At 57.9% G+C, this 41,253-nt stretch carries 35 protein-coding genes, 1 tRNA gene and 2 pseudogenes; 18 read left to right on the forward strand and 20 right to left on the reverse strand.

Annotated features, from left to right (window positions below):
* Nucleotides 1–149 precede the first annotated feature (149 nt).
* Nucleotides 150–223: transfer RNA gene (locus AC3WP7_RS27590), tRNA-Cys, on the forward strand.
* Nucleotides 224–370: 147 nt separating this feature from the next.
* Here AC3WP7_RS27590 and AC3WP7_RS27595 read toward each other — a convergent pair.
* The 5 genes from AC3WP7_RS27595 to AC3WP7_RS27615 form a co-directional block, all read right to left on the reverse strand.
* Nucleotides 371–757 carry a DUF1090 family protein gene (locus AC3WP7_RS27595; protein WP_071488186.1) on the reverse strand — a complete coding sequence of 129 codons (387 nt, stop codon included), beginning with the start codon at nucleotides 755–757 and terminating at the stop codon, nucleotides 371–373.
* Between the two features lie 196 nt (nucleotides 758–953).
* The gene (locus tag AC3WP7_RS27600) at nucleotides 954–1,208 is read right to left on the reverse strand and encodes a hypothetical protein (protein WP_093121067.1); all 255 of its coding nucleotides are present in this window, start codon (nucleotides 1,206–1,208) and stop codon (nucleotides 954–956) included.
* A 99-nt stretch (nucleotides 1,209–1,307) separates the two neighbouring features.
* The gene (locus AC3WP7_RS27605; protein ID WP_102592916.1) at nucleotides 1,308–2,726 is read right to left on the reverse strand and encodes an efflux transporter outer membrane subunit; all 1,419 of its coding nucleotides are present in this window, start codon (nucleotides 2,724–2,726) and stop codon (nucleotides 1,308–1,310) included.
* Nucleotides 2,723–4,291: a DHA2 family efflux MFS transporter permease subunit gene (locus tag AC3WP7_RS27610; protein ID WP_102592915.1), complete on the reverse strand. Its 1,569-nt coding sequence runs from the start codon at nucleotides 4,289–4,291 to the stop codon at nucleotides 2,723–2,725. Before AC3WP7_RS27610 ends, AC3WP7_RS27605 begins: the two co-directional genes overlap by 4 nt.
* Nucleotides 4,284–5,393: an HlyD family secretion protein gene (locus tag AC3WP7_RS27615; protein ID WP_102592914.1), complete on the reverse strand. Its 1,110-nt coding sequence runs from the start codon at nucleotides 5,391–5,393 to the stop codon at nucleotides 4,284–4,286. The genes AC3WP7_RS27610 and AC3WP7_RS27615 overlap by 8 nt, the downstream gene beginning before the upstream one ends.
* Before the next feature lie 99 nt (nucleotides 5,394–5,492).
* On the opposite strand from AC3WP7_RS27615, the gene AC3WP7_RS27620 reads away from it, so the two are divergent.
* Nucleotides 5,493–6,206 carry a CerR family C-terminal domain-containing protein gene (locus AC3WP7_RS27620; protein WP_092243837.1) on the forward strand — a complete coding sequence of 238 codons (714 nt, stop codon included), beginning with the start codon at nucleotides 5,493–5,495 and terminating at the stop codon, nucleotides 6,204–6,206.
* Nucleotides 6,207–6,220: 14 nt separating this feature from the next.
* On the opposite strand, the gene AC3WP7_RS27625 is transcribed toward AC3WP7_RS27620, so the two are convergent.
* From AC3WP7_RS27625 to gcvA, 3 genes are all read right to left on the reverse strand, one after another.
* Nucleotides 6,221–6,982 carry an SDR family oxidoreductase gene (locus tag AC3WP7_RS27625; RefSeq protein ID WP_102592913.1) on the reverse strand — a complete coding sequence of 254 codons (762 nt, stop codon included), beginning with the start codon at nucleotides 6,980–6,982 and terminating at the stop codon, nucleotides 6,221–6,223.
* Nucleotides 6,983–7,011: 29 nt separating this feature from the next.
* Nucleotides 7,012–7,839 (reverse strand): DMT family transporter, encoded by an 828-nt coding sequence (locus tag AC3WP7_RS27630; protein WP_102592912.1) that lies wholly within the window; start codon nucleotides 7,837–7,839, stop codon nucleotides 7,012–7,014.
* Nucleotides 7,840–7,914: 75 nt separating this feature from the next.
* Nucleotides 7,915–8,820: a transcriptional regulator GcvA gene (gcvA, locus tag AC3WP7_RS27635; protein ID WP_102592911.1), complete on the reverse strand. Its 906-nt coding sequence runs from the start codon at nucleotides 8,818–8,820 to the stop codon at nucleotides 7,915–7,917.
* 207 nt (nucleotides 8,821–9,027) lie between these two features.
* On the opposite strand from gcvA, the gene AC3WP7_RS27640 reads away from it, so the two are divergent.
* The 4 genes from AC3WP7_RS27640 to AC3WP7_RS27655 all read left to right on the forward strand — a co-directional run bounded on the left by AC3WP7_RS27640 (nucleotide 9,028) and on the right by AC3WP7_RS27655 (nucleotide 13,016).
* Nucleotides 9,028–9,492, forward strand: a complete 465-nt coding sequence (locus tag AC3WP7_RS27640; protein ID WP_071488195.1) for a hypothetical protein — start codon at nucleotides 9,028–9,030, stop codon at nucleotides 9,490–9,492.
* Nucleotides 9,493–9,753: 261 nt separating this feature from the next.
* Entirely contained in the window at nucleotides 9,754–10,362 is a 609-nt protein-coding gene (locus AC3WP7_RS27645) for a LysE family translocator (RefSeq protein WP_102592910.1), read from the forward strand.
* A 695-nt stretch (nucleotides 10,363–11,057) separates the two neighbouring features.
* Nucleotides 11,058–12,065, forward strand: a complete 1,008-nt coding sequence (locus tag AC3WP7_RS27650; RefSeq protein ID WP_102593142.1) for a GlxA family transcriptional regulator — start codon at nucleotides 11,058–11,060, stop codon at nucleotides 12,063–12,065.
* Between the two features lie 36 nt (nucleotides 12,066–12,101).
* Nucleotides 12,102–13,016: an ADP-ribosylglycohydrolase family protein gene (locus AC3WP7_RS27655; RefSeq protein WP_102593141.1), complete on the forward strand. Its 915-nt coding sequence runs from the start codon at nucleotides 12,102–12,104 to the stop codon at nucleotides 13,014–13,016.
* A 199-nt stretch (nucleotides 13,017–13,215) separates the two neighbouring features.
* Here AC3WP7_RS27655 and AC3WP7_RS27660 read toward each other — a convergent pair whose 3' ends face one another.
* The 5 genes from AC3WP7_RS27660 to AC3WP7_RS27680 are packed head-to-tail and all read right to left on the reverse strand — an operon-like array spanning nucleotide 13,216 to nucleotide 19,631.
* Nucleotides 13,216–14,454: an NAD(P)/FAD-dependent oxidoreductase gene (locus tag AC3WP7_RS27660; protein WP_102593140.1), complete on the reverse strand. Its 1,239-nt coding sequence runs from the start codon at nucleotides 14,452–14,454 to the stop codon at nucleotides 13,216–13,218.
* Nucleotides 14,455–14,457: 3 nt separating this feature from the next.
* Nucleotides 14,458–16,029, reverse strand: coding sequence for an aldehyde dehydrogenase (NADP(+)) (locus tag AC3WP7_RS27665; protein ID WP_093121058.1), 1,572 nt, complete (start codon nucleotides 16,027–16,029; stop codon nucleotides 14,458–14,460).
* 60 nt (nucleotides 16,030–16,089) lie between these two features.
* Nucleotides 16,090–17,037, reverse strand: a complete 948-nt coding sequence (locus AC3WP7_RS27670) for a dihydrodipicolinate synthase family protein (protein WP_093121057.1) — start codon at nucleotides 17,035–17,037, stop codon at nucleotides 16,090–16,092.
* Nucleotides 17,038–17,070: 33 nt separating this feature from the next.
* A complete protein-coding gene (locus AC3WP7_RS27675) occupies nucleotides 17,071–17,997 on the reverse strand; it encodes a 4-hydroxyproline epimerase (RefSeq protein WP_093513299.1) in 927 nt (308 codons plus the stop codon).
* A gap of 14 nt (nucleotides 17,998–18,011) precedes the next feature.
* Nucleotides 18,012–19,631, reverse strand: coding sequence for an APC family permease (locus AC3WP7_RS27680; RefSeq protein ID WP_102593139.1), 1,620 nt, complete (start codon nucleotides 19,629–19,631; stop codon nucleotides 18,012–18,014).
* Between the two features lie 186 nt (nucleotides 19,632–19,817).
* Between AC3WP7_RS27680 and AC3WP7_RS27685 the strand changes: the two genes are divergently transcribed.
* Nucleotides 19,818–20,585 (forward strand): AraC family transcriptional regulator, encoded by a 768-nt coding sequence (locus AC3WP7_RS27685; protein ID WP_102593138.1) that lies wholly within the window; start codon nucleotides 19,818–19,820, stop codon nucleotides 20,583–20,585.
* Nucleotides 20,586–20,671: 86 nt separating this feature from the next.
* Complete coding sequence (gene treS, locus AC3WP7_RS27690) at nucleotides 20,672–22,735, forward strand: maltose alpha-D-glucosyltransferase (protein ID WP_092243799.1); 2,064 nt, start codon at nucleotides 20,672–20,674, stop codon at nucleotides 22,733–22,735.
* Nucleotides 22,736–22,778: 43 nt separating this feature from the next.
* Here the strand turns inward: treS and AC3WP7_RS27695 are convergent.
* A pseudogene (locus AC3WP7_RS27695) lies at nucleotides 22,779–22,901 on the reverse strand (hypothetical protein); the annotation flags it as partial.
* Nucleotides 22,902–23,042: 141 nt separating this feature from the next.
* Between AC3WP7_RS27695 and pstS the strand changes: the two are divergent.
* The 6 genes from pstS to AC3WP7_RS27725 all read left to right on the forward strand — a co-directional run bounded on the left by pstS (nucleotide 23,043) and on the right by AC3WP7_RS27725 (nucleotide 28,160).
* A complete protein-coding gene (gene pstS, locus AC3WP7_RS27700; RefSeq protein ID WP_102593136.1) occupies nucleotides 23,043–24,071 on the forward strand; it encodes a phosphate ABC transporter substrate-binding protein PstS in 1,029 nt (342 codons plus the stop codon).
* Nucleotides 24,072–24,145: 74 nt separating this feature from the next.
* A complete protein-coding gene (gene pstC, locus AC3WP7_RS27705) occupies nucleotides 24,146–25,111 on the forward strand; it encodes a phosphate ABC transporter permease subunit PstC (protein ID WP_092243790.1) in 966 nt (321 codons plus the stop codon).
* Nucleotides 25,111–26,004 (forward strand): phosphate ABC transporter permease PstA, encoded by an 894-nt coding sequence (gene pstA, locus AC3WP7_RS27710; protein ID WP_058427836.1) that lies wholly within the window; start codon nucleotides 25,111–25,113, stop codon nucleotides 26,002–26,004. Before pstC ends, pstA begins: the two co-directional genes overlap by 1 nt.
* A gap of 76 nt (nucleotides 26,005–26,080) precedes the next feature.
* Nucleotides 26,081–26,842 (forward strand): phosphate ABC transporter ATP-binding protein PstB, encoded by a 762-nt coding sequence (pstB, locus tag AC3WP7_RS27715; RefSeq protein ID WP_217649954.1) that lies wholly within the window; start codon nucleotides 26,081–26,083, stop codon nucleotides 26,840–26,842.
* A gap of 29 nt (nucleotides 26,843–26,871) precedes the next feature.
* Entirely contained in the window at nucleotides 26,872–27,570 is a 699-nt protein-coding gene (locus AC3WP7_RS27720; protein ID WP_093513294.1) for a hypothetical protein, read from the forward strand.
* Entirely contained in the window at nucleotides 27,570–28,160 is a 591-nt protein-coding gene (locus AC3WP7_RS27725; RefSeq protein WP_102593135.1) for a hypothetical protein, read from the forward strand. The genes AC3WP7_RS27720 and AC3WP7_RS27725 overlap by 1 nt, the downstream gene beginning before the upstream one ends.
* A 57-nt stretch (nucleotides 28,161–28,217) precedes the next feature.
* Here the strand turns inward: AC3WP7_RS27725 and AC3WP7_RS27730 are convergent, their stop codons facing one another.
* Nucleotides 28,218–28,823, reverse strand: a complete 606-nt coding sequence (locus tag AC3WP7_RS27730) for a cysteine hydrolase family protein (RefSeq protein WP_093121050.1) — start codon at nucleotides 28,821–28,823, stop codon at nucleotides 28,218–28,220.
* A 197-nt stretch (nucleotides 28,824–29,020) separates the two neighbouring features.
* On the opposite strand from AC3WP7_RS27730, the gene AC3WP7_RS27735 reads away from it, so the two are divergent.
* A complete protein-coding gene (locus tag AC3WP7_RS27735; protein WP_071488211.1) occupies nucleotides 29,021–29,218 on the forward strand; it encodes a hypothetical protein in 198 nt (65 codons plus the stop codon).
* 675 nt (nucleotides 29,219–29,893) lie between these two features.
* On the opposite strand, the gene AC3WP7_RS27740 is transcribed toward AC3WP7_RS27735, so the two are convergent.
* The 4 genes and pseudogenes from AC3WP7_RS27740 to istA all read right to left on the reverse strand — a co-directional run bounded on the left by AC3WP7_RS27740 (nucleotide 29,894) and on the right by istA (nucleotide 33,733).
* Entirely contained in the window at nucleotides 29,894–30,061 is a 168-nt protein-coding gene (locus AC3WP7_RS27740) for a hypothetical protein (RefSeq protein WP_156682182.1), read from the reverse strand.
* Between the two features lie 14 nt (nucleotides 30,062–30,075).
* The gene (locus AC3WP7_RS27745) at nucleotides 30,076–31,521 is read right to left on the reverse strand and encodes a phospholipase effector Tle1 domain-containing protein (RefSeq protein ID WP_158243792.1); all 1,446 of its coding nucleotides are present in this window, start codon (nucleotides 31,519–31,521) and stop codon (nucleotides 30,076–30,078) included.
* Complete coding sequence (locus AC3WP7_RS27750) at nucleotides 31,518–32,240, reverse strand: ATP-binding protein (protein WP_371917395.1); 723 nt, start codon at nucleotides 32,238–32,240, stop codon at nucleotides 31,518–31,520. The genes AC3WP7_RS27745 and AC3WP7_RS27750 overlap by 4 nt, the downstream gene beginning before the upstream one ends.
* Nucleotides 32,233–33,733 (reverse strand): annotated as a pseudogene (istA, locus tag AC3WP7_RS27755) (IS21 family transposase). Before istA ends, AC3WP7_RS27750 begins: the two are co-directional and overlap by 8 nt.
* Before the next feature lie 483 nt (nucleotides 33,734–34,216).
* On the opposite strand from istA, the gene AC3WP7_RS27760 reads away from it, so the two are divergent.
* The 3 genes from AC3WP7_RS27760 to AC3WP7_RS27770 are packed head-to-tail and all read left to right on the forward strand — an operon-like array spanning nucleotide 34,217 to nucleotide 38,325.
* Nucleotides 34,217–34,921: a class I SAM-dependent methyltransferase gene (locus tag AC3WP7_RS27760; RefSeq protein WP_146012707.1), complete on the forward strand. Its 705-nt coding sequence runs from the start codon at nucleotides 34,217–34,219 to the stop codon at nucleotides 34,919–34,921.
* 42 nt (nucleotides 34,922–34,963) lie between these two features.
* Complete coding sequence (locus AC3WP7_RS27765) at nucleotides 34,964–36,004, forward strand: inosamine-phosphate amidinotransferase 1 (protein WP_102593132.1); 1,041 nt, start codon at nucleotides 34,964–34,966, stop codon at nucleotides 36,002–36,004.
* Nucleotides 36,001–38,325 (forward strand): PEP/pyruvate-binding domain-containing protein, encoded by a 2,325-nt coding sequence (locus AC3WP7_RS27770; protein ID WP_102630107.1) that lies wholly within the window; start codon nucleotides 36,001–36,003, stop codon nucleotides 38,323–38,325. The genes AC3WP7_RS27765 and AC3WP7_RS27770 overlap by 4 nt, the downstream gene beginning before the upstream one ends.
* Before the next feature lie 2,657 nt (nucleotides 38,326–40,982).
* Here AC3WP7_RS27770 and AC3WP7_RS27775 read toward each other — a convergent pair.
* Complete coding sequence (locus AC3WP7_RS27775) at nucleotides 40,983–41,189, reverse strand: hypothetical protein (protein ID WP_146012708.1); 207 nt, start codon at nucleotides 41,187–41,189, stop codon at nucleotides 40,983–40,985.
* Nucleotides 41,190–41,253 lie beyond the last annotated feature (64 nt).

The following is a 41,253-nucleotide window of genomic DNA, read 5'->3' on the forward strand; positions in this document are numbered from 1 at the left end:
AGGCAAATACGTACATAATGGCGCCCATCGAACGCAATGAAGCATTAAAAACTTCAATGTATTCAATGAGTTAGAGTAGAGGCAGGGTTGTACAGCCCACTCAAGTTTTTATGCGGTGAGTGTCAGCAGTCGGGACATTGATCGTTTGAGGCCGAGTAGCAAAATGGTTATGCAGCGGATTGCAAATCCGCCTACGCCGGTTCGATTCCGACCTCGGCCTCCACTCTTGAAAACCCCGCAGATTAGCGTCTGCGGGGTTTTTTATTGCCTGGACGAAAGTACGGGCGTGCCGATCAAGGTTTTTGCAGGGCACGTCCCGCAGGCATGGAAAAGCCCGCAATTGCGGGCCTCTCGCACACGACTTTCCGGCTTATTTAAACAGCCCACCGATTGCATTGATCGCATCCGCTGCCTTGTTCACGTTTTGTTGGTGCTGCGGGTTGGTATTCACTTGGGCCTGGGTGTTGTAACTGGCGTTACTGCAGCTCTTGTTTGTCTGGGTCAGCGCAGCTTGATAGGCGGTTGCGCGCAAGGTATCGCCCTTGGCATTGGCTGCATTGATGTTCGCCTGCAGGTCGCGGACCTGTTGCTGGCAGGAGGAGGCGTTATTGGAGTAATTGGTGTTATTGGTGGTGTTGTTTGCACCACCCAGAGCAGAGGACAGAGCCCCTGTCAGGGCACTCAAGTCAGCGGCTTGTGCCGATAGGGCGATCAGACTGAACAGGGCGGCGGATGGAGCGAGCTTGGAAAGACGCATGGCAAACCTCAATGTTTTATTGTCTGCACGCGCGTGGCTCCCGAGCTGGTGCAGAGCAATATCCGTATAAGGTGTGTGCTCGGTTGCGGCAAAATATTATTTGGTCAAATTTTGAGCTTCAATATCCAGTGTCAATAAATGTGAATTCTTTCACGTTGTTCGTCGGCTGCGCGCCATTGGGGTATGCCTCCTGTGATTACAGGATTTCAGACCTGGCGATGCGCTGGTCTTTCACCTCACCTGCATACGCGTGAAGCCTTTCCTGTTGCGCTGCCAGCAACGCGCAGATTTTCATCAGCGCCACGGCCTCATCCGGCGTCCGACCGCTGGCGGCTAAAGCCGTCAATTCAACCACCGACCAGCCAATCACAGCGGCGGCGTCCTCCAGGTCGTAGAACAATTCCTGCTGTGCCGTTCTGGGGCCGTCGAGCCCCTGGATCAGTTCTTTCATTTATTGCCCCTCCCACTTCAGGTCAAACCCCATGATATCCATCCCGATCTCCGCCAGATCGGTCTTGAATGGAATTTCTCCCATCAAACGCCTGATGTGTCACAACGTCCAGCCCAGCCCCAATGCCTTGTGCAGTGAAGCAAAATCCTTGAGCAGTTCCGCGTCCCCGGAAATCCGGTTCTCCTGGGCCTGGTAGCGGGTACGCTCCGCATCCAGCCAATCCAGGGTGCTGGCGGTGCCCGCACGGTAGCGTTGGCGGGTCAGGTCTGCCGCACGCACTGCCGAGGATTCCACACTGCGCAACAGCACCACGTTCTGGCGTTGATGGCCGTACCGCGCCAGGGCCACATCGGCGTCGCGCAGCGCACTCAGTACCACACTTTTGTAGTGCGCGAGCGCTTCGTCGCGACCGGCTTCGGCACCTTTGACGCTGGCGGCCACGCGGCCGAAGTCCAGCGCGTTCCAGGTCAGGCGCGGGAGGATCAGCCAGGTGCCGTTGTCCTTGCGGGCGAGGTGGCCGGGGTCGCCGGCAGAGAATGACAGGTCGCCCATCAGGCTGAGCTTGGGAAACCAGTCGGCGGTTTTCTCGCCGATCTGCGCGTTGCTGGAGGCCAGTTTGCGTTCGGCGACGCGGATGTCGGGGCGGGCCTTGAGCAGGGCGGCGGGGTCTGCCACGGGTACCACACCGGGGATGGCGGGCAGGGCTTTGGCGGTGGCGAGGCGGCCATCCAGTTCGCCGGGCTCTCGGCCGCAGAGCAGGCCGAGTTGATCCAGGGATTCAACGATGGCGGCTTGCAACGGCAGGCGCTGGGCCTGGGTGTTTTCTGCCTGGGTGAGGACTTGTTCCAGTTGCAGCTGTGAGGCCACGCCACGGCTGCGACGTTGCTGGGTCAGGTCGAGAGCCTGGTTTTCGATGTCGACACTCGCGTCTACCAACGCCAGGCGTGCCTGTTGGTCGCGCAGGTCGGTGTAGGCCTGCACCACTTCGGCGGCCAGTTGCACCTGGGCGTCGGCCAGTTGCGCCTGGGCAGCGTCGGCTTCGGCTTGCGCGGCTTCGACGGCGCGACGTGTGCCGCCGAACAGGTCGGCCTCCCAACTGGCATCGAAGCCGGCCAGGTAGAGCGTCAACGGCCCGCGACCGGCACCGCCGCCACCCAGTGCGGAGGTGTCGGGCGAGCGTAGCTTGAGCATCGCGGCGTCACCGGTGACCTTGGGCAGGGCGTCGGCCCGCGCACCGCTGAGGCTGGCGCGGGAGTGTTTCAAGCGGGCCTGGGCGGTGGCAATGTCGGGGCTGTTGTTCAGCGCCATCTCGACCAGTTCATTGAGCTGCGGGTCATTCAACGTTCGCCACCACTGCGCCACAGCCGGGGCGCTTGGCACCTGGCGGTCGGCATGGGGCAAATGCCCGGCGGCCAGGGTTTTCGGCGCGGCGTCGGGTGCGCCTGAGTAGTCCGGGCCTACGGTGCAGGCCGATAGCAGGCCAACGGTCAGGAGCAGAGGAAACGAGCGAGCAATCATGGCTGTACCGTGCGCTTTTTCAGGATGAAGATCAGGGGCAGGCACGCCAGCATTGCGAGTCCCAGTACGTAGAACGAATCGTTATAGGCCATCACCGAGGCTTGGCGGGCGATGTCGTTGGCCAGTTGGGCCATGGCTTGCAACGAGGCGGTGGAGGCGTCGCCGGTTTGTGCCAGGTAGCTGGCGGTGTTGCTGGCCATGTGGTCCTGGGTCAATTGGCTGTTGGCCAGGATGCCTTCGCGCAGCCGGTCGTCATGGAAGTGGCTGCGCCGGTCCATCATCACGCCGAGCAACGCCAGGCCAATGGTGCCGCCGAGGTTGCGCGACATGTTGTAGAGCCCGGCCGCGTCGCCGGCGTCTTTGGTCTCTCCCGAACGCATGGACAGTTGGCTGAGGGGCATCATCACCAGGATCTGCCCGAAGCCGCGCAGCAACTGTGACCACACAAAATCATGGCCGACGCTGTCGGCGGTCAACAGGGTGTCTACAAAGCAACTGGCCCAGTACAGCAGCAGGCCGGCGCCGACCATCCAGCGCAGGTCGTAGCGGCCGAGCATTCGCGGCAGGATCGGCATCAGCAAAAACGCCGGAATCCCCGACAACAGCATGATCGCGCCGGACTGCTGCGCGTTGTAGCCGGACAGAATCCCGAGAAATTGCGGCACCAGATACGCCGTGCCATACAGCCCCGCACCCACCGCCGTACCGATCAGCAACACGCTGCCAAAGCTTTTGTTGAGCACCAGTGGCAGGCGCAGGATCGGCGTACTGGAGCGCAATTGCCCCACGGCAATCAGGAAAAAACCGGTGACCGTGGCAATGCTCAGCCACACGATCAGCAGCGAGTCAAACCAGTGCTCGCGCTGGCCTTCTTCCAGCACCACGGTCAGCGAACTCAAGCCCATGGCCAGCCCCAGAATGCCCAGCCAATCGGCGCTGATAAAGCGCTGCAGGTTCATGCGCTCGCTGGGCAGGCCGGTGATCAGCAGGGTGATCAGCGCGATGCTGATGGGCAGGTTGAGAAAGAAGCACCAGCGCCAGTTGATGTTCTCCGTCAGCCAGCCGCCGATCACCGGGCCGAGCAAGGGGCCGAGGATCACGGTCATGCCGAACATCGTGGTGCCGATGGCCAGTTGGTGGGGCGGCAGACGCGTGCGCACGATGGTCTGCGCGGTCGGGATCATCGCGCCGCCGGCGAAGCCCTGGCCGATGCGCCCGGCGATCATCGCGCCAAGGCTGGTGGACAAGCCGCAGAACATCGAGAACAGGGTGAAGGTGAGTGCGGTGCCGATCAGAAACCGGCGCAGGCCGAAGACTCGGGTCAGCCAGGCCGCGAGCGGGATCATCACGATTTCCGACATCAGGTAGCCGGTGGCGATCCAGGTGCCTTCGGTGCCGGTGGCGCCGATCTGGCCCTGGATCTGCGGCAGCGCCGAGTTGGTGATCGACACATCCAGGGTCGCCAGCAAGGCGCCCAGTGCACCGGCGGCGACGGCGATCCAGTCGGTCAGCGAGGCGTTGCGCGGTTTCTCGGCAGCCACCCCGGCCATGCTCGCCTCAGCCATGGTTGGCGTCTGCGGCATGGGTGCGGGTGTCGACTTCCACGGTGGCCGACAGGCCTGGCATCAATGCGGCACGCAGGTCATCCGGTATGTCCAGGGCAATGCGCACCGGTACCCGTTGCACGATCTTGGTGAAGTTACCGGTGGCATTCGACGGCGGCAGCAGGGCGAACTGCGCGCCGGTGCCGGGCGCCAGGCTGTCGATGTGGCCTTGCAGGTCGCGGCCGGGCAGGGCGTCGACATGCACGGTGACGGTCTGGCCGGGGCGCATGCCACCGATCTGGGTTTCCTTGTAGTTGGCGGTGAGGTAGATCGCGCTGATCGGCACCACGGTCAGCAAACGCGTACCAGGTTGCACGTACTGCCCCACGCGTACGCCACGGTCAGCCACACGGCCGTCCAGCGGGCTGCGGATGACCGCGTCGTCGACGTCCAGTTGGCTTTGCGCCTCGCTGGCCTTGGCGACGCCCAGTTGCGCCTGGGCCTGCTTGAGCTGGGCCTGCAACGTGCCGTAGCGAGTCTGGCTGGACCGCAGCGCCGCCTGTTTGGCCGCCACGGTGCTGCGGGCCTGTGCCAGTTGGTTGTTCAGTTGGGCCAGGCGCTCTTCCGGTTCGGCGCCCGAGCGGGCCAGCGGCGCGTAGCGGGCGACTTCGGTCTGCGCATGCCGGGCATCGGCCTCGGCGCCCTGCAATTGGGCGCGGGCTTCGGCGATGGTGGAGTCCTGTTGCACCAGGTCGGCCTGGGCCTTGGCGAAGTCGGCATTGCGTGCGGCAATGGTCGCGCTGGCTTCGTCGCTCACGGCCTGGTACTTGCGCGCATCCAGGCGCACCAGCACGTCGCCACGCTTGACGTTCTGGTTGTCGCTCACCAGAACGTCGGCCACGTAGCCGTTGATCTTTGGCGCCACGCTGATGCTGTCGGCTTGCAGGTAGGCGTCGTCGGTGGTCTCGATAAACCGCCCGGTGATCCACCACCAGGCGCCCCATGACACGCCCGCCAGCACGGCGACGCCGGCCACGCTGAGCAGGATGCGCCGGGCCTTGCCACGTTGACCTTTGACGGTTTCTTCAGGCATGACCTGAGGGGAGGGAGGTGCAGCCGACATCGAGGTCACTCCAGATTTATAACGAGTGGAATAAATTCCTTTTTTCGCGAATTTTTGTCAACTGGTATATTTTGATCCGGTATTCGAAGGGAGCTGCACATGGCACGACACAAACCTGCCGCCGAGGGTGGTTACCAGCGCGGCGAAGAAACCCGCGCCCGCATTATCGAGGCGGCCGTCGAGGTATTCGGCGCGCGTGGCTACGATGGGGCGTCCACGCGTGATATCGCCACGACTGCCGGCGTCAACGCACCTGCGATCCAGTACTACTTCGATGGCAAGGAAGGCGTGTACCTGGCGTGCGTCGAGCACTTGATCACGCTGCTGTGGCGCAAGATGTCGCCGCCGGTGGAGGCGGCGGAAAGCGTGCTGGCCGATGCCGATTCCGGCGACAACGCGCTGATCGACGCCTCGCTGGGCATCCTGGGCACCGTGGTTTCAACCATCCAGGACAGCCCGCAAACCACGGCCTGGCGTGCGTTCATGGATCGCCACCAGGCCGGGTTGTGCCCGCAAAGCGCAACGATGGCTTTCGAGGAGCGTTTCAAGGCGCGTATTGCGCGGGTCATCCGCCAACTGATCGCACGCGTGGCCGGCCTGGCGCTGGAGGATGAGCGCACGGTGATCCATTCCATGGCGCTGTTTACCCAGGGCCTGGCGTTCCGCATCCAGAAGCCCAAGCTGCTGGAGGCGTTGCAGTGGAGCGAAGTGAACCAGAAGGAAATGGAACAGGTGCGGGAGGTGGTGCTGATGCAAGCGCGGTTCACCCTGGAAGGGCTGGCCCGGCACCGGGACCAGCACGCCTCCCGTTAATCGGCGGTTGCCGCCTACTTGCCGCCTGTCACATCCAGAAAGGTCCCGGTGATGAACGACGCTTCCTTACCGGCCAGCCACAGGATAGCGCGGGCCACCTCTTCGGCTTCGCCGCCACGGCCCATGGGAATGCTGTCCTTGACCCGATCCACACGCCCCGGTTCGCCGCCGCTGGCGTGCATGTCGGTGTAGATATGCCCAGGCCGTACGCAGTTGACGCGTATGCCTTCGCGCGCGACTTCCTTGGACAGCCCGGTGGTGAATGTCTCCAGGGCACCCTTGGAGGCAGCGTAATCGACATACTCGTTGGGGCTGCCTAGCCGGGCGGAGGCGGAGGACACGTTGATCACGCTGCCACCCGTGCCATTGTGGCGCAGCGACATGCGTTTCACCGCGTGCTGCGCGCACAGCATCGGGCCGATGGCATTGATCGCGAAGATGCGCTGCATGCGGGCAAAGTCGAGGTCTTCAAAGCGTGACTGCAGGGCAATGATCGCGGCGTTGTTGACCAGCACATCGATACGGCCAAACGTCTGGTCAATGGCTGCGAACAGCTGCGCGACCTGAGCAGGATCCGCACTGTCGGCGCGGATGGCCAGGGCACGGCGCCCCAACGCTTGCACATCCGCCACCACGCCGAGCGCGGCCGCCTCGTTGCTGACGTAGCTGATCGCGACATCGTAGCCTTGCGCCGCTGCAAGGCGCGCGGTTGCCGCGCCGACACCGCGGCTGCCGCCGGTAATCAGAATCAGCGGTGTCGAAGACACAGTACTCATTGCTTGGACCTCCTTTGAGGGGTTAAGGATCAGCCTATCAGCATGGTGCCGGTCGCAATGACCACGCACGCCAGGACTTTGCGGGCAGTCAGCGACTCGCCCAAAAACAAATAACCGATCAATGCCGCGAACAGCACGCTGGTTTCGCGCAGGGCCGAAACGGCGCCCATCGGCGCGTGGGACATGGCGTAAATGACGATGCCGTAGGCCAGGAGGGACACAAGCCCCCCGATCAAGGCCGTGATGACGCCGGGGCGTGGTGCGAAGAGGCTGCGTGTATCGCGCAGGCCGATGTACACCAGGGGCATCAATACGCCCCAGAGCGCACACATCCATACGGTGTAGGCCATCGGTGCGCCGGACAGCCTCGCGCCAATACCGTCCGTGACGCTGTAGGCCGCGATGAAAAAACCCGTGCCCAGGGCGTAGGGCAGGCTGGGCACCGCCAGTCTGCGCTGTCTGAAGGCCAGAGAAATAATGCCGCCGGATACCAGCAGGATGCCGATCAGAGCGTTCGTGCTGAGCGTTTCACCGGCAAACACCAAGGCGCAAAGCGTGATCAGAATGGGCGAGGAACCGCGTGCGATCGGGTACGTCTGCCCCAGGTCGCCCACCTTGTAGCTTCGCACCAGGAACAGGTTATAGCCCACGTGCAACACGCCAGACAGCACGGCGTAGGGCCAACTGGCTGGCGCGGGAGGGGCGAGAAACAAGGCGATGACACTGCTGGCGATGGCGACCGCCACGCACATCATGGTCATTGACCACAGCCGGTCGGCGCCGACACGCAACAATGCGTTCCAGCTGGCATGCAAGAGGGCGGCGAAGAGGATGAGTAGAACGATGGGTAAAGGCATGCGCCATGGTAAACACCACAAGGGCGTGTTTAACAGCGAAGTCCTTTCATCCTGTCATGAGTGAATGCTCATGCATCACTCATAATTTTGCTGTGCCTGCATCGACTCGGCCAACAGCCAGTTACGAAAGCTGATGATGTGTGGCTGGGTTTCGATCCCTTTGGGGCAGACAAAGTAGTAGCCGACCGGCGACGCGAACGGCAGCTCAAACAGCCTGATCAGGCGGCCGTCGTTGATTTCAGCTTCAACATGGCCGCTTCGCGCCAGCGCAATACCTTGGCCCAGCAGCGCCGCCTCGATGGTCATGTTGGTGTCAGCGAACCTGACGCTTTCCTTGAGGGGTGCAATGCTGACGCCGATATGCTCGAACCAGGCGTCCCACTTGGGCACCAGGTCTGCGCCGTCGCGCGTCAGCAACGGGTAACGCAGCAGCTCAGCGGGCTCGTGGGGCGCGCCGAAACGGTTGAGCAGATCCGGGCTGGCCACCGGGAAGATCTGCTCGCGGAGCATGAATTCCGAGTGCAGGCCGGGATAATTGCCGTTGCCCAGCCGGATGGCCACATCCGGGTCTGAGCTGGAGAACTTGATGGCCTTGTCGCTGGTCTCCAGCGTGATCAGGATTTCCGGATGTTGCTGCGACAGGCTGGGCAACCTGGGCAGCAGCCATTTCAAGGCAAACGAATAGGTGGTGCTGACCTTCAGGCGAACCCGGCCTTTTTGTTCCCGCAGGTCAGCCAGGGTGGCCTCAAGGTTCATGAAAAACTCGCGCACGATGGGCGCCAGTGCGGCCCCGGCCGGGGTCAGCCGCAACGCCTTGCCGCGCTGGAACAGCTGCAGGCCCCACAGGTCTTCGAGGTGCTTGAGTTGGTGGCTGACGGCGCTCTGAGTCACATGCAACTCTTCTGAAGCCGATGTGAACGTCGCATGCCGGGTCGCTACTTCGAAAGCTCGCAGCGTGGCGGTGGGCGGTAGGTCTCTCATGACTGGGGTCCGGGTCGGCGGCTGGCAATTAATCGGCATGAATACAGGTTCATGGTAATGGATTGGCAGGCTTTCACAGAAGCTGTAGACCATGGCCTTGTGAATTGTTGTGAAGCACAGATTAATGGCCCATTGCCCATGCTAACGTCTGTTCCTGGCTATCGTCAGCACGACGATTTCATTCGTACCATCAGGGGAGCAGCGCCGATGTCTACCACCGTAACGCCCGCCGGCAGCGGGGCAAACACACCTAAAGCGTCACCGTCGGCGTTCGATGACAAGTTGAACATCGCCAAGTCCAGCAAAGTGATTGCCGACTACATGCGCCAGACCGGCAAGTCGGCCATTACCAAGCAGGAGCTGACCCAACTGGCCAACAACGCCTCGGGCAAGGTGCCGGCCGAAGTCTGCGATGCGGCCAAGTACATGGAGCGTCATCCCGACGTTTTCACCGCCATCGAAACCCACGATGTGCCGGGCGCCGATAACCTCTCCGGCGTGTGGAACTTCGATTGGGCCGCCAACGGTGGATTGAACGGCACGTCGACCGACGCGATTGCGAAGATGCAAGACACGTTCGATTTCGCGATTGCCAAGTCTGCGCAGATCACCGAGATTTCCACGGGTAAAAAAGCCGAGCTGGATTCGACCAAACAACGGCCGCAGAACTAAAACAGTGCGTTGTACTGTTGACCCTGCAACCCTTGCCAACGGGTTACACGATAGCCCAGGCAAAGAAAAGCCCGCGTGGGGAGCGCGGGCTAAAGGGATGTTCATTAGGAGCTGAGGCCAGCCTAGGCGCTTGTCTGTGAAAGGTTTGTGAAAACCACGGCAAAAAAGTGTATGCCTCAATCCCGCCATGGCTGTACGGGGCAGGGCGGTCGATAACCCTCTACTGTCGCAGGCATACCACTGCCGTTTGGATGCCGCGTCATGTTCATGTCTACCAGCCTGTTGTACGCCTTTGTGCTGTTTGCCTTCGTGTCCTCCATCACGCCCGGGCCCAATAACACCATGCTGCTCGCCTCGGGGGTGAACTTCGGCTTTCGCCGCTCGATGCCCCATGCATTGGGGATCAGCATCGGGTTCATGCTGCTGGTGATTTCGGTGGGGCTGGGGCTGGGCGAAGTGTTCAAGGTGTTCCCGTGGGCCTACACGGTGTTGCGCTACGTGGGGGCTGCGTACTTGCTGTACCTGGCGTGGAAGATCGCGACGGCGGGCGGCATGTCCGACAGCCCTGATGAACAGGGCAAACCCATGACTTTCCTCGGCGCGGCGGCGTTCCAGTGGGTGAACCCCAAGGCCTGGATCATGGCGCTGGGCGCAATCACCACCTACACGCCGGCCGAAGGTTACGTCACCAATGTGCTGGTGATCGCGCTGGTGTTCGCCGTAGTCAACCTGCCCAGTGTGTGTGTATGGGTCGGATGTGGCAGCGGCTTGCGCAATGTGCTGCGTGAGCCGCGCTGGTTGCGCCTGTTCAACTGGACGATGGCCGGGTTGCTGGTGCTGTCGCTGTACCCGATGCTGTTTGCCGGCTGAGCGTCAGACCGGCGAGATGGTCGCGAGCAGGCCGATGCCGATGGTCAGTACCAAAAAGCCGAACAGGAAAAGTGCCATCTTGGTCATAAGGCCTCCGAAGGGAAGGGAGTGGGGATGGAGCCATTGTCCGCCCAGACGGCGTTTCGATACAGACGCAGATAGCAAAGAAAAAACCGTATCAGATGCGCTTGCCGCTGTTCAGCCGGGGGCTTTCAGCGCGTGTGGCTGTTTCAGGATCAGCGCCTGAGGTAGCCAAGTCTTTAAGTAGAACAGGCGATAAGTACACTGTGGCGAGCGGGCTTGCCCCGCGTTGGGCTGCGAAGCAGCCCCAAAACCAGCAGCCACAGAGTGCCTGATTCACCGCATTTCCCCTTCCAGGGTCGCTTCGCAACCCAACGCGGGGCAAGCCCGCTCGTCACAGTTGCAGTGTTCGCCCTTAAGGCGTGGTAACAGCCAGATATGGCCGTTTTTCAAAGACCTGGCGATAACTACTTTGTGGTGAGCGGGCTTGTCCCGCGTTGGGCTGCGAAGCAGCACCAAAACCAGCAGCCATAGAATGCCTGATTCACCGCATTCCCCCTTCCAGGGTCGCTTCGCAACCCAACGCGGGACAAGCCCGCTCGCCACAGCTACAGTGTTCGCCCTTAATGGCCGGTTTTTCAAAGACCTCAACAATAAGAGTGGGCCAACCCTCGATGCAAAGACGTCAATTCAGCGGTGGCATGAAAGGCAAGAACCTGCGCTACCTCAACGAAACCCAACAGCCGGCGTCGGTCACCCGCGTCGGCTTCCTGTTGCTTGAACATTTCTCCCTGCCGGCGTTCACCCAGACCCTCGACACCTTTGTCACCGCCAACCTGCTGCGCCCCGACCTGTTCGCCTCACGCACCTTCGGCTGTGAGGATGGCGAAGTCATCAGCGACCTGGGCCTGGTGATACGCCCCGATGCGCGCCTGGATGCCGGAGCATTGCACGACCTGGACCTGCTGGTGATCTGTGGCGGTTTCCGTACCGAACTCAAGGCTGGCGAAGCCTTCATCCAGCTGCTGCACACCGCCGCCGAACAGGGCATCAGCCTTGCGGGGCTGTGGAACGGCGCCTGGTTCCTCGGCCGTGCCGGCCTGCTGCAAGGCTATCGCTGCGCCATCCACCCCGAACACCGTCCGGCGCTGGCGGAAGTCTCCAAGGCGACCCACGTCACCAGCGAACCCTACGTGATCGACCGCGACCGCCTCACCGCTTCCAGCCCGTCCGGGGCCTTCCATATGGCGCTGGACTGGATCAAGGGCCTGCATGACAAGGCACTCGTCGAAGGCATCGAAGACATCCTGGCCTTCGAAGAGTCCCGCTACCGCCGCATCAAACCCACCGAAAACGTCAGCGTCAGTGCGCCGTTGCGTGAAGTGGTGAAACTGATGGACGCCAACCTCGAAGAACCTTTGGAGCTGGACCAACTGGCGGTCTACGCCGGCCGCTCGCGGCGCCAGTTGGAGCGCTTGTTCAAGGAACAACTGGGCACCACCCCGCAGCGGTACTACATGGAACTGCGCGTGACCGAGGCGCGGCGGCTGTTGCAGCACACCGAGTTGTCGCAGGTGGAGGTGCTGGTGGCATGTGGGTTCGTGTCGCCGAGCCATTTCAGCAAGTGCTATAGCTCGTATTTCGGCTATCGCCCCTCGAAGGAGAAGCGGTTGGTCAAGTAAAGTGCTGACTGACTCACTCTCTTTCAAGGATGACAAATGTCTCTCACGCTTTTGGATCGTTACCGCGGCAGCCTGCTGGGTTTGGCCTGTGGCGACGCAGTGGGTACCACTGTTGAATTCATGCCTCGCGGCACATTCACACCGGTCACTGACATGGTTGGAGGAGGACCGTTCAACCTGAAAGCGGGCCAATGGACAGACGACACCTCGATGGCGTTGTGCCTTGCAGAAAGCTTGTTGCGTAAAGGTGGTTTTGATGCCGCTGACCAGATGGGGCGATACCTGAACTGGTGGAAGTGGGGCTACCTGAGCTCTACCGGTGACTGCTTTGATATAGGCATGACCGTGCGCACGGCGCTCACGGCGTTTGAGTCGCAAGGTGATCCGTTTGCAGGTTCAACAGAGCCTTTTTCCGCAGGCAACGGTTCGATGATGCGCCTCGCGCCGCTGGTGCTGTTTTACTTTCCAAACCTGCAAAGCGTTGATGACTTTTCCCGAGAAAGCTCCCGTACGACTCACGGAGCCCAAGAGGCAATCGAGTGTTGTGTGGTGTTGGCGAGAGCCATCGGTATCGCGTTGAGTGGAGCAACGAAGGTGCACCTGTTGAATATCTCTTGCGCGGGCCTTTCTGCGTCCAAGGTCGTAGCGATTGCCCAGGGGGAGTATTGCAACAAGACCCGTGCGCAGATAACGGGTTCCGGTTACGCCGTGGCGTCATTGGAGGCGGCGCTGTGGTGCGTAAAACATACTGACAGCTTCGCCGACGCGGTGTTGGCTGCCGCGAACCTGGGTGACGACGCTGACACTACTGCCGCCATCGTTGGTCAGTTGGCGGGTGCATATTACGGCGTGCAAGGCATCCCGACGGGTTGGCTGGACAAGCTTTGTATGCGTGATGAAATTGAGGAAATGGCTGATGCACTCTACAGCACGGCTGCTCAAACCCCATGATTAAGCCCCCCGCTTGTGTGACCAGCGGACTAGCTGTGGCGAGCGGGCTTGCCCCGCGTTGGGCTGCGCAGCAGCCCTAAAAACGAACACCGCGTGCTGTCTGACAGGCCGCGGTGTTTTCTATTGGGGCCGCTGCGCAGCCCAACGCGGGGCAAGCCCGCTCGCCACAACAGGCAACTCACCGCAAAAAACGCGTTGGTCAGAATCGGTCCAGACGATAAGGCGTGAATAACGGAGTTTGACCCTTGCTCGCCAACTCCCCAATCATCTCCGCCGTCACCGCCGCCTGCGTCAACCCCAGATGCTGGTGCCCGAACGCAAGCAGCACCATCCCGTCACACACCCGGTCAATCACCGGCAACGAGTCCGGCAGTGACGGCCGAAACCCCATCCACGGTGTTGCCCCCTCTGCACTCAGGTCATTCCGAAACAACCCCTTGCTCAACCGATGCAACTGCCAGGCACGCTGCATATTCGCCGGGCGGTCAAGGCCGGCGAATTCCACTGTACCGGCCAGGCGCAGGCCGTCGGTCATGGGGGTCATGATGAATTTTCGTTCCAGGGAAGTGACGGCAAACGGCAGGCGATGCGGCTCGTGGGGCAGCATCAGGTGATAGCCGCGTTCCGTGTCCAGCGGGACTTTTTTGCCGGTCAGGGCAGCGGTCAATCTGGCTGAGTGGGCGCCGCAGGCAATCAGCACCTGGCGTGCGCTCAGGGGGCCCTGAGCGGTGGTGAGGGAGACGCCGTGTTGGTCAAGCCGCCCATCCAGTACCTGGCGCTTGAGGAACTGCACGCCACTGGCCTTGGCGGCCTCGACCAGTTCGCACACCACCTGGAACGGGTCGAGGAAGTGACCGGTGCCCGGAAAAAACAACCCGCCCTGGATGTGCTCGCTCAACTGCGGCGCAGCCTGGCGTATGGCATCGGCGGTCCAGAACGTCACGGGCACCTGCTGCGCTTGCATGCGCTGCTGCAAGGCCCGGAGCGCGTCGCGTGAGTCCGCTCGTTCGTACACCAACAATGACCCGTCTTCACGCAGCAGGTGCGCGCGTCCGATGCTGGTCAGCAGGCGCTGCCAGGCGCCCAGGCTGCCTTCGTTAAGCGCACGAATACCCGCGACGGTACGCTGATAGCGCGCCGGACGCAGGTTCAACAGCAGCCGCACAAACCAGGGCACGGCGCGCGGCAGGTATTTCCAATCCAGGCGCAGCGGGCCCATGGGGTCCAGCAGCATGCCGGGCAAGCGCATGAGGATCGACACGTCGGCAATCGGGAACACCTGTTCGGTCGCCAGGTGCCCGGCGTTGCCATAGGACGCGCCCATACCGGGTTCCTGTTGATCGACCACCACCACGTGCCGGCCCTGACGCGACAGTTGCAGGGCGCAGGCGACGCCGATAATGCCGGCGCCGACTACGACGATATCGGGATCGGACATGGCCTATGCCTCTCTCTGGCCATCAAGCAAACGCCGCAGCCGCAACGGATTGCCCTGTTGGAGCGCATCCGGCAACAACGCGTCGGGGAAGTCCTGATAGCACACGGGGCGCAAGAACCGCTGGATGGCCGCTGTGCCCACCGAGGTGCTGCGCGGATCCGAGGTGGCGGGGAAGGGGCCGCCGTGGACCATGGCGTCACACACCTCAACGCCAGTCGGCCAGCCATTGACCAGCAGGCGGCCAGCCTTGCGCTCCAGCACCGGCAGCAGGGCCCTAGCGCTTGGCACATCGTCGTCATCCATGTGCAGCGTGGCGGTGAGTTGGCCTTCCAGATGTTCGGATACCCGGCGCACTTCTTCGTTATTCGCGCACACCACAACCAATGAAGCCGCACCGAAGACTTCGGCTTGCAGGTGTTCGTTGCTCAAGAACGCAGTTGCCTGGGTCACGAACAGGTGGGCCTGGCCCTGGTTGGGACCTTCAGTCGCCGAACCCTGTGCGACAACCTCGGCGTGTCCCGTCAGTGTGTCTATGCCTGACGTGTAGGCACTGGCGATGCCGGGTGTCAGCATTGTTTGCGCCGCACAGTTCGGCAGTAACCCACTGGCGGCACTGATGAAGCGATCCAGGGCAGGCCCTTGTACTGCAATCACTAACCCTGGGTTGGTGCAGAACTGCCCCGCACCCTGGGTCAACGACGCCACAAAACCCTGGGCCAATGCTTCAGCCCTGGCTGCCAACGCTGCTGGAAACAGGTACACCGGGTTGATCGAACTCATCTCTGCGTAGACCGGAATCGGCTCCGGCCGTGCCTGCGCTGCCTGGATCAACGCAAGGCCACCGCTGCGCGAGCCGGTAAACCCGACGGCCTTGATGCGCGGGTCGGTCACCAACGCAATGCCCACCTCACGGCCCGAACCGTACAACAGTGAAAACACACCTTCCGGCAGACCGCACGCCTTGACCGCCTGCGCCACCGCACGCCCCACCAGTTCACTGGTGCCCGGGTGCGCGCCGTGGGCCTTGACGACGACCGGGCAACCGGCAGCCAGCGCAGAGGCGGTGTCCCCGCCGGCCACGGAAAATGCCAGTGGAAAGTTGCTGGCGCCAAACACCGCGACCGGGCCCACCGCGATATGGCGTTGGCGCAGGTCTGGGCGAGGCAGGGGTTGGCGTTGCGGTTGTGCGTGATCGACCCGCACATCCAGCCATTCCCCGGCACGCACGGTGCGGGCGAAGGTGCACAGTTGCCCGCAGGTGCGCCCTCGTTCGCCCTGGATGCGGGGGCGAGGCAGGCCGGTTTCGGCGACGGCGCGGTCGATCAACTCATCGCCCAGGGCCTCGATGTGCGCGGCGATGGTCTCAAGGAACGTGGCGCGCACTTCCAAAGAGGTTTCGCGATAGACATCCAATGCCGCCCACGCCAAGGCGCAGGCCTGCGCGACATGCTCGCCGTTGCCGCCGAGGTAGGCCGGTTCCAAGGCGGTATCGGTGGCGGGGTTGATCGCCTGGATTGCTTCGCGATTGCCGGCAGTGGCGTGCTGACCGATCAGCATCTTGCCCGTCAGAGTCATGGGGATTTCCTGGATAAAAGAAGGTTGGCCGCTGCGAGCGTCGCAGCGGCGCGCGAAGGGTCAGGCGACGTTCTGTTCCGCCGACCAGTTGGCGTACCACTGGCGGAACAGGGCGTACTGGTGCTCTGCGTAACGACGCTGGGCATCGCTGAGGGCGTCGGTTTCGTTGAAGTGCAGGGCATAGCCTTGGTCACCGTTCAACACCATCAAGTGCTTGTAATACAGCACCAGGTCGCAGCCCTCGTCGAAGGACGACAGCACCGCCAGCGCGGCCTCCAGCTCACGCGCCTGGCGACGGGCCTTGGCATCGCCCTTGGCAGCTTTTTTACTCAGGGCCACCAGTTGCAGCACTTCCCGAGGCAGCGCGTTGCCGATGCCGGTGATGGCGCCGGTGGCATTGCAGTTGACGAAACCGTGCACCACCTGGGTGTCGACACCCACCATGAGGGTCACGTTGTCGTCCTGGGAGGTGATGTGTTCGGCGGCGTAGCGCAGGTCGGCACCGCCGCCGAATTCCTTGAAACCGATCAGGTTCGGGTGCTCGCGGCGCAGTTCGAAGAACAGCTCGGCGCGGGTCGCGAAGCCGTAGTAGGGGCTGTTGTAGATCACCGCCGGCAGGTTGGGCGCGGCCTTGAGGATCGCCGAGAAGTGCGCCTTTTGTGCAGTGGCGGAGGCACCCCGGGACAGCACACGCGGAATCACCATCAAGCCATGGGCACCGACCTTGGCGGCGTGGGCCGCATGGGCCACGGCTTCACGGCTGTTCACCGCGCCGGTGCCGACGATGGTCGGCACACCGGCCGCCACCAGCCGTGCCACGCCTTCCTGGCGTTCGGCTTCGGTGAGCAACGGCCAGTCACCCATGGAGCCGCAGTACACCACGGCGCTCATGCCGATATCGATCAGCTCGCGGCCCTTGGCGACCAGGGCGTCGAAGTCCGGCTTGCGTTCGGCGGTGCACGGGGTCATCAGGGCAGGGATGCAGCCGGTGAAGATGTTGTCGCTCATTTTTATCACTCCAGTTTCCAGTCGGGGGAGGGCTCAGATGCCCCAGGCAAAAGGGTCTTGCGGGTCGATCAGCAAGGTGCTGTCGGCGGTCATGTGGGCACGGCCGGTGATGAAGGGGCGCACGCGTTCGCCGTCCCATTCGTAGCGACCTTCGAATTGGCTGCCGGTAATGCTGGCTTGCACCCAGGTTTCGCCGGGCGCGAGTTTTTCATCGGCGGCCAGGCAGGCCAGCTTGGCGCTGGTGCCGGTGCCGCAGGGCGAGCGGTCGTAGGCTTTGCCGGGGCACATCACGAAATTGCGGCTGTCGGCGTGGTCGTCGTCGGCGAACAGTTCGACGTGGTCGATCAGTGCACCGTCGGCGCCGTGGATGCCCTGGTCTTCAAGGGCCTTGAGCATTGCCCAGGTGTAGTCGGTGAGGGCGTCGACGTTGTCCATCTGCAGGCGCTGGCCATGCTCCGACACCAGGAAAAACCAGTTGCCGCCCCAGGCGATATCGCCATGGACTATGCCGTGACCGGGCACGAGCACTGCGATCTGCTCGCGATAGCGGTAGGCAGGAACATTGCGCAAGGTCACCGCGCCGTCTTCATGCAGGGTAGCCGCGACCGGCCCGACGGGGGTATCGATCGTGTGCACGCCTGGCGCGATGCGACCCAAGTGATGCAGGGACGCGACCAGGCCAATGGTGCCGTGGCCACACATGCCCAGGTAGCCAGCGTTGTTGAAGAAGATCACTCCGCAGATGGCGCCCGGCGTGACCGGCGCGCAGTACAGCGCACCGACCAGCACATCATTGCCACGTGGCTCCAGGATGCAGGCGCGGCGCCATTGGTCGTGCTCGGTGCGCAGGTGGTGCAGCTGATCGGCAATCGTGACGCCCTCCAGCGCCGGAAAACCGCTCATGACCAGCCGCGTCGGTTCGCCGCCGGTGTGGGAGTCGATCACATGCAATCGCTTCATAAAACGCTCCTGAATCAGTAGGTCGCGGGCGTCAGCGGGGCGCGAGGCTCGTCAACCGCTTCGCTTTCATCGGCTTCATGTTCCAGCCGAACCAAGTGAGCTGGCACGCCAGTGGCGGCGCCCCAGTAGTAAATGCCGAGTGCGCAAGCCGCGACCACAATGGTGTCGAGCGGATGGCCGATCGCACCGATGCCACCAAAACTGCCGAGCTTGGACAGCAGGATGGTCACTGCGTAGAAGCCGATCAGCCAGGCAGACGAGCGCACCTGTTGCTTGAGGTTGAGGTGCGCGGTCGGTACCCAGCGCGCGCACAGCAGATACACCACGAACATCAGGATTTGCAGGCCGAGCAGCCAGGACACCGTGCCCCAGCCGGACCAGTACACGATCAGCGCGGCGATGATGAACGACAGCGGACCGAGCACGGCCATGCCCTTGACCCGGAACGGCCGCGCCATCTGCGGTGCGTTACGGCGCAGTGCGGCGACGGTCACCGGGGCCACCGCGTAGCTGAGGATCAACGCGGCGGACACCACATTGATCAACGCTTCCCAGGACGGGAATGGCAGGGTCCAGAACACCGACAAGCCAAACGTCAGCCACAGCGCCGGACGCGGAATGCCGGACTTCTCATCGATGCGCGTGAAAATCTTGAAGAACGTGCCGGTCTGCGCCCAGCCATACACCACCCGCGGCGTGGCGTTCATGTAGATGTTGCCGCAGCCGCTGGGGGAGATCACCGCATCCGCCACCACCAGGTAGGCCAGCCAGCCCACGCCCAGTGCCAGGGCGATATCCCGGTAAGGCAGCGCCAGTTCCTTGCTGATCCCGGCCCAGCCGTTGGCGAGCATCTGCGTGGGTACGCCACCGAGGAATGCGGTTTGCAGCAGCACGTAGATGGCAGTCGACAGCAACACCGAAAGAATCAACGCAATCGGAATCGTGCGCTGCGGGTTTTTTACTTCACTGGCCACCGAGATGATCGGAGTCAGCCCCAGGTAGGCAAAAATCACCCCGCCGGCCGACACCGCCATCTCGATCCCGGACAGGCCGAACGGCGCGAAGCCCTGCACCTGAAAGTTCGCCGGTTTGAAGAAGGTGAACAGCACACCGATCACCAGCAACGGCACGATGAACTTGAACACGCTGACCAGGTTATTGGCGATGGCGAAGGTTTTCACACTGCGGTAATTGAGCGCGAAAAAAACACAGAGCAGGGCGAACTGCACCAGCCAACCGAGGGTGGTCGGGTCGCTGGAACCGACCTTGGTCAGCTCGGGAAACCAGGCCGCCGCGTATTGGCGCGAGGCGACCACTTCGATGGCGACCAGGCTGGAAAACGCGATCAGCGTGATAAAGCCCATCAGGTAGCCCAGCAACGGGCCATGGGAGTAGACCGGATAGCGCACCACGCCACCGGCGCGGGGGAGTGCGGCGCCCAACTCGCAGTACACAATGCCCAGCAGCAACACCGCGAACCCGCCAATGAGCCAGGAGATGATCCCTGCCGGGCCGGCAATGGCCGACACATGACTGGCTGCGAACAACCAACCCGAACCGAAGATGGCCCCCACCCCGATAAAAGTGAGGTCCATCAATGAAAGTTGTTTCTTGAACTTGCCTTGACCTGACATAGCGTCGCCTTTTTGTGAGTTATTGGATAGGCATGCAGTGGCCATACAGTGAACTCACAGCCGGCGGCGCGATTGATGTTTTTTGCCGACATCGATGACGAAATCGGCACAGTTTTCGTGGCTCGACAGGGCGCCGGGCATCGGGCAATCTGCGTGCGTCGAGGCACTCAACGGGGATCGAAAGTCATGTTGCAGACTGCGTTTGCGGCCCTGTGCCAAGGGAATGAGGCGCATCGGCCCCACAGCATCGAGCAGCTCCTGGCCGGCGTGGTGCAGCTCCTGCCGATGCTGGATGTGATCCCCAACGCGGCGATTTTCATCAAGGACACCCAGGCCCGCTATGTCCTCGCCAACCGCACCCTGGTGCACCGCTGCGGCCTCAAGCAGCTGCAACCGCTGCTGGGCAAGACCAGCGCACAAGTGTTCCCCGCACAACTGGGGCCGGGTTACACCGAGCAGGACCGACGCGTGCTGGAACAGGGCTTTGTGCTGGAAGACCAGCTAGAACTGCACCTGTATGGCACCCGTGAACCCGGCTGGTGCCTGACCCACAAGTGGCCGCTGTACAACCACATGGGCGCGATCATCGGCCTGGCCGGCATCTCGGTCGACCTGCAAACCGCCAGCGAAAGTCACCCCGCCTACCAACGCCTGGCCGCCGTGGACGCGCATATCCGCACGCACTTCAACCGCCGCGTCACCCTCGGTGAGTTGACGCGCATTGCCGGGATTTCCGTGGCGCAGCTGGAGCGTTACTGCAAGCGCGTGTTCCACCTCACCCCCCGGCAAATGATCCAGAAAGTACGGCTGGAACACGCCCATCGGTTATTGCACAGCGACCTGCCGATCACCGAGGTCGCGCTGCAGTGCGGGTACACCGACCACAGCGCGTTTACCCGCCAATTCAAGGCGTCTACGGGGTTTACCCCGAGGCAGTATCGTCAGTTGGCGTAGTCGGCCACATTGCAATGCAACGAATGCCTCCGGTTGTGGCTCCTATGCTTACGAGTAACCTTTGCACGACGACAGGTATCCGACTTATGACCGCGGCTGAAAACAACCATGTGAACTGGCTGGTGGACCAATCGATGCTGCACGCGGCCCGCCAGCGCGCCAAGCTCTATTCGGGCCAGGGCCGGTTGTGGCAGCAGCCTTACGCGCAGACCCGCCCCCGGGACGCTTCGGCGCTGTCGTCGGTATGGTTTACCGCGTACCCGGCATCAATCGTGACCCGCGAAGGCGGCACGGTGCTGGAGGCGCTGGGGGATGAGGCGCTGTGGCATGCTTTGTCGAAAATCGGCATCCAGGGCATCCATAACGGCCCGCTGAAAAAATCCGGCGGCCTGAACGGCATGCAGCACACGCCGACCATCGACGGCAATTTCGACCGCATCAGTTTCGAGATCGACCCGCAGCTGGGCACCGAGGCGCAGTTGCAGGCGTTGACGCGCATGGCGGCGGCGCACAATGCGGTGATCATCGACGATGTGATCCCGTCCCACACCGGCAAGGGCGCGGACTTCCGCCTGGCCGAGATGGCCTACGAGGACTATCCCGGCCTGTACCACATGGTGGAAATCCGCGAAGAAGATTGGTCGTTGCTGCCCGACGTTGCCGAAGGGCGCGATGCGCAGAACCTCAGCCCGGCGCAGGTCGATGCCTTGCGCGACAAGCACTACATCGTCGGCCAGTTGCAGCGGGTGATCTTCTTCGAGCCCGGCGTCAAGGAAACCGACTGGAGCGCCACGGACGTGGTGCTGGGCGTGGATGGCAAGCCGCGTCGCTGGGTGTACCTGCATTACTTCAAGGAAGGCCAGCCATCGCTGAACTGGCTGGACCCGACCTTTGCCGCACAGCAGATGATCATCGGCGACGCTTTGCATGCCATCGATGTGATGGGCGCGAAGATCCTGCGCCTGGACGCCAACGGTTTCCTCGGCGTGGAGCGCAAGCTGGACGGTACGGCCTGGTCCGAAAGCCATCCGCTGTCGATCACCGGCAACCAGTTGCTGGGCGGGGCGATTCGCAAGGCGGGCGGTTTCAGTTTCCAGGAGTTGAACCTCACCGTGGATGACATCGCGTCCATGTCCCATGGCGGCGCCGACCTGTCCTATGACTTCATCACCCGTCCCGCTTACCAGCACGCGTTGCTGATGGGCGACGCCGAGTTCCTGCGCCTGATGCTGCGCGAAATGCACCGCCAGGGCATCGACCCCGGCTCACTGATCCACGCGTTGCAGAACCACGATGAACTGACCCTGGAACTGGTGCACTTCTGGACTTTGCATGCCCATGACACGTTCCTGTACCAGGGCCAGACCTTTCCCGGGAATATCCTGCGCGAGCATATCCGTGAGCAGATGTATGAGCGATTGACGGGCGAGCAGGCACCGTACAACCTCAAGTTCGTCACCAACGGTGTGTCCTGCACCACCGCCAGCATCATCACGGCGGCATTGGGCATCCGAGACCTGGACGCCATCACCCAAGCGGATATCCAGCAGATCCGCCAGATCCATTTGCTGCTGGTGATGTACAACGCCATGCAGCCGGGGGTGTTTGCCTTGTCGGGTTGGGACCTGGTGGGTGCGCTGCCGCTGGCGGCCGAAGAGGTTGAACACTTGATGCAGGACGGCGATACGCGCTGGATTCATCGCGGGGCTTATGACCTGGTGGATTTGAACCCGGACGCCGAATTGTCCGCAGGCCAGATGCCGCGCTCGAAAAGCCTGTATGGCAGCCTCAATAGCCAATTGCAGGACCCCGAGTCGTTTGCCTCGCAGCTGCAAAAAATCCTCGCGGTGCGCCGTGCCTACGACATCGCCGCCAGCCGCCAGATCCAGGTGCCGGAAGTGGAAAACCCGGGGCTGCTGGTGATGGTCCACGAATTGCCCGCCGGCAAAGGCATCCAAATCACCGCGTTGAACTTCGGTGCCACGCCCATCACCGAAATCCTGCATTTACCGGATATTGGCGCGGGCATGGTGGTGGACATCATCAATGAGCGGGTCGAGGGTGACTTGACGGCTCAGGGCGAGTTTACGATTACGCTGGATGCCTATGAGGGCCTGGCGCTGCGGGTGGTGAGCAACTCGCCCGTGTAATGGCGGGAGCGAGCTGATTCAGGAGAGCTGCGGCATGATCAGCTCCGCCGGCTGGCGGGCGTGAGACATAGCGCCGGAAGTACCACTGGGTCTGTTCGCGGTCATTCGGCGCGGGCAGGGCGCCTTCGATCGAGGACGTGGACCGTGGCAACGTCTTAGTCTCAATTTGTTACTAACCAATGACGTCAAAATGCCGGATTGCGGCGGGAGAGGGGGACAACCAGGCGTTTTGCCATTCCACATTCATAAAACCGTAACAAGATTGTTGCAGAGTTCCCCAGCCCGTAATTCACAAGGATTTTCCTGAATGAAACGTCTGATGAAGTCTGCTGCACTCGCCGTTGCGGTTTCTCTCAGTGCCACCTCGGTGTTTGCTGCCGAGAGCATCCGTCTGACCGGTTCCGGTGCGAGTTTCCCAGCGCCGATCTACCTCACCTGGTTCAAGGATTTCAGCAAGAAGAGCGAGGGCGTCACCGTTGACTACCAGTCCAAGGGTAGCGGTGCGGGTGTACAGGACTTCCTGAATAAAACCGTCGATTTCGCCGCCAGCGACTCGGCCATGAAAGACGAAGACATCGCCAAGGTGGCCGAAGGCGTGCAACTGCTGCCGATGACGGCGGGTGAAATCGTGCTGGCGTTCAACTTGCCGGGCAATCCTAAAGCGCTCAAGTTGCCGCGCGACGTTTACTCCAACATCTTCCTGGGCAAGATCACCAAGTGGAACGATCCGAAGATCGCTGCCGCCAACCCAGGCCTGAAACTGCCGGATCTGCCGATCACTGTGGTCGTGCGTGCAGACTCCAGCGGCACCACTGCGGTATTCACCAAGCACTTGGCAGCGATCAACCCTGAGTTCCAGAAAGACCTGGGCGAAGGCAACACCGTCAACTGGCCCGCCAGCGACAAGTTCATCAAATCGCCGAAGAACGACGGCGTGACCGCCACCGTGCGCCAGACCCCGGGTGCCATCGGTTACATCGAATACGGCTTCGCCAAACTGGCCAAGGTTGACTTTGCCCAGCTGCAGAACAAGGCCGGCAAATACGTGGTACCGAACGCCGAAAGCGGCGCCGAAGCCCTGGCTGCGGTGAAAATGCCGGAAAGCCTGGTGGCCTGGCTGCCGGATCCGGATGGCGCCAAGTCCTACCCGATCACTTCCTACACCTGGATGATCTTCCGCAAGGACAACGGCAACCCAGCCAAAGCCAAAGCCATGCGTGAAATGGTCGAGTACAGCCTGACCGAAGGTCAGAAAATCGCCGACTCGATGGGCTACATCCCACTGCCTCCATCGGTTGTCGATCAAGTGCGCAAAGCTTCCGCCAACATCCAGTAAGGCTCGCCAGGCCACTCCCGGCATGGGCCGTCAGCCATGTCGGGAGCGATCCCCCCTTGTTCCGGAATCAACCAATGAACAAACCCTTTGTCGTACCGGTCAACCCGGATTCTGCGTGCCAGCCACCCTCTACGAAGGATTTCCTGGTTGACCGTACCTTCCGTGCGCTTGCACGCATAGGCGTGGTGTTGGTGCTGGCGCTGGTGTTCGCGCTGGTCTTCGAAGTAGGGCGCAAGGCACTTCCCGGCATGGAAAAGCACGGTTTCGACGTGCTGTTCGGCAGTGTCTGGGACGTTAACCAAGGCAAGTACGGCATTCTGCCAGCTATTTGGGGCACACTTTACAGCGCCCTTATCGCGTTGCTGATCGCGGGTTTTTTCGGCGTCAGCATGGCGATCTTCCTCACCCAGGATTTCCTGCCGGCAAAACTGGCAGCGGTGTTTCGCACCATCGTCGAATTGCTCGCCGCCATCCCCAGCGTGGTCTACGGCCTGTGGGGCATTTATGTGGTTATCCCGGCCATCCGCCCGCTCACTGCGTGGCTCAACAGCGAACTCGGCTGGATTCCTTTTTTCGGCACGTCCCTCAGCGGGCCTGGCCTGTTACCGGCTGCATTGGTGCTGGCGATCATGATCCTGCCGACCATCGCCGCCGTTTCCCAGGACGCCCTCACCGCAGTGCCTATGAAAACCAAGCAAGCGGCCTACGGCATGGGCACTACCCACTGGGAAGCGATTCTCAAGGTGATGGTGCCGTCCGCTGCGACCGGTATTTTCGGTTCCCTGGTGCTCGGCCTGGGTCGTGCCCTGGGTGAAACCATGGCGCTGGCCATGCTGGTCGGTAACGCCAACAACATTTCGCTGTCGCTGTTTGCGCCGGCCAACACCCTGGCGGCCCTGTTGGCGCTGAACTTCCCCGAAGCCGGCCCCAACGAGATCGAAGTGTTGATGTACGCCGCGCTGGTGCTGATGTTCATCACGCTGCTGGTGAACATCATCGGTTCGATGATCATGGTCTACGCCCAGCGGGGGACTAAATAATGACTGACCTTTCTACGCCTATGACGGCGATGCCGAGCCTGCAGCGCCGGTTCGAAGGCCGTGCCCTGCGCAGTCTGGTGCTGACCACCCTGGTGTGGTTCGGCGCGCTGCTGGCCAGCGTGCCGCTGATTTCCGTGCTCTACATGCTGATCACCCGTGGCGGTGCGCGCCTGAGCCTGGAAGTGTTCACCGAATTGCCACCTACCGGTTTCGAGACTGGCGGCGGTTTTGGCAATGCCATGGCCGGCACCTTCGTGATGGTCGGTATTGCCGCCGCCATCGCGGTGCCGGTCGGCATCCTGGCGGCGATTTTCCTCGCGGAGTTGGGGCCGGACAGCAAGCTGGCGAACGCCTCGCGCTTTGCCGCCAAGATGCTCACCGGCTTGCCATCGATCCTGGCGGGTGTGTTCGCCTACGCTCTGGTGGTGATGACTACCGGCACATACTCGGCCCCGGCCGGTGGCGTGGCGCTGGCCGTGCTGATGCTGCCGATCGTGGTACTCACGGCTGAAGAGTCGATGAAAATGGTGCCCAAGATCATGAAGGACGCCGCCTACGGCATGGGCTGCACCCGCTCGCAGGTGATCTGGAAAATCGTCTTGCCCACCGGCATGCCCGCGATCCTCACGGGCGTCATGCTCGCCGTGGCCCGCGCCGCCGGCGAAACCGCACCGCTGTTGTTCACCGCGCTGTTCAGCAACTACTGGATCTACCACGACGGCAGCCTGGCAGTGATGAATCCGACGGCGTCCCTGGCCGTGCTGATTTACAACTTCTCCGGCATGCCGTTCGACAACCAGCTCGAACTTGCCTGGGCGGCTTCGTTGGTGCTGGTGATGATCGTGCTGGTCGTGAATATCGTGAGCCGTATTTTCGGCAAGCCCAAGTACTAAGAACGGGAGCATCTGAATTTTGAACATGTCAACTGCGCAAGTAGCCGCTCCGTTTATCACCCAGTCGCCTGTGGTCATGGACTGCAAGCTGGACAAGATTTTCTACGGCAACTTCATGGCGGTGCGTGACAGCCATGTGCCGATCGAGAAAAACAAGATCACCGGCTTCATCGGCCCGTCCGGATGCGGCAAATCCACGGTGCTGCGTAGTCTCAACCGCATGAACGACCTGGTGAAGGGCTTCCGTTTCGAAGGCCACGTGCACTTCCTCGGCCAGGACGTGTACGGCAAGGGCGTTGACCCGGTAGTCGTGCGCCGTTACATCGGCATGGTGTTCCAGCAGCCGAACCCGTTTTCGATGAGCATTTTCGACAATGTGGCCTTTGGCCTGCGCCTGAACCGCTACAAAGGCGACCTCGGCGACCGCGTCAAACACGCCCTGCAAGGCGCTGCGCTGTGGGATGAGGTCAAGGACAAGCTCAAGGTCAGCGGCCTCTCGCTGTCCGGCGGCCAGCAGCAACGCCTGTGCATCGCCCGCGCCATCGCCACCGAGCCGGAAGTGCTGTTGCTGGACGAACCGTGCTCGGCACTCGACCCCATCGCCACACGCCGTGTCGAAGAACTGATGGTCGAGTTGAAAAAGGACTACACCATCGCGCTGGTCACCCACAACATGCAGCAGGCGATTCGTGTGGCCGATACCACTGCGTTTTTCTCGGTGGACATCTCCCAGGGCACCCGTACCGGTTACCTGGTGGAAATGGGCGCGACCACGCAGATCTTCGAAAACCCGCGCGAACAAATGACCGGGGACTACATCAGCGGCAAGTTCAGCTGACCCGCCATTCTCCGTTTTCAGGATTGCCAATGACTGCAACACGTCGTCTTGATTTGCTCGCCATCGAACGCGCCCTGCGTGAGGTCCAGAGCCGTTTTGCCCAGCTCAGCCGGGACTTTACCGAGCCACGCGACCCCCTGACGGACGAAGTGTTGCAGAATGTGCTTGAAGGCTACGCCTTGATTGACGACTATGTTGCGCGCGGTGTGGATCTGTTCGACCTTCAGCAGTTGAACCTGATGCTGGAGATCAACGCCACCGTGCTGTGCGGCACAGACCCGGGACGCCGGCGTGAATACGCCCAGCACCTGGCGGCCACCGAAGTGCACTTTTTCAATAATGTCGAAGGTGGCATCAAGGACTTGTACAACTGGTACTGCAAGCACCACAGCGAGTCGGTGTGGAAGCGGGCCGCCGGGGTGTATGTGCGAGTGCTCAGCAAGCCGCAGTTGTTCATTGAAGGCAACCACCGCAGTGGCTCGCTGATCGTCAGCTACCTGTTGATGCGCGAGGGGTTGCCACCGTTTGTGCTGACGCTGGACAACGCCGAGGGCTATTTCAACCCGTCCTCGGTCATACGTAACTCCGCCAAGCATGGCGTCATGGCTTTGTACGAATTACCGAAGATCAAGAAAAAATATGCCGCGTTCCTGGAAGACAAGGCCCCTGATCCAATGGAGTTTTTCCTGAGCGACACACCTGTGCCTGTGTATCAGGGAAATCAATGATGGGAAGGTACCCCGTGCTCGACACAATCAAGCAGGTGTTCAAGCGTCAACGCATCCGTATCTCATTCGATATCGATGACACGCTGGCCTGCCAGCTGCACCACAGCGCGACCGAACACAGCCGCTTGCCGGCGTGTATGCACCGTTGGCTGGGTGAGCCGCTGCGCAGCGGCACCCGGTCCCTGACCCGCGAGCTGCGCCGCCAGGGCTGCAGTGTGTGGGTCTACACCTCGTCGGGTCGTACGCCGTCCTACATCCGTCGTTGGTTGCTGCTGTACGGCATTCATGTGGACGGCGTCGTCAACAGCGTGCGACACAACCAGGCTCTCACCGAGCGTGGGCTGACGAGCACACCGTCGAAATTCCCACCAGCCTTCGACATCGACTTGCACGTCGATGACTCCGAGGGTGTGCAGCTTGAAGGTGTCGACCATGGTTTTCGCGTGGTGGTCGTCGACCCGGAAGACGAGCAGTGGGCGCAACGCGTGTTGGATGCGGTCGCGCAGGTCCGGGCGCAGCTTGCACGGCAGCAACCGCAGCGGCACAAGGTGCCGGTGCAGGCTTATCCGGGGTTGACGCTGAACGGTTGAGCGCAATAACGGGCATCAAGCAAAAGGGGCAACTGATTGATCAGTCGCCCCTTTTTTCTACTTGGCGCTCAATGCGTCCAGGAACTCGGTATGCCGTAACGCCTGGGAAAACATCGGCAGGGTGAAGTTCTCGGCAGCCTTTTGCTGTTCTTCGGTGAATGTCGCCGTGCAATCGGTCAGGGTCACGACGTTGTAGCCTTTTTCATAGCCTGAGCGCACGGTGCCCTCGACACAGCAGTTGGTCAGGAACCCTGCCACTACCAGGTTGTGGATGCCGTTGTTGCGCAGCACCAAGTCCAGTCCCGTGGTTGCAAACCCATCCAGCCCGCGCTTGCCCTCCACGAGGATGTCGCTGGTTTCACGGGGAATCGCATCGGTGATTTCGGCTCCCCAACTGCCTGTGCGAAACGCGCTGCCGTCGGCAACGCCTTTGAGAATCCCATAGTCACGCGTGGTCAGTTCGGGATAGCCATCGGCGAACTGGATTGGCAGGTGAATGATCCTTACGCCCGACTTGCGTGCCTGTTGCACCGTGGTTGCGGTGTTGGCCAGCATGTCGGACTGCTGCATGACGTCTTTGACGGCGTCATGAAACACGCCCCCTGGCGTGGTGAAGTCGTTCTGGAACTCGATCAGGACAAGGGCTGTGGCGTTTGGATTCATGTCGGGTCTCCGATAGGGTTGATGATAGAGGGGCGGCGTGTCGCTTCAGCATAGACACCTCTGGCGCGTTATCCCGCAACCACCGGTTTGACCCTGGTTTTATATTTCGCCATTCGTCTAATGCCGGGCACTCCAGACGCCGTGCCGTCTCTGAACAATAAGCGCGGATAACCCGAGCCTACAAATGGAGAACCCGTATGGACATCAATGAAAACGCCCCAGGGAATATTTCACAACAGGACGTGACCCGCGGCACAGACAACGAGACCGGGCATGATCCAAGGCATGACGAGGATAATATCCCGCTCCCGCCAGACGACGAGGCACCGCTTGAAGAGGATATGTCTGACGTGGATGCTGCCGATTCAGTCGCGCGGGAACACCCCGACAATTGATGAGCCTCCCGGCACAAAAAATCCCTACCTTTGCGTAGGGATTTTTGTTGGGCCGGTCGGCTGCTGATCAGTAGAGGGTGCGAGGCAGGCTACACATCGTTCCCGTCTGGAGATTGGCAAGCGTTGATTTGCACAGGGAAAGTACCGTCAGGCCAGGGGGGCTCTGAGGATGGAAACGAAAAAACCCGACCTGGGGCGGGTTTTAAAAGGCTTCATGGACGTTACTGGCTGCCCATGGAACAAGAGATGGTGCCCGAACCCGGAATCGAACAGAAGCATATGCTTTTGAAAATAAACAATTATTTCCATCGCTTCGGGCGCCTCTATCCCTAAAAGTATCCTTTTGGCCAGGTAATTTGCGCGTCTGGATGCGGGACGATTTACGGAAGTTATTACGTTGAATCTTGTAGTTTCGTGAGATTTTTTTGTTTGAACGTTCGGACAAAAAGGTATCAATAGTGGGGATGGTTTTGAAAGGAAGGGGAGGAGAAATTCCAGCAGATTTGTCTCTGTATTTTATGAAAGATGGGAATCGAACGGGGATCTCAGGTAACTTCCGTTAGTCGGTAGCTCGCTGCCCTCGTCTGTCTGGAGGAGGGGTCACTCAGTTGCCATCGGATCATTGATGTGTCCATCAACGATCCTCCACTTGGCACTGGCGATCAACGGCCAGTACTAGAACACACCTGTAAGGCTGGTGTGCAGCACCGCGACGCATTCACGGAAGGGAAGTTGACGCTCGCCGCCTTCGCCACGGCCGTTGTACAGCGCCTTGGAAATAATCGGGCGGTCGATATCGCCATTGATGAAGTACACCAGCACTTCCTGACCAATCCGTTTCATTAGAACATAAAAGATCAGCGCACCGGAGGCAAGCCGTTGGGCAGCTGGTTTTTTATGGCCTCTTCTGCACGTTGCCGCGTGGCTTCGACAACCTTACCTGGGAGGCCGCTGGCGCTGTCCTTGATCCGATCCGTCAAGGCTCCAGCGCCATCGATAACGTGCGTGGCCCTTTCCTGAAGCTCTTCGGTCCATTGCCCCAAGTGCCGCCCGGCTTCATCGATGACTGACAGCACCTCATGGTCATGATCGAATATGCGTCGGTATTGCCCCGACCCGTTGGCTTCGCGGCGGGTGCCGCTGCCCATGCCGTGCTCCACTACCAAACCTGCGAAGCCCATGTTGTCGCGTAGGTCCGGGGCGTCAGTGTCGCTCATCACTGGGATCACAGGTGCAGCAGTCGAGTCTGCTTTCGGGCTGTTGGCGTCATAGACGCGTTGCTCAAAGTGGTTGAGCGCATAGTGGTTGGCGGCCCGCACGTACTGATGGGCGTTTATTTTTGTGATGCGAGACAGGGCCATCAGTTGCTCGTAGGCATCTTTCTTTTTGCGGATTTCGTTGACGAAGACTTTCTTGTCCCATTGGGTTAACGGCCCCAACAGCCAGAATCCCGCGTGGGAGTCGTGAACATAACGGTCGAAAAATTCATCCACCAAGGGCGGAATCGAAGTGTTGGCGTTGACTATGCGCAGTAAATCGCTTTGGGTTTGGCTGGGTATACCGGGCTTGGGTTGGCGGGTCATGCCGACACCGGGCATGTAGCGTTCCTCGATAATCGGTTCATGGGCCTTGCGCGCCTGTTCGACGTCGGTGCGCCAGTCGAGTTCGGCTTCCCAGAGGTCTTGTCGGTCCTGTGGATTGGCGTTGGCCCAGCTGTGCATAGCCTTGAACTGAGTATCGGTTTGTTTGCTGGCACGCCAGCGCCAGTAGTGCTGCATCTGCGTGTGCATGCGGCTTTCCACTACGCCACGGCGGCTACCGGCGAGGTTTTCTTTTTGCTCGTTAGCTTCGAGGGTCCAGTCGGTGTAGGCCATGAAGGCGGCGTGCATGGCGGGGTCGATGGCAAAATCCTTTTCCGCTCGTTCGTCCATTTGTGAGCGATGAATCAACCTGACTCCCGCTGTGAACGCTTCCTCGTACATATCATTCAAGGTGATTTGCGACATCAGTGTGCTGCGACCGCCGAGGGACTTGCCCTGTTCGCCGGGGCCGTATCCCCCGCCGATATCCGAGTGTGTGCCGGGGTAAACATATTCGCGGGTATTGGCCGGCCAGCTACCGCCATCGCTTACCGTGGACAGCGGGAACGAACGGCCGATCTCATGGCCGGCCTTGATGGCCAAGTTGTTATGGGCCCAGTCCAGGAAGCCGCGACCGATTGGGGAGGAGTCGGCAATGCCTACCGAGGCCACCGTGTCAAAAAGGCCGAGAAAGCGGATGTTGACTTTGGCTTCGCCGATCACACCGCCACACATGTCTTGAATCCAATTGCAAAACACACGGCTTCGGCGGCACTACAGGAAAAACCAAATACCGAGAGGTGCAATTGGGTGATGCGTGGCCGTTCATATTGCATGGCTTTCATCAAGCGCTGATTGATGCTGATAAAAATACGACGTACTTCCTTTTCCTCAATGGCGTGACGGAAATAAGTGCTGAGGTCTTTGGTAACCAGGATTTTCATTTCGCTTTCTTGGAGAAGGTCTGACTTATAAAAAGAGCGATGGATAGCATTGTATAAGTTCAACATGGCCCAATGAATGCGGGCTTCTCCACCCATTGCAAAGCTTTTGCCTTCGCTGGACTCTGTCAACTCACCAATTTCTTTGAAAGGCGTACCGACTCCTGGCAGGTAATAGGCAAAGTGGGTCTTTCTAATGAACACGACATTCTGCGCGGTCTCAGTGAATGCCAAGCTGGATAGATCGCCGACGAACCGGGCATCAGCGCTGGAAGCGCTGAAGTCAAAGCCGGCTAAATCACGATGCATGGGGAGTTTTGCCATGTTCATCTGGTGGTTCACCGAGCGCACCACGCGATCCGCCTGTTCCTGTTGAAGCAGATGCTCCAGCAGCCACTTCGATGAAGCCGTCGAGGCGGTTCCTTGAGAGGCCAGTTCGTCCCAGGCACTGGCCATGCCGTGCAGGCGCAGTTCTTTGAGTTCTGTCATTAAGTCACGTATTGCGGTTCTCCTCATCTGCCGTACGGAGCTGGTCGTAGCGAGCCGTATTGGCAACAGGCGCCACCTTGAATTGCAGGGTGGTTTCTACGCAGGGAGGTGGTGCCGTGGAGGTCAGGCGGGCAAGGACATTGAGGATGTGATCGGCGCTCAGACTTCCCGACTCAAGCACCAGCTCCACCGCAACCAGCACCGGTTCGAGACCGTCGATAGGTTCAGCAGCCAGTACCTGCATCATGATTCGATCACCGTTGGTGTGACGCCTCAGTCCCCGTTTGATAAGCAGCAACGGCTTCGGTAGATCAGCAAATGGCGCGCCGTTACGCAGTGCGCCGGGCTTGCGTTCGTTAAGCGGGATGTAATGCTGCCAGTCAAAACTGACCTGATCTCGATCAAAGAGGCACTCGTGACTGCCAATCACCGTTTCATCGGCGATGACCACGATCCGGGATGGATAAAGACGACTGCTAACCCACTGGCCGACGCGCTCACATAGTACTGAATAGCGATTTCGCGCCACGCTGATTAGGCAGGTGCTGGAGACCCGCACGGTACGTTCGATGTAGCCATCAAACGCTGTCGGCATCGGCATCATTTCGACCCGCTCCAGCTCCAAGACCTCGGCCACCGTCAGCCCGTTGTACTGCGGATGCACCAGCTCGCTGCAGAGTGACCGGCAGCGTTGACCGAGCCAGATATTCAGTTCTTCAAAGGTGTGGAACATGCAGTTTTGAGCATCGAGCCAGATACGCCGCCGGCTGTCCTGTACGTTCTTTTCGACGATGCCCTTTTTCCCAGCCGGAGGCTACGTTGCAGAAGTCGGGATCGAACAAGTAGTGGGCACACATGACAGCAAACCGGGCATTCACCGTGCGGCCTTTACCTTTGTTGACCTTGTCGACAGCCGGTTTTCATGTTGTCGTAAATACCGCGACGCGGAACTCCGCCAAGCGCTCCAAACGAGCGCGTATGGGCGTCGAACAACATCTCGTGGCCTTGGCTGGGATAGGCAACCAACCAGAACGCGCGACTGGCACACGGCTTCATGTGGGAGACCTGGATGCGTCGAAATAGGCCGCCGATCAGCAGACCTTCTTCGCTCCAGTCAAATTGAAAGCCTCACCCAGAGCAAAAGTCAGTGGCACAAAAGCACGTAAAGACTTGCCTTGCTCACCTCGCCAAGTGCGCACAAACCCCGTGAGCTGGCTGTAGCCGCCGTCATAACCCTCGGCCCTAATCTGTTCGAAAAGTGCTTTGGCGCTTCTACGGTTATGCTTCGCCCGGAACGAATCGGCTTTCAGCGCCTGTTCTAGCGTGTCGTGGAATGGGCTGAGTTTGTTGAAGATTGCGCACCGTTGGTACGCCGGTTGAGTAGCTTCGGGCGCTCTGACCCACTTTCGGATGGTATTTCTCGACAGCCCGGTAAGCTTGGCTATCTGATGCAGCGAGAGCTTGTCGCGGAAGTACATCCGCCGGATTTTTCCCAACATTTCCATGCTGATCACCCTGTGTTCTCCTGCTCGAAAAGTGAGCAGAAGCAGTTGAACACCTGGGTCAGTTTTCAGTCGGCAGAACAGCCTCTACTGGGTCAGTTTTCGGTCAGCGGCAACAGTATGCGGTAATTCCGCACGTACAGATCTATGCGGGGGGGGGATAGGCGACTGCATTCCTACCGCGACCAGTGAAGGTCATTTGTTCGATGAGTGAAGGAGATATCAAGTCGGGAAATCTTGCGCATGAATATTTATTAAAAATACATCAATTGATCAAACTTTGTTATTTGTACAGCGGCAAAACCTCGGACGCACACATACTTGTATAGCTTTAATGCTAACTCCCTGCCGTCAAAGGTCGAATATAAGCAGAGGTAGCTGGTGAAAAAATGTGAATTTTGGTGAAGGTGAGGGCGGGGTTCGAAGCGGGGTTGATTTCTTGGATTAGACTCAAATAAACCGACGAAGAACGCAGGAAGGTCTGTCATGAGCGATAACCAACGAAAAAGAAACTCAGAGAAACAATCCTATAATGTAACAGCAGACTGCTCAGGTGCATGGCAAAATTCAGCAGCAAACATAAATAAGGAAAAGCTAGAGATTTGTGGGCATCCTGTGATGGAAAGTTGGGAGTCTTTTTATATGCTGGAGTTGGCAAAAACGGCGTCTAAAAATGGAGGTAGAATTCTAGAGGTAGGGTTCGGATTAGGAATTGCAAGTAGACATATTCAAAGTTTTGGCATTTCTGAGCACGTTATAATTGAAGCGAATGTTGATGTGTTTAAGACGCTAATTGAGTTTTCCAAGACGGCAGAATATAAAGTTATACCTATCTTAGGGAAGTGGGAATCAGTCATCGATCTACTGGCGGATGAGTATTTTGATGGTGTTTTGTATGATACCTACCCCCTGAATGAAGAGCAAATGCATAGTCACCAATTTGCATTTATACATAAAGCCAAGCGAATTATGAAGAGCGGAGGGCGGTTAACGTATTGTAATTTGACTTCTTGGGGGAATCTCCGAAAAGAATATACAAGCGTAGAGCTTTTCAAGTTAACGCAAGCGCCAAAGATTGAAAAGGCTGGTTTTCGTAATTATAGTTTTCACATAGTGGAAGTGAACCCGCCTGAAACGTGCCCATACTATAATTTTAATGACGTGATTGTTCCTTGTGTAAGGAAAGATTGACAGTGCTTTCCTGTGCGCCGATCTTATGAAAAGGAAAATGATATGAGTTTAGTAAGCGTTTTTAATGAATGGGATCCATTAGAGGAAATAATTGTAGGTACTGCAATAAATGCACAGTTACCAATGGCGGATATTAGCGTTCACGCAATTGACTTTCCTGAGCTTAAACGTATTGGCGATATTCCTACTGGTCGATTTAGCAAAAAAATCATTGAGGAAACCGAGACCGATCTTGAAATCTTTATCGAAACACTTCGAGAGTTGTCTGTTGTCGTTCGTAGACCCGATATAACTGATCACAGTAAAATATTTAGCACGCCCGACTGGGCTTCAGATGGACTCTACAATTATTGTCCACGGGATATTATATTAGCTATTGGGAATAAAATAATTGAGGCGCCGTCTCCGTTACGGTCACGACTATTTGAGAGCAATGCGTACAAAAGCATATTTTTAGATTACCTTCACTCCGGTGCCCAATGGATCTCGGCTCCTAAGCCTAAGCTGTTGGCCGAGTGCTATGGCGAGCCGCATGGGTATGACGTTTGCCTGGAAAATACGGAGCCTCTCTTCGATGCGGCTAATATACTAAGGGTGGGCGAAGATATTTTGTACCTCATCTCTAATTCCGGCAATGAATTAGGCGCGCTCTGGCTTCAGAATACGTTAGGCAGTAACTACACCGTTCACAAGTGCTACAACCTCTACAACCAAAAACATATTGATACAACCTTTACATTTTTAAGGCCTGGACTGGTGATTGTCAATCCAATGCGAGTGAACGACGATAATTTACCTAAAATGTTAAGGTCGTGGGATAAGATTTGGTTCGACGATATTGTAGACGTTGGATCTGACACTAACCATCCATTGTCTTCTAAGTGGATTGGAATGAATTTTTTAATGGTTAATAAAGATCTCGCGCTCGTTGAATCTAGACAAACACCACTGATTAAAATTTTGGAAAAACACAAGATAGACGTTATTCCGCTGCAGCTACGGCATCCTAGAGCCATGGGGGGCGGTTTTCATTGCGTCAGTTGTGATGTTAGGCGACGTGGGACATTGGAGAAATACACATGAGCCGTACATTAGGTCCAGCCGACCAATGCACTCAAGAGAGACGTATTGTGCCTTTGGTTGAAGCGGGGCGGTCACGCGTTGAGCACGTTGGTGCAAAAGCGCATTCGCTTGGCATTCTTAAAGCGCATGGCGTTAATGTTCCGAACGGTTTCGTTATCAGCGTTCCATTTTTTTATGAGTATTGCAAAACCAATCGAGTTGAAATCAATCACGTGATGCATGGATTTGAATGTCGACAACTATCGGAACATTTATCTTTTTTGCAACATCAAGTTTTGAATGGTCAAATGTCTGATGGCTTCTTGGTCGAGCTGTTCGATAACGTAAAAATGCTAGGCGATGGTAGCCTTTTCGCCGTCAGGTCCAGTGCATTTAGTGAGGATGGTGCGGACAGCTCATGGGCGGGCATATTAACCACGGTTTTGAATGTTTCAGTGCAAGAGCTGACGCACAGTATTCAGGTCTGTTGGGCGTCTATATTTAACCCCGCTATTGAGTTTTATTTGAAAAATAGAGTGTTGAATGCTGAGTCTGGTGCGGCGGTTATTGTTCAGGAGATGATAGTATTTGATGTGTCGGGCGTTATCTTTTCGGCGGATCCCAGAAGCAACGACACAAGAAAAATTGTAATTGAAGTTGTAGAGGGCGCTTGCGAAAATCTAGTGTCTGGTAAAATGACACCTGATAGATACGCAATTGAAAAAGATACACTTCGGATAGTGGAGCGTTATGTAAGTCAGCGAGGGCGAGCAAAAATTTCATTCGAAAGTATGATGGAATTAGCGGATATTGCATTGATGCTGGAAACGTTGATGGGTGGATATGTCGATATTGAGTGGGGCATAGGTAGTGGTAAATTATACATTCTTCAGTGTCGGCCAATAACAACATTACTACCATTTACTCCGGTGCGTCCGACGGCCCATGGTAATTATGATTTTTGGTGGTCCGACTGTGAGGCTTATTGGGAAATAGAATCGCGTGCACGAATCCTTGAAACAATGACATGGATTCCATGGAATAGAGTGGATGAGCTGGTTTTATATACGGAGTCTGGTATTACAAAAGCGTATATCTCGGAGAAGGATGTCGCAGCGGAAATCGTGCGTGGGAACATTTTTTTGCACGCATCTACAGTTGTTGAATATCGAGATTTACTAAATGACTTGTTAAGTTCTTTTGATGCATTCAAAGAGGATTGCAGCAATATGAACTTTTCTATTATGTCGGAAGATGAGCTGTTGGACGTGTTCTCAAGGGCATTATGTTTGTTCACACGCCTGGTGAGTTATTATAAATCAACAGGGCCTAATGTCACGGCGTTGTTCACTGACGAAGTAGGGTATCATTTGAGCTTGAGTGAGATTGACCGGCTGGATCAATCATGCCGCGATGAAGATATTGTAAGTGAGTATAGCGATTTTGTTAGGTTGCTAAGTGCAACCAAGGAAAATCTTGATGCGTTAATACGTGCGCATTTGTCCAAGTATCCTTGGCTTTCATTGAATAGCTGCTCTTATGAGTCGGCGCGAAAGTTGCTATTGTCTAGAGTGTCGAACTGGAAGAAGATTTGTAAGGGGGAAGACAGTTTAAAGAAAGATGCTAGTGTGATTGTTACGGAAAAAAAATCATTGCCGAAGGTGTATCGGGATATGTTTTTTTTGATTAAGTCGTTTAGAACTAAAATAAAGCTATGTTGGGCGAGCTTTGACTTTCTTATGATGCCTTTTTTTGCAGAAGTTTGTCGTCGAGGTAATGAAAGCGTTCTTGATGTGTGCCGCTATTATCGAATTGAAGAAATTGAAAGCCTTATAAGCAAGCATGTAAAAGTTGCGCAAGACACAAAGACTCATAGAGAGATCGCGCACCTCACGCTCTTTACGAGAGGTAGAGTATATCAGTGTGAGGGAGTTGAGGCGCGGGAGGCATTTGATCATCTGCTAGTAGGGAACCCAAAAGAATGTGCGATTGTAGGCAATGTTTCTTGTCACGGTAACAAGCATCGTATTACCGGGAGGGCACTTTTGGTGGTGTGTAACGATCCTGTTAGTGTTATTTTAGCGCGTTCCAAAATACAAAGTGGTGATATCTTGGTAACGTCAATGACACAGTTTAACACGCTTGATTTAGTGGGGCGGGCGTGTGGACTGGTCACGGATGAAGGGGGGGTTTTATGCCATGCATCAATTATTGCAAGAGAATTTTCGATGCCGTGTATTGTGGGTACAAAAAATGCGACATCCTTGATTAAGGAGGGTGATATAATTACAATGGATTTGCATGATGGTTCGGTTGTTATTGAGAGGCGTGAAGGGGAATGAGTGGCGCACTTTTCTGGAGTGTTTTTGATTATAGTTTGGCCCAAGCGATACGGCAGTTTGTGGGCGAGCAAAAATTATATATCGGCCGACTCACGCGCTATTGAATCCACCCGACAGATAAGTGTCACCAGTTTTCTGCTGACCTTGAAATTCAAGCTCGACAAGCCCGTTGCACGCTTGAAACAAAACATGGCTAACAGATGTAGGTAGATTTCACGATCATTTGGCGTGGCCTCGATCCGCTGGTATAACTTGTCGCAACGCTGGAGGTCCGCCACTTGCGTGGTTTTCTCGCGATGAGAAGACTTTGTAGCCTGGTGCGCTGACATTGATAAGGCCCCTTTTCGGCACACACCACGAGTTGTTTGTTAACGCCAAGACCATCATTCAGGTCAGGAGCGCGATATTTATAGCCGCGGCGAGCACCGCTGTAATCCGGCGCTATTGTACCTGGCTGAGCGCTATGGCTTTACACCAAGGTCTATCTGCTCTATCGAGCGCAAACAAAGTGCAAATAATATTTAATCAACTCGTTAAGCCGGCAACCTTATCTACTGGAAAACCGCCCATGATACAATTAAAAAAGTATGCTGTCGGACATCTCCGCTCTACACGCAAGCACCGATACTCTTCCTGCCATATTGGTGAGCAAATAAATCAAACCATTTGGCGAATTACGGCACCAAAACAACGATTCAATAGTTGTGCTTTATCGGGGAAAATAAAACACCTTCTCCACGTAACAAGAGAGCGCTTACAGCAAAAGCGCTTATGTCAAGTTGCCTTAGAGCAGATCCCTATGGTTAATGGTACTTGTTGCCGCGCCACCGAGTTTCACTCATGATTATCGCATTGATACTATTTGCAGGCTTTGTCGCAGTCTTGGCTTTTAAACTTTTACTGGTCATATTGATCCCCATGCTCCTAGCACTTATAGTGGCAGTAATAGGCTTAGTACTGCTCGTGGCCTTACTATATTTAGTCTGTCCCTGATAAAAAACTGTTCATTCGACTTTCGCGGTTGATATTGCTATGCCGTTGAAGCGGGTAAACCCATCTGCGCAATTATAACTCCGGGTACGAAATGAGCGACCCGCTTCAAAGTAACTGTAGTATTTGTAGCAGAAGCTCGGCAGCTTCACGCTTAAACTCCTGAGCGGAAGAGCTGAGTTTATTGGTCACCTAAACCTTAAATTTGGCAAGCATGGTCGCCTGAATAAATTTAGTTTCGCTGACTCACTGACTCACCAAACCACATTAGCTGCACGCCTTCGTAAAGAGTAAAATCACCTCGCGAAAACGCGCAACTCAATCGCTGGATCACTCAATCAAAAACCACCAGTCTATATCTTCATCCTCTAGCAAAAACAAAAAAATTTGCAAGTTACATATCGCGGATACAGGCAACATGAAGGTGATGGAAATCGACGGAATTTTCATAAGCGTCGTAATTCGGGGAAATATAAACTCTGTTTTCAGCCGGAAAGTAATACTCTTAGGGGGGATTCTTAGTGCCTGTCGGCCAGCCTTATATGACAGACATGTCGTTAGCCTACCCTCTGGGTGTCTTACCAATACTTGTCACTCGTAGCGAAAGATTATGGAACTCTACCACACTTGGCAAACGCGCAGATCGGGCGAGACAGTCAAGAATTGCCTCAGGCCAGGTACGCCGTAAATTGTGGCGAGATACTAGCCAACGGAAAATTCTTTCCGCCAGGTCGGACCTCAAATCAGATATTATCGGTGGTTGTAATTAAAACTGGCGTTTCCTCAAAGACTGATCCGATACTTCGAGTACCTATGCATGACCACCATAGGCTTCTGTGAAAGTAGTTAACTAGCGTTATTTTGGCCGAGCGGAGGAGCACATGCGAAGCTGCTCGCGGGCGATACCGAGATTAACAGCAGATCCATAATACCTGTGGGAGCAACTAAAAAATATTGTAGACCAGATGAATTAACCCATGATGTCACTGCTGATATTAATTAGGGTTTTTAATCACCAAGACCCAAAAATTCTTAGTTAGGGTGAGAAAGTTGCATTTTCCTGAGTTCAAAACGTGCGGCCGTTTTTCTGAACGCCCGTAAGTCGTTAAAGGTGTCATTGAATCCAGCGTGTCTAGCCAGGTTCAAGTGTTCGGTGTATGATCTGCCAAATAAATTGTTGACGCCGCTACTGACTGTCCGATGCTGATTGATCCGATAGGCGCCGTTGAGCGAGAAAACGCTGAGACCCGCGCTTCTGGAGTAGTATTTGCCGATCAGGTTGCCCTTGCTCCGATCATTTCAATGTTATGCATCCAGCGGTAGGATTGGCGGTAATGCCCCACCATCAATGCTGTTTTTCCCGAGGCGTAAGTTAAGGTCGCATCGACTTGCCATTTCGGGGCGAAATGATAGACGGGCCGAACTCACCGCTCATGATTCGCGCGATTACGTTGTCAGGACGCGAGTAGACGCCCGGCCCGGGGCTATAGTTGAACAGTATTTATCCCGCACCAGCCCCAAATAGAATGACGCCTATGAGTCAAATGCGTCCGCTTTTATATTGCATGCCCAGGTCAATCTGAGTGGTCTTTTCCGGCTTGATTGAGTCGAACGCATTGTACGACTCCACCGTTTGGCCAAAACAGTTCCCAATAATCTGAAAAGCGTTACGCATGTCCAAGTCCGACATACAGTGTGGTCGAGCTGTTGGCCATGTCATATTCGTACCGCACAAAACCACGGGGAAGCGAATAATTGTGCGTCCGGTCGGCGGTGGGATTGCTATGGCTTATACCCGCAGACCAAAGGATCGACTGGTAATCCTTGGCTGAAACTTGATCGATCCGCAGACCGCTGATCAGTAAGCGATCCATAAACCCCACCTATCCCAAGGTGAGTCAACGGTTTACCGTGGCATCTCCGGTGAGCAGTTCCACG

It is taken from the genome of Pseudomonas sp. FW305-3-2-15-C-LB1 (genome assembly GCF_058787615.1).

What these genes read in the sequence shown, in the direction of transcription:
- AC3WP7_RS27765 (WP_102593132.1), top strand. Translation starts at nt 34,964, where the DNA reads ATGAGTTTAGTAAGCGTTTTTAATGAATGGGATCCATTAGAGGAAATA.
- AC3WP7_RS27760 (WP_146012707.1), top strand. Translation starts at nt 34,217, where the DNA reads ATGAGCGATAACCAACGAAAAAGAAACTCAGAGAAACAATCCTATAAT.
- AC3WP7_RS27685 (WP_102593138.1), top strand. Translation starts at nt 19,818, where the DNA reads ATGTTGCAGACTGCGTTTGCGGCCCTGTGCCAAGGGAATGAGGCGCAT.
- AC3WP7_RS27645 (WP_102592910.1), top strand. Translation starts at nt 9,754, where the DNA reads ATGTTCATGTCTACCAGCCTGTTGTACGCCTTTGTGCTGTTTGCCTTC.
- AC3WP7_RS27770 (WP_102630107.1), top strand. Translation starts at nt 36,001, where the DNA reads ATGAGCCGTACATTAGGTCCAGCCGACCAATGCACTCAAGAGAGACGT.
- AC3WP7_RS27595 (WP_071488186.1), bottom strand. Translation starts at nt 757, where the DNA reads ATGCGTCTTTCCAAGCTCGCTCCATCCGCCGCCCTGTTCAGTCTGATC.
- AC3WP7_RS27725 (WP_102593135.1), top strand. Translation starts at nt 27,570, where the DNA reads ATGGGAAGGTACCCCGTGCTCGACACAATCAAGCAGGTGTTCAAGCGT.
- AC3WP7_RS27670 (WP_093121057.1), bottom strand. Translation starts at nt 17,037, where the DNA reads ATGAGCGACAACATCTTCACCGGCTGCATCCCTGCCCTGATGACCCCG.
- AC3WP7_RS27655 (WP_102593141.1), top strand. Translation starts at nt 12,102, where the DNA reads ATGTCTCTCACGCTTTTGGATCGTTACCGCGGCAGCCTGCTGGGTTTG.
- AC3WP7_RS27665 (WP_093121058.1), bottom strand. Translation starts at nt 16,029, where the DNA reads ATGACTCTGACGGGCAAGATGCTGATCGGTCAGCACGCCACTGCCGGC.
- AC3WP7_RS27675 (WP_093513299.1), bottom strand. Translation starts at nt 17,997, where the DNA reads ATGAAGCGATTGCATGTGATCGACTCCCACACCGGCGGCGAACCGACG.
- pstA (WP_058427836.1), top strand. Translation starts at nt 25,111, where the DNA reads ATGACTGACCTTTCTACGCCTATGACGGCGATGCCGAGCCTGCAGCGC.
- pstC (WP_092243790.1), top strand. Translation starts at nt 24,146, where the DNA reads ATGAACAAACCCTTTGTCGTACCGGTCAACCCGGATTCTGCGTGCCAG.
- AC3WP7_RS27775 (WP_146012708.1), bottom strand. Translation starts at nt 41,189, where the DNA reads ATGGATCGCTTACTGATCAGCGGTCTGCGGATCGATCAAGTTTCAGCC.
- AC3WP7_RS27680 (WP_102593139.1), bottom strand. Translation starts at nt 19,631, where the DNA reads ATGTCAGGTCAAGGCAAGTTCAAGAAACAACTTTCATTGATGGACCTC.
- AC3WP7_RS27615 (WP_102592914.1), bottom strand. Translation starts at nt 5,393, where the DNA reads ATGTCGGCTGCACCTCCCTCCCCTCAGGTCATGCCTGAAGAAACCGTC.
- AC3WP7_RS27600 (WP_093121067.1), bottom strand. Translation starts at nt 1,208, where the DNA reads ATGAAAGAACTGATCCAGGGGCTCGACGGCCCCAGAACGGCACAGCAG.
- AC3WP7_RS27650 (WP_102593142.1), top strand. Translation starts at nt 11,058, where the DNA reads ATGCAAAGACGTCAATTCAGCGGTGGCATGAAAGGCAAGAACCTGCGC.
- AC3WP7_RS27730 (WP_093121050.1), bottom strand. Translation starts at nt 28,823, where the DNA reads ATGAATCCAAACGCCACAGCCCTTGTCCTGATCGAGTTCCAGAACGAC.
- pstS (WP_102593136.1), top strand. Translation starts at nt 23,043, where the DNA reads ATGAAACGTCTGATGAAGTCTGCTGCACTCGCCGTTGCGGTTTCTCTC.
- AC3WP7_RS27660 (WP_102593140.1), bottom strand. Translation starts at nt 14,454, where the DNA reads ATGTCCGATCCCGATATCGTCGTAGTCGGCGCCGGCATTATCGGCGTC.
- AC3WP7_RS27735 (WP_071488211.1), top strand. Translation starts at nt 29,021, where the DNA reads ATGGACATCAATGAAAACGCCCCAGGGAATATTTCACAACAGGACGTG.
- AC3WP7_RS27625 (WP_102592913.1), bottom strand. Translation starts at nt 6,982, where the DNA reads ATGAGTACTGTGTCTTCGACACCGCTGATTCTGATTACCGGCGGCAGC.
- treS (WP_092243799.1), top strand. Translation starts at nt 20,672, where the DNA reads ATGACCGCGGCTGAAAACAACCATGTGAACTGGCTGGTGGACCAATCG.
- AC3WP7_RS27620 (WP_092243837.1), top strand. Translation starts at nt 5,493, where the DNA reads ATGGCACGACACAAACCTGCCGCCGAGGGTGGTTACCAGCGCGGCGAA.
- pstB (WP_217649954.1), top strand. Translation starts at nt 26,081, where the DNA reads ATGGACTGCAAGCTGGACAAGATTTTCTACGGCAACTTCATGGCGGTG.
- AC3WP7_RS27740 (WP_156682182.1), bottom strand. Translation starts at nt 30,061, where the DNA reads ATGAAACGGATTGGTCAGGAAGTGCTGGTGTACTTCATCAATGGCGAT.
- gcvA (WP_102592911.1), bottom strand. Translation starts at nt 8,820, where the DNA reads ATGAGAGACCTACCGCCCACCGCCACGCTGCGAGCTTTCGAAGTAGCG.
- AC3WP7_RS27605 (WP_102592916.1), bottom strand. Translation starts at nt 2,726, where the DNA reads ATGATTGCTCGCTCGTTTCCTCTGCTCCTGACCGTTGGCCTGCTATCG.
- AC3WP7_RS27640 (WP_071488195.1), top strand. Translation starts at nt 9,028, where the DNA reads ATGTCTACCACCGTAACGCCCGCCGGCAGCGGGGCAAACACACCTAAA.
- AC3WP7_RS27630 (WP_102592912.1), bottom strand. Translation starts at nt 7,839, where the DNA reads ATGCCTTTACCCATCGTTCTACTCATCCTCTTCGCCGCCCTCTTGCAT.
- AC3WP7_RS27610 (WP_102592915.1), bottom strand. Translation starts at nt 4,291, where the DNA reads ATGGCTGAGGCGAGCATGGCCGGGGTGGCTGCCGAGAAACCGCGCAAC.
- AC3WP7_RS27720 (WP_093513294.1), top strand. Translation starts at nt 26,872, where the DNA reads ATGACTGCAACACGTCGTCTTGATTTGCTCGCCATCGAACGCGCCCTG.